The sequence below is a fragment of the Colwellia sp. BRX10-1 genome (genome assembly GCF_014077545.1).
GTDB lineage: Bacteria > Pseudomonadota > Gammaproteobacteria > Enterobacterales > Alteromonadaceae > Colwellia_A.
Genome location: NZ_JACGWC010000024.1, coordinates 1 through 57,140, shown reverse-complemented (window position 1 = coordinate 57,140; position 57,140 = coordinate 1). Strand labels below are relative to the sequence as shown.

Sequence of the window (57,140 nt, the reverse complement as noted above, 5' to 3'; positions counted from 1 at the left end):
CGGCTTCGGCTTTTGCCGCTGCTTTACGCTCAGCTTCTGCTTCAGCTTTTGCTGCAGCAACTGCTTTACCATTTTCTGCTTCTTTAGCATCAGCAATTGCTTTTGCTTCAGCAGCTGCTTGAGCGGCGATTTCAGCTTCTGCTGCTACTTTAGCTTCAGCTTCTGCTTGCTGTTGTTCTTCAACTTCGCTGCGCTTAACATAAGTGCGTTTTTTACGCACTTCAACATTAACTGACTTAGCTTTACTGCCATGTCCCATCGTTAACGTTGATTTAGATTTACGGTTAAGCGTCATTTTTAATGGTCCGGCTGTTGAGTCGTCACCATGTTGCTTTTTCAAGTGGTCTAACAATGCTTCTTTTTCATCTTGTGATACGGAATCGGTCGCGGATTTATTCACGCCAGAGTCAGCCAATTGGCTAACTAAGCGGTCCACCGGTGTACCAATTTCTTGAGCAAGTTCTGCTACAGTTGTGTTTGACATCTACTATATTCTCCCGGGAATTATTCTTCGTTAAACCAACAAATATTACGCGCAGCCATAATTAACTCGCCCGCTTTGGTTTCATCTAATTCTTCAATATCGGCAATTTCGTCAACGCCTTGTTCAGCTAAGTCTTCAAGGGTAATTACACCACGACTTGCTAATACAAATGCTAAGTGACGTTCTAAACCGTCTAGCGCTAATAAATCAGCTGCTGGTTCTGCATTTTCAAGAGATTCTTCACTTGCTAATGCACGAGTCGTTAATGCCGCTTTGGCACGTTCACGAAGCGCTTCAACAATATCTTCATCCATACCGTCAATTTCTAACATTTCAGCTGCTGGTACGTAAGCGATTTCTTCTAACGTAGCAAAACCTTCTTCTGCTAATAAGTTAGCAAAATCATCATCGATATCTAAGTTATCTGTAAACAATGAAATAACTTTATCGTTTTCGGCTTGATGCTTCTCGTTCATGTCAGCAACAGTCATCACGTTTAATTCCCAGCCAGTTAATTGGCTAGCTAAACGGATATTTTGACCACTACGACCAATGGCCATCGCTAAATTGCCTTCTTCAACAGCAATATCCATGGTGCCTTTGTCTTCATCAACAATAATTGATGCAACTTCAGCTGGAGCCATTGCGTTGATAACATATTGTGCTGGGTTATCGTCATATAAAACGATATCAACACGTTCACCACCAAGCTCAGTTGAAACGGCTTGCACGCGTGAACCACGCATACCAACACAAGCACCTACTGGGTCAATACGCTTGTCATTAGATTTTACAGAAATCTTTGCACGTGAACCTGGATCGCGAGCAGCGCCCTTAATTTCTAGCATCTCTTCGCCAATTTCTGGCACTTCTACGCGGAAAAGTTCAATTAACATTTCAGGCTTAGAACGAGTCACTAATAATTGTGCGCCGCGCGTTTCTGTTTTAATTTCGTATAACAAACCACGAACACGATCCCCTGGACGGAATGTTTCACGAGGTAACATATCGTCACGGTAGATAACCGCCTCTGCATTATTACCTAAATCAATAATGATGCTATCGCGACTGGCTTTTTTAACAACACCTGTCACTAGTTCGCCAATTTGTTCTTGGTAAGCTTCAACAATAAGAGCACGTTCTGCTTCACGAATTTTTTGTACAATAACTTGTTTTGCTGTTTGCGTAGTTACACGGTCAAATTTAACTGATTCAATTTGATCTTCAATGTAATCGCCTAACTGCAACTCTTCATTGTCATACTGTGCAGCTGACAAACTCATTTCTGCAAATGGGTTTTCTGCTACGGCGTCATCGGCAACAACCAACCAACGTCGGAAAGTATCAAATTCACCATTAGTACGGTCAATAGCAACACGAACAATAATGTCACCTTCATATTTTTTCTTTGTTGCTGTTTCTAAAGCGGTTTCCATTGCTTCAAAAATGCTTTCACGGGGTAATGCTTTTTCGTTAGATACGGCATCTACAACCAGTAATATTTCCTTACTCATGCTACTTAGCCTTTTTAATCGTTTCTGAACAGTTCAACTATTTATGTAATGACGTTGAACAACTACGTATTTTTATTTTATTGTTATTATTTGCTTAGCTTTTTTTATTATGATTAAAAACCAAATTGCCCTTAACAATATTACCAAGCACTAATTCATAGTCTTCACTGTCGACCGTTACTACTAAAGTATCGTTTTCAACGGCAGCTAAGCGACCTTTAAATTTGCGGCGACCGTTTAATGGTATAGATAATTTTACTTCAATAATTTCACCAATCACTGCTTCATAGTGTGGTTTATCAAATAACGGTCGGTCTAAACCGGGTGACGAAACTTCTAAATTAAACTCACTGCCGATAGGGTCTTCAACGTCAAGAATAGCGCCTACTTGACGGCTAACTTCAGCACAATCATCAACATCAATGCCATTCTCATGGTCGATAAACAAACGTAATACTGAGTTATTACCAGCACTAATATACTCAATGCCTAATAATTCCTTACCAACTTCTTCAACAGCAGGACGTAACATGTCTGTTAATTTATGTTCAAACTTAGCCAATCATTTTCTCCAAATAAAATCTTACTTTGTCTTCATGTATCAACATCCAGATACAAAAAAAGGGCTTATAGCCCAGCAATTCTTAAAGCTTATCGTGCTGAACAAATGTCCCAGATACGAAAAAGCCCCAATACGCGGGGCTTATTACACTGAACCCACGATGTTGATTTAACCTAGTGACTTATAAAATAAGCCGTCAAATCGATACAACAATATAAAATTATCTTCTAACTTTGCTTTAAGCAATAGCCAAAAAATTAATTTCAGTGAAATATTGTTATATTTAAGCTAGGTCAATTATATAGCGACTACCGCCGAATCGCAAGCCTAATTGATAGGATAAGCAATAAAACCTTAAGTTATAGAGCTCATTAACGCCTACATTATATATCGCTCTAAATAACAGTAAGTTAGTAATTTTTTATCAAGCATGCTATAAATTGAAGTAGGCCTAACTTTTCAGTAAATCAACATATTATGTATAGCTATTCTCAATTATTAATGCGCAACGTCATTTTAGGGATGTTTTTTAATATTCTTATTGTTGTTATGGTGAGTTATTTCTTTGCTACCTCACTCTCGAGTAAGCAATTAATGATGCAAAACTCTATTTCAGCTATTATCGACACATCAGATAAGACCAACCAATTAGAACAAGTTAAACACTTAGTTAATCTAGCTGATTTTCAATTATTTTCCCTACAACAACAAAACAAAGAAATAGTTAATTATAAAGTAGAAAACACCAACCTGCTTGTCCCTTATATTTCTCCACCCATAGTCGTATTTACCCACCCATCTAATACGACCGTTAGTTATCAAATAAACAGTAATGACGCCGCGACATTGATCTTTAAAATAATGCTGGTATCTATTTTAGCCAGCCTTATCATTATTGTTATTGCTTGTACGTTAAGTGTTAAACACACTAAAAAGCTTGTTTTTGTGGTTAACAACAAAATAAAACAGGGTATTGCTCAAGTTATATCGATGAATAAACTTGAGGCTGGTGATGAAATTATCGACATGCCTGAATTAACTCATGGACTAAAAAAAGTCGAGGCATTACTTTCCGCGCATGTTAATGATGCCAGTGCACTTGAAAAGCAAGCTTATATAGAACCTCTTACAAAATTAGAAAACCGTAATCGCTTTATTCAGTTTTTTGCTAATGATGAAAACCAGGTTGAATTTGGTGTCTTAGCGATAACACGCTGTTCTGAACTGCAAACGATAAATCAAATACACGGTTACAGTGAAGGTGATAATTATATTTGCAAAGTTGCCGACATTATCAAAAGCGTTACTGCAACCTACCGAGGTGCAAATGTTTATCGACTTAATAGTTCTGACTTTGCCACTTTGCTTCCTAACGTAACATTAAAAGAAGCTGAAAACGCTGCGAATGAAATATCCAGTAAGTTTAACGCTTACCAACAATCATCAGATTTAGATTCAGTTGGCTACACTGGGTTAGTCTATTTCGAGAAAGATAAACCACTTGGCGAATTACTGGCACTCGCTGATACCGGCATCAGTATTGCACAAACTCAACAACTCAATTCTTGGTATTCGCAAAGCGACAGTGACATTTTACATAGCTCTAGTGCGAATTATGGCAACCAAAATTGGCGTCAAGAAATAGACAGCGTATTAGAAAACCAACGGGTTAAATTACTTGTCCAACCGATAAAACCTAACAGCCGTAACAATAAGGTCTATGGTGAAATTCTTGCCCGCTTTTTAAATTCAACTGATGAAATGTTACCCACCGCTTCTTTTATAGCTATGGCGGAAAAGCTTGATAAAATGATGGCTGTTGACAAAATGATTATCGAAAAAGTGATCAGTGAAATTAAAACAAAAAATTTACATGACCAATTTTTTGGCATCAACATCAGTTCACGCAGTATTCATGACGAACATTTTTTAATTTGGCTTGAACGTCGTTTATTGAAAGAGGCAACTATTGCTGCGAAATTGATCTTTGAGATAACGGAATACGGCCTCCAACAAAACATTAAAACCAGTAAGCGTTTTATTGATATGATCCACAGAGTCGGTTCTCGTATTACTGTTGAGCGTTTTGGTGTGGGTTTAACCTCTTTTAAATTTTTCCGCGACCTTAAACCTGACTTTATTAAAATGGATAGTACTTATACACGTGATATTGATGATGATAAAAACAACCAGTACTTCATCAGATTAATGGTCGATCTTGCTCATCGTCTCAGTATCACTGTTCTAGCTGAAAGTGTTGAAAGCCAAGAAGAAAAGTTTACTTTAGAAAAATTATTTATCGATGGTTGCCAAGGTTTTTATTTAGGAAAGCCTGAAGCGATTTAATTGAGTATAACTTAAAGCTAAACGTTCCATCTTAATAAAGGCCAAGCATGGCAAGAAGATAGTGCATATGCAATAAAAATTAAGGCATTGAGCGGTTGTCATCTGGCTAATAAAGTCGGATAATAGCGTGAATTATCTCATAAAATTAATTTTCAAATGACAGATTATCTACTGCTGTTAGTTAGCACAGTATTAGTCAATAACTTTGTTCTCGTAAAGTTCCTAGGTTTATGCCCATTTATGGGGGTGTCTTCACGTACTGAAACTGCAATCGGTATGTCATTTGCCACCACCTTTGTAATGACTATTGCTTCGTTACTCAGCTACATCGTAAATACCTATATTCTTACTCCTCTGGGACTCGAATATCTAACAACTATGATGTTTATTTTAGTCATTGCTGTTGTTGTACAATTTACCGAAATGGTCGTACATAAAACCAGTGCCAACTTATACCGTTTACTGGGTATTTTCTTGCCTTTGATTACCACTAATTGCGCGGTATTAGGTGTTGCTTTATTAAATATTTATGAGCAACATAATTTTCTTGAGTCGATTGTTTATGGCTTTGGCGCGGCTGTCGGTTTTTCACTTGTACTTATTATGTTTTCAGCGATGCGCGAAAAACTTGCTAATGCTGATATCCCAAAACCTTTTAAAGGTTCCGCTATCGCTATGATAACCGCTGGCTTAATGTCACTTGCCTTTATGGGTTTCACTGGATTGGTGAAGTTGTAATGACCACCCTATTAGCAATACTAGTACTTGGCTGTATGGCATTAGTCTTTGGCGCCATTCTTGGCTTTGCCTCTGTAAAATTTCACGTTGAGGGCGACCCTCTTGCCGAGCAGGTTGATGCTATTTTACCACAAACGCAATGTGGCCAATGCGGTTACCCCGGTTGTAAACCTTATGCTGAAGCAGTCGCTAACGGTGAGGCTATTAACAAATGCGCACCTGGCGGCGAAGATACCATCAAAAAAATAGCAGACTTAATGGGGGTTGAACCACCACCTCTTGACGAAAACCATGATACAGACAATTCTCCTAAAGTTGCTTTTATTATTGAAGAAGACTGTATTGGTTGTACTAAATGTATTCAAGCTTGTCCTGTTGATGCAATCTTAGGTACGACCAAACAGATGCACACTATAATAGCCGACGAATGTACTGGCTGTGACTTATGTATAGACCCTTGTCCGGTTGATTGCATAATAATGATACCTATCGCTAAAACACCACAAAACTGGCAATGGGATCTTAATAATATACCTGTGGTACAGCTTGATTAGGTGAGGATTCGTGGGATCAGTTATTGAACGTATAAAGCGCGCTAATTTTTGGACTTTTCATGGCGGTATACATCCACCAGAACAGAAGTTCTTAACCACTGATAAGCCTATCAGAGCGGTTAGCATACCTGAACAGCTAATACTGCCATTACAGCAACACATAGGTATTGCTGCAGATTTACGGGTAAAAGTAGGTGATAAAGTACTTAAGGGGCAAGCACTCACCCAGAGTATGCATCCTATGGCTGTTCCTATTCACGCTCCTACGAGTGGCACTATTACTGCCATTAAAAATGCCGTTATTGCTCATCCCTCAGGCCTAAGCGAATTATGCTTATTTATTAAGCCAGACGGAGAAGATACATGGCAAGAACGTCATATATGTACTGATGTAAGTAAATTAAGCCATAATGAAATAATTGATAAAATTTCCTCAGCCGGTATATCAGGCATGGGCGGTGCTGGCTTTCCTACACAAGTTAAAATAAGTACTAGAGACAAAATACAATTCCTTATTATTAATGCCGCTGAATGTGAACCTTATATTAGTGCTGACGATTTACTAATCCGCGAGCACAGCCCATCAATTCTAGATGGCATTAATATACTTGACCGTCTTCTTTCACCTGAACATATCCTCATTGGTATTGAAAATAATAAACCTGAAGCGATAAAAGTACTTCAGCAAGCAACCGCTAATAATGAAAAAATTCAAGTGTGTGTTGTGCCAACTAAATATCCTACTGGCGGTGAAAAACAGTTAATTCAAATATTAACAGGTCAAGAGGTTCCTTCAGGCGTTTTCCCAAGTTCTATGGGTATTGTTATGCAAAACATTGCCACTTGCTTTGCGATAGCTGATGCGGTAATAAACGATATTCCATTAATTAAGAGAGTGGTCACTGTCAGTGGCCAAGCTTTACAAAAGCCACAGAATGTCTGGTCATTACTCGGCACCCCCGTAGGCTTCTTGCTCGAACAATGTGGTTACCCCAATAAAGATAAAAAGCATATCATTATGGGTGGTCCAATGATGGGCTATAGCTTACCCACAGACCAAGTTCCCGTTGTAAAAACAACCAATTGTATACTTGCACCGAGTGAGCAGGAAATATCATCACCTTATTCAACCGGCACAAAAGAGGTTGAGTGTATCAGATGTGGCCAGTGTAGTGATGTCTGCCCCAGCCAATTGTTACCACAAGAGTTACAGTGGAGCGCTAAAGCAAAAGATCACCAACAACTTGATAAATTAAACTTATTTGATTGTATTGAATGTGGTGCTTGTGCCTATGTTTGTCCGAGCCAGATCCCCTTGGTGCATTATTACCGAGTAGCAAAATCTGAAATTCGTCAACAAAAACAACTTGATCTAAAAGCTGAACATGCAAAGGTAAGATTTGAAGCACGAAAAGAGCGTTTAGCCAGAGATAAAATAGCACGAGAAGAAAAACATAAAGCAGCAGCAGAAGCACGTAAAGCGCGGATGAACTCAGGTACCAGCGAAGCAAAAACAGAAAAATCAGCGGTTGCTGCCGCCTTAGCTAGAGTTAAAGCGAAAAAAGCTCAACAAACCCAAGGTAGTGAAAATGTCACTGCACAGACAGAAGCACCATCGGTAGAAAATGAACAAAAAAGTCAAGTGAGCGCAGCTATTGCAAGAGCGAAAGCGAAAAAGCTAGCAGCTCAACAAAATACGGCAACTTATAAATCAGAACCACAAAGTGCGCTGGGAGATGTTCCACCGGCAATTGATGATAAAAAAGCTAAAATTGCCAATGCTGTTGCAAAGGCGAAAGCCCGTAAGCTAGCTGAAAAAAATAAGAATAGCGCAGATGATAGCGACTTAACCCTTGATAATAACATTGTTAACGAAGCAGACGCACAAGCAAACCAGGCTGATATGCTCGTTCCAGCTGATGATAAAAAAGCTAAAATTGCCAAGGCGGTTGCAAGGGCTAAAGCCCGCAAGCTTGCTGAAAAAAATACGAATAGCGCAGATAATAGCGACTTACCCCTTGATAATAACATTGTCGTCGAAGCTGACGCACAAGCAAACCAGACTGATATGCTCGTTCCAGCTGATGATAAAAAAGCTAAAATTGCCAAGGCGGTTGCAAAAGCTAAAGCCCGTAAGCTAGCTGAAAAAAATAACAATAGCGCAGATGATAGCGACTTAACCCTTGATAATAACATTGTCATCGATACAGACGCACAAGCAAACCAGGCTGATATGCTCGTTCCAGCTGATGATAAAAAAGCTAAAATTGCTGCAGCAATTGCAAAGGCGAAAGCCCGTAAACTTGCCCAGCAACAATCAAAATCAACGGCTAATACTAGCGAAGAAAAAACCAACAAACCCGTAAAATCAGAGTTGACGTAAAATTATGGCCTTTTGGATAGCAAGCTCACCACATAATCATGTTCAAAGTGAAACATCATCAATAATGCGTATGGTCATTTACGCCACTATTCCCGGTGTATTTGCCCAGTGGTATTTTTTTGGCTGGGGTAATTTAATCCATATATCACTCGCTGTGATCACCGCATTAATAGCAGAATTTACCGTTTTATCTTTACGGGAGAAAAATATCAAGGCGCAACTATTTGATGGCAGCGCTATTTTAACGGCGGTATTACTGGGGATTAGTTTACCCGCCATAGCGCCGTGGTGGATCACTGTTATCGGTGTATCTTTTGCCATTATTGTCGTAAAGCAATTATACGGAGGTCTAGGTCATAACCCTTTCAACCCTGCAATGGCCGCTTATGTCATGCTATTGATTTCATTTCCGGTACAAATGACATCGTGGTTACCGCCACTTGAACTAATGACCTTACCGTTAAATTTTGTTGATACACTCTCTGTAATCTTTAGTAGCTTTACCATTGATGGCTATTCTGTTGAGCAACTAAGAACACATGTCGACGGTTATACCATGGCAACCCCCCTAGATACGGTAAAAACAAACCTAACACTGGGCTTAAACATTGCAGAAAGTATGACAAGTCCCGTCATTGGTGAAAATTTTGGAGTGGGTTGGGAATGGGTTAGTGCTGGGTTTTTACTCGGTGGTCTATTCTTAATAGGCAAAAAAACAATTCATTGGGCAACACCCGTTAGCTTTTTAGCAAGCATATTTGTTTGTTCATTAATTGCTTTTTTATATAGCCAAGATACTAACGCTTCAACACTCTTCCATTGGTTTAATGGTGCATGTATGTTTGGTGCATTCTTTATTTTAACGGACCCAGTTTCTGGCGCTACCAGTATTAAAGGCCGAATCGTTTTTGGCGCATTAGCAGGCTTTTTAGTCTTTATTATTAGAAAATACGGCGGTTACCCTGATGGCGTCGCGTTTGCAGTGCTAATTTGTAACATGGCTGCTCCACTAATAGATCAATACACACGCCCCCGTACTTATGGGCATAATATTTCATCAAGTAAAGCAGGCAAAGAATAATGGTCCTTTCTCTTACCAGTGCAGTCAGTAAAAATGCCAGGATCCTCGCTTTATTTGCTATTGCTTGCACGGCAATTGTTGGCGTGGTTCATTCACTCACCAAAGATCAAATTATCTTGCAGCAACAACAAGACTTATTGCGTAATTTAAACAGTATCATTGCCAAAAATAGCTACAACAATGTTATCTATAAAGACTGCTTCATTTTACCTAACGAGGCATTAGGCACAGTTAACCCACCAAAAGTTTACCGGGCAAGAAATGATAATAGCCCTGTTGCTGCAGCAATTACCACCGTTGCACCAGATGGATACAGTGGCAATATAGAGCTTATTGTTGCCATCAATATCGATGGTAGCATAAGCGGTGTTAGAACATTAAAACACCAAGAAACGCCTGGACTAGGCGATAAAATTGAAGAGAAAAAAAGTGATTGGATCAATAGTTTTACCGGTAAAAAGCTCATTGATAAAAATGATAATCGTTGGTTAGTAAGAAAAGATGGCGGCATGTTTGACCAGTTCACAGGCGCGACAATAACCCCACGTGCTGTGGTCAAAGCAGTACGCAAATCCGTTAATTATTTTAACGCTCACCAAGATGAATTATTTGAAGCAGCGAGTAATTGTTCAAATCAAGATGTTGCTAAGGGAGCTTAATCGTCATGAAAATTAACGATGAATATAAAGAATTAGCTTGGCAAGGTTTATGGAAGAACAATCCGGGTATAGTACAGCTTTTAGGATTGTGTCCATTATTAGCCGTAACATCGACCCTAACCAATGCTATTGGTTTGGGCTTAGCGACCTTATTTGTTCTAATTTGTTCAAATACTACCGTATCGGCAATACGAAAATGGGTACCTAAAGAAATTAGGATCCCTATTTTTGTTTTAATTATTGCTTCTTTTGTTACCTGTGTGCAATTATTAATGAATGCCTATACTTTTGGCTTATATCAATCACTTGGCATATTCTTACCCTTAATTGTTACTAACTGTGCCATTATTGGTAGAGCGGAGGCATATGCCTCTAAAAACCCAATTAAACAAGCAAGCTTTGACGGTTTAATGATGGGCTTAGGCTTTTTATTAATATTGATGTTGTTGGGTGCAGTAAGAGAAATACTTGGCCAAGGAACGCTGTTTGATGGCGCTAATTTATTACTTGGCGAATGGGCAAGTATATTACGTATTGAAGTTTACACCCTCGATAGTCAATTTTTACTCGCCATACTACCCCCAGGTGCTTTTATCGTCATGGGCTTATTTATAGCTTTAAAAAACGCCATTGATGATCGAGTAGCAGCCGCTAAGCCTAAAACAGAAAGTAAGGAAATTGAACGAGTTCGTGTCAATTTTGATGAAAAATAATAATAAAAGAATAACGCCATGAATAAAGTACAACGTTTAGAAATATTAACTCGGTTACGAGACAATAATCCACACCCAACCACTGAACTTAATTTTTCTTCACCTTTTGAGTTGCTTATTGCTGTGCTGCTTTCAGCACAATCGACTGATGTTGGTGTTAACAAAGCCACAGCAAAGCTTTATCCTGTTGCTAATACCCCTCAAGCTATACTTGATTTAGGCCTTGATGGCTTGAAGTTTTATATAAAAACAATTGGTTTATTTAATACTAAAGCGGCAAACACGCTAAAAACATGCCAAATGTTAGTTGATTTACATAATGGCGAAGTTCCCAAAGAAAGGGCGGCATTAGAAGCCTTACCTGGGGTTGGCAGAAAAACAGCAAATGTTGTTTTAAACACCGCTTTTGGCCAACTAAAAGATAATGAAGGTAAGTACTTTATTGCAGTAGACACCCATATTCAAAGACTGGCAAATCGTACCGGTTATGCGAAAGGGAAAACAGTTGAAGAAACCGAAAAAAATATTATTAAAAACACACCAAGAAAAACAGAGTTTTTTTATAACTTGCATCACTGGTTCATTCTGCATGGTCGTTATACTTGTATAGCAAGAACCCCCCGTTGTGGTTCTTGTATAATAGAAGATTTATGTAGTTTTAAAGAGAAAACCAGTTAATTCGTTCTCGATTATTATCAGTGTATAACCGTTAGTTATAAATTTATATACTTGTTGTATATCCGCAAAAACTCACCACTTTCCTTAATTTTAGTTAACCCTAAATTAAAATCATTTCGAATTTTTTTATCTCTAAATACGGGACGATAGTCCATTGGTTTATCGATAGTAAGTTTGTGCTCGGTAATTTCTTGGCTATCTAGACCATGCATTAAATTAAGTTTCTTTACAAAATATCTAAAGATATAACGATCGCTTACCACCACATCATAGCGCCCAAAATACAGTAACTTCACTTGTGTTAGTTGGTCGCTAACGCCATAAAACCTACTGTCTTCTTTTACTTTTTTTAGCCATTTAGGGTAGCGTTTATCTGCTCCTTGAAAAGAAACCACATTCAACGAATCTAAATCTTTAGGCCTTTCCAGTAAAATATTTTTATTCTTTAAAGTAATAAATACATTGTCATAGATTACAGCTGCCTTGGCATAAAAACCGCCTTGTGATTTCAAGTTTACCCCCATATCTCCCATGACTGCATTAACTAAATTATTGGTGAAAGCATAAGGAATTCGTCCTAATGGAAAGTACATTGGCTTTAACGTATGCCCTTTATGAGCTAAGGCGGCTTTAATAATATCTATTTCGATTCCACTATTATCATCTTCAAAAATATAAGGAGGAATTTCTTTACTAAAAGCCATTGATACTTCTGTAGCTTGGCTAATAATAGGCCATAGGAGACTACAGATAATCAAGCTATATGTGAGTGGTATTATTTTTATCATGTCATTAATTTGTTGTAATATTGTTAACAGACTACATAAGAATATAAAATAAACTATTGATAATGTCATTTTATTTTTCAGTGGGTGTATTTACTGATATTCGTTTTTAATTAGCATAGTAAATAAAATACTTTCTGTTTATAGTGGCAATTAATGTAATGGTAAATGAATTATTATCGAAACAACAGATGAAGTTTTTGCTGTTTGTAAATCATTACTTTTTATTAGCTAACAATACAAAACAGGTACAAAATGAAATTTTTACACACAATGGTTCGCGTACATGATTTAGATAAGTCACTCAATTTTTATATTAATCAGCTAGGGCTCATTGAAACAAAACGTGTCGATGTACCCAAAGGGAAGTTTTCATTGATTTTTCTTGCGACAGAAGTTGGCGGCCCTGAAATTGAACTGACCCATAACTGGGATTCTGAAGAAGAATATACCGTTGGCAGAAACTTTGGTCATTTAGCATTTGAGGTTGCTGACATATATAAAACTTGCGCGGCGCTTATGGCATCAGGTGTTGTTATTAATCGTCCGCCTCGTGACGGCCATATGGCTTTCGTAAAATCTCCAGATGGCATATCTATTGAGTTATTGCAAAAAGATGACGCATTAGCCCCTCAAGAGCCTTGGTTGAGTATGGAAAATCAAGGAAGCTGGTAAAGTAACGGCTTAATTATCTTGTCGATGACATTTCACTCGACAAGATATTTAATGTTTACTTGAGTACTGATAATAAATCACTGTGATCATCGGTCCATATTATACGACTCTTTTCGCCAATATTTGGCATTGGCCAAGCACTCGCGTATATTTTAATGCGCGCATCATTAAGAAAAAACTCATTATTTGTTACTAGCACCCACTGAACATTATGTTCATTTTCTTTGTCGGCTAGCGTTTCCACATAAACAATTTCTTTATCTAATGCATCGGCTAAGCCACGCACTAAAGGTGTTAAATTAAGGTGTGAATTAGAAATGTGTATCGCTAATACGCCATCTTTTTTTAGGTGCTTAAAATAAAGCAGCAATGCTTCTTTTGTTAATAAATGCTGTGGGATGGAATCACCCGAGAAGGCGTCAATGACTAAGGCATCAAACTGTTTGCTTCCTGAATCTTCAAATTGTTGCTTTAAACTAACCCGACCATCACCTAAAACCACTTCAATGTTGGCAGCAGAATCTTTTAAGTAACTAAAATAGTTATTAGCGGCAAAAATAACCGCAGGGTTTAATTCATAAAATATATAGTGGTCAGTTTTATTACCATAAGCCGCTAAGGTACCTGCGCCCAAGCCCACAAATCCGGCATTTATATTTTGAGCACTCCCCTCTTGTACTCTTTGTTTGGTCAGTTGCTCAAGTGTAAGAGCAACACCGGTATTTTTTCTATAGTAACTTAATGGCGTTTTTTCATTGCCTTTCTCTAATGATTGCGTACCGTGTGATGTTGTTCCATCAATCAAACGACGTTGCACTTTATTATTAACTTCTACATCTTTAACACTTAAAATTCCGTAAAAATTGCGTTCACTTGCCACATTAGTTTTAACAAAAAGCGTATTAAGATAAAACAATCCCACGGTAAAACTGACCGCTAAAATAAGATTAGATGCTACCAACCAAGTTTGTGTTTTTATTGCCGTATTTCTTTGTGAATAAATACTCAAAGCTAAAAGAACAAAGACACTAATAATGGCTAAAGGAAACTCTAAAAATTGATCAAAGATATTTTGCGCAATAAAAGCAACAAAGGCACTACCTAAAAAGCCACCCAATGACATAAATAAGTAAAACAAAGTTAACTGCTGAACTTGCGGTTTTAAACGTGCTAATTCCCCATGACAAATCATACACGCACTAAATAATATACAAGCGTAAATAACCACTTGTGAAATAATGTCGAGTTGCGAGCCAATAAAGTACATCAACAAAGCTAAACAAGCCGTGAGTACAAATAGCGCAAACCAATATTCTCTGACATACCACTTAGAGCTATGAAAACTAATAATAAAAGTCAGTAGGTATAAACACAGCGGCACTATCCATAAAAAAGGCACAGGGGGAATATTTTGTGTCATAGCATTGGTGGACGCCACTAATAAAACAACACCAACCATGGCTAAGGCTATCCATAAAACTTTATCCAATAATGTGGTTGTTACGACGATTTTATCCAACGCTTGCTGAGTACTTTGCTCAACAGAAGTAAAGCTTAATTTTGACATTTTTAATAATAACGTTACCAGTAGTAACGCATAACAACCATACCCGAACGTCCAATAATTTGATTGTTGAGTTGTGGTTAGCAGCGGTTCAAATAGAAAAGGAAAACTGATTAACGCCAGCAAAGAACCTACATTGGATAATGAATACAATTGATAAGGGAGTTTTCCTATTTCGATATAAGTTAACCATCGCTGTATTAACGGGCCCGTTGACGACAAAATAAAATAAGGTAACCCTATCGATACGGTTAATAACAGTAGGATATTTTGAAGTGGCGAACTTGTCTGTGATATATCACCCCAATCTTGAATGCCAATAGGAAGAAATAACACACTGACAAGTAGAAAGACCGAGTGAATAATTAATTGTTTTTTGACAGATTTAACTTGTGTTAAACAGTGAGCGTAAAAATATCCTAATAATAGAAAAGCTTGAAAAAACAATAAACATGCAGTCCAGACAGCTGAACCACCGCCAAAGTATGGCAAAATCAATTTAGCAATAAGGGGTTGTACTTGGAATAATAAAAAAGCACTTAAAAAAATAATCGCCAGATATAGCATTTAATATATTTCTCTTAATCGTCAATCTAACTAGCTAATTGCTGGTTACGCTTGTGTTACCTAATGTGGGCATTTTTTAATCCCCTTTATCATGAGCACGTCATTCTTTCACATGGAGATACATGGATGTATTAATGCCGCGATGTCAAAGAGCGGCCATGTGATCATGACATACTATTCATCCTGACCACGTCATTATTTCACCTCGACATACATGGATTTATTAATACTTTGATGACATGGCTGTCAAAAAGCGGCCATGTCATCATGCATACTGCTCATCCTGAACATAAAAAAAAGCGCTACATAGCGCTTTTTTTATTTTAAGCTAAATATATATTATTCAGCTTTCGGTTTTGCCTTAGCTTTTGGCTTTGCTTTAGCCTTGGCTTTGGGTTTTACTTTTTTCTTTGCTTCTTCAACCCATTTACCCTCAACATACTTTGCATTCCAGCCCGTTGCTTTAGGTTTTGCGCCATCGGCTTCAGGTGCAAGTTCAGTCATGACATACTGTTCTTTGGTTTTACGACTATAGCGCACAACGGCTAAGTTTCCGTCAGGATCCTTAATAGGCGCATCGGCTAAATAATAAAATTTACTCGATATTCTGTCTCTAAAACGCTGTAGCTCTTCAACTTTAGGTGCACGTGTTTCTCTTGAGCGCGGAAAAGTGTTCGCTGCCAAGAAAATACCCGCTGCGCCATCACGTAATACAAAGTGTGCTTCTGATTTTTCACAAAGTAATTCAGGTAGTTGCACAGGATCTTCTTTTGGAGGAGCCGCTTCACCACTTGCTAGTAACTTACGTGTGTTTTTACATTCTGCATTGGTACAATCAAAATATTTACCAAAACGGCCTGACTTAAGCTCCATTTCAGCCTCACAACGATCACATTCTAAAATGGGACCATCGTAACCTTTTATTTTAAACTCGCCGGTCTCAACTTCAATACCATCACAAACAGGGTTATTACCACAAACATGTAGCTTACGCGTTTCGTCAATTAAATAACTGTCCATCGCAGTACTACATTTATCACAGCGTCGCATGGCACGTAAAGCATCAGTTTCTTGGTCTTCCACTAATACACTGACCGCTTCTTCGCCAGAAGTAAGGTTCATCGTTTGCGTACAGCGTTCTTTTGGCGGTAAAGCGTAACCAGAACAACCTAAGAAGACGCCAGTAGAAGCAGTACGAATACCCATTTTACGACCACAGGTCGGACAATCAATATCTGTTAATACCGGTTCATTATTACGCATGCCACCTTCTTCAGTAGGCATATCAGCTTGGCTTAACTGTTTAGTGAAATTTTTATAGAAACCGTTAAGGACATCTTTCCAATTAGCTTTACCCTCAGCCACTTCATCAAGCTCTTGCTCCATGTTGGCGGTAAAATCATAATTCATTAAGTCTTTAAAACTTTCAGATAAACTGTCAGTAACAATTTCGCCCATTTTTTCGGCGTAAAAACGTTTTTTATCTAAGCGAGCGTAACCACGGTCTTGAATAGTAGAAATAATTGACGCATACGTTGATGGGCGACCAATTGAACGCTTTTCTAATTCTTTTACTAGTGATGCTTCACCAAAACGAGCTGGTGGTTTAGTAAAGTGTTGCGCTGGATTTAACTGCTCTAGGGTTAATACTTCACCAACAGATAAATCAGGTAAATGCTTGTCATCACCTTTTGATAATTGCGGATGGACTCTTGTCCAACCGTCAAATTGCATGACGCGACCTTTGGCCTTTAAATCAAAGCCTGAAGCACCAACAGTAATGGTACTAACGGTATAGCGCGCAGCTGTCATTTGACAAGCAACAAACTGTCGCCAAATTAGGTCGTAAAGCTTCTTAGCATCGGCTTCAATGCCTTCCATAAATGCAGATTCTATTTTAACATTAGATGGACGAATCGCTTCATGGGCCTCTTGTGCACCCGACTTACTGCTGTAAATTTTCGCTTTTTCAGGTAAATAATTTTCACCAAAGTTTTTAGCAATATAACCACGGCACATTTCAACTGCATCTTTACTTAGATTGGTTGAATCGGTACGCATATAAGTGATATGACCTGCTTCGTATAAACGCTGAGCTAAACCCATAGTACGCTTTACGCCAAAACCTAATTTAGTACTTGCTGCCTGTTGCAGTGTCGACGTAATAAAAGGAGCAGAGGGGGTACTTTTTGACGGTTTATCATCACGTTTATTTACGGTATAGGCTGACTTTTCTAAACTTGCTAATGCTGTTTTCGCATCTTTTTCGTTGGTCGGCTTAAATGCTTTACCATTTTCGTGGGTAACATCTAATGGAAAATCTAAACCAGAAGCGGTTTTTGTGTCAGCGGTGATTTCCCAAAATTCTTTCGGGTCAAACGCTTTAATCTCACGTTCTTTTTCAACAACTAATTTAACAGCAACCGACTGTACGCGACCGGCAGATAAACCACGGGCAACTTTTTTCCACAATAATGGGCTAACCATAAAGCCAACAACACGGTCAAGAAAACGTCTTGCTTGTTGAGCATTAACACCTGGCATACTTAATTCACCGGGTGTAGAGAAAGCTTGCTGGATAGCGTTTTCAGTTATTTCATTAAAGACAACACGTTTAAATTTGCTGTCATCGCCGCCGATAATTTCTTTTAAGTGCCAAGCAATCGCCTCTCCCTCGCGATCCAAATCGGTTGCGAGATAGACAGTGTCGGCTGAACCGGCAAGTTTGATTAATTCAGCAACAACTTTTTCTTTGCCTTCGAGTATTTGATAATTTGCTTCCCAATCGTTTTCAGGATCAATACCCATGCGGTTAACAAGTGCTTGCTTATCTCGTTTAGCTTTATATTTAGCTTTTGCTGCAGGTGCCATTTTTCTGACTTCAGCAGGAGATTTCGCGGCAACTTTTTTACCAGTACTACTGTGAGGAAGATCACGTACATGACCGACACTAGATTTCACAATAAAGTCTTTACCAAGATATTTGTTAATTGTCTTCGCTTTGGCTGGTGATTCGACAATAACCAGAGATTTTGCCATATATATATACTTTCCTACGTCACTGGCTATTTTTTTTGCCAGTATAATTACATTTCGGTCAGAACTGTCTAAAAATTAGCCGAGCAACTCATTTTTAGCACAAAAAAACCATAAATCATTGAAATTAGAATTCCTATTAGATATATCGGTAAATAAGCAAGCTGACAAGTTATTATTTTTAATAACATCGCCTAATTGAGCTATTTTCGTTATAATGGCGTCAATATTTCGGTATGACTATTATAAAAACTTTCCTGCCAACGATAATTTAATTCTATCTTAAATTCAATTGTTGCCAGTCAAAAAGCCTATGTCACCGTGTAAAACAATATTCATTTAATGCTTACTATCAATGTAAATTATTCGGATAAATAACAAGAGAACAAATATATGACAACATCATGGACTAACTTACAGGAAAAACTAACCAACTGTTTATGCCCAGCAGGTAACGGTGTTTTTACCGTCAATACCGCTAAAGAGCGTAAAGAGCAATTGCATCAAGCCTTGTTCGGTCAATCGACAGACATTGATAATATTTGGAAAGAGTCATTAAAAGGGCTTCCTGATGCGTCAAATGCCGTTATTTTAGGTGTTGCCTCTGATTGCGGTGGCGGAATTTTACGTGGAGCAAATTGGGGGCCATTATTTGTCCGTTCAACTTTACTTGAACAATACCCTGAGCTTGAAGCATTTGATATGGGAGATGTTCGCGTTATTCCACATTTACTTCATGATAAATATTTAAATGAAGCAACGCTTTCTAACTGTAGAAAAGCCCTTTATAAAGATGAAAACAGCCCTTATGCTGTTAGCCCATTAACCATTACTGAAGATGTATTACACGACTTTTATGCTGAGTTCCCACAAAAAGGTATTTTCGGCATTGGTGGCGATCACTCAGTAAGCTACCCGTTAACAAAAGCTTACTTGCAAGCAAAGAAAAAGCGCGGCATTCGTGCCGCTATTATTCATTTTGATGCTCACACTGATTTATTGGTTGAACGCCTTGGCATTGATTTATGCTTTGGCTCTTGGTGTACCCATATTTTAGATGATTTACATGAAAAACATCATTTGATTCAAGTGGGTATTCGCTCGAGCGGTCGTCCTAAGTCGCATTGGGAAAACACTTTTGGTGTAAGACAACATTGGGCTCATGAAGTGAAAGAGCTGGGCGTTGAAAAAATCATTGAAAATATTTTAGCGCAATTAAAAGATGAAAACATTGATGAATTGTATGTAAGCTTTGATATTGATGCACTTGATGAAACTGTCGCTGCTGCCACAGGCACACCAGAGCCAGATGGTTTATTTCAAAATGAAGCGATGGATATACTTCGCGCTTTAGCAGCAAAATACCGTATTACCGGTGCTGACATGATGGAAATTGCTCCTTTTACCGACAGCACAGGTTTAGGAAAAGAGAGTCGTGATAAAACGTTAGCGGCTGGCGCAGAGATCTCTGCCTTTTTAATAGCAGAGATGGCTAAATAAATTTTTAGTTTTATCTGTTATCGATAAATAAAAATAAAAAAACCGCTTAACAAGCGGTTTTTTTTATAGGTGGAAAAGTTAATTATTATTGAATAATAATACTTACACCACTAAATACAGTTGTTACACCACCAGGGGTTTCAACTTTTATTTCTAATGGTCCACTGGTTGGTTCCGCCTCACCTTTAATCGCAACACTAAATTGGCTACCACCATTACTCGAATCCCCTGGCCATGTATAACTACTGGTACCGACTTCAGATCCAACACTAGCTACAAATGACACAATAGTACCAGCCGGCATAGGTTGGTTATGTAAATCAGCGATAACAACACTAACTGTTCCGGTACTTTCGCCAGCAATATAGAGAGAAATATCGTTTCGGTCAAAGTTTGGTGACGTATCGACAACGGCATCGTTTGTTGCTGTAACGGTTATATATGGTGACGTACCTGACATAATAATAACGGTAGAGCCACGAACATTGGTTGACACTTTTTGCGCTTTTTTGGTCGGATCAGGTTCATCATCTGGATTAGCACAATATTGATTGGCTACCTCGGTACCTGGATTCGTTATATCATTTAAACCACATAAAATACCATTATATACACTATTTTCTATATCAAAAATTCCATTGCTATTAAAGTCAACAAACTCTTCTAACTCACCACCAGCTTGAGTGCTCACTTCTACTGGATTGTATAAATTATCTTCATTATGGTCAACAAAGGCCTCCTTTAGGTCGTAAAGTCTATCGCCAACATCTTTTCCTTGAAACAAAGTGAACTCACTCTCGTCAAAGCGACCATTACTATTTTTATCAGGAAATGACTCTTCACCAATAGCGGTTGCTAATATTGTCACTCTTCCGCCATATTCCTGTCCAAGATAATTATTACCATTTGGCAAAGGTTGGCGAGCACAAAAGATCGCTGGATCATCATTTTCAGCCACACTACAAAAACTACTGGTTAATACTTGTCCCGCTGGACGAGGGTTTTGACTGGTCCACATAACAGAGCATGCACCATTAGTTGTTGTACATGAGGAACCTACAGAACCACCTTCAGTAGTAAAGTTAACAGCGGTTCCATCTGGTACTGGATTATTAAATGCATCAGCCATGCGAACAACAACAGGTACTTCTACACCATCAATGCCCCAAGCTTCAGGGTTTGCGACCCCCCGGGCCAAGCTAAAGCTATCTTGGTCCGGTAAACCCGTTGAAACGACGAGTTGACTGGATTGAGTAAATACAAAAGTGCCACCTAATGACTCTGTCGATGCTGTAACACGCACTGTAGTTGCAACAGAGCCTGAATTAACAACTGTTTGTACTAAACCTTGATCGTTAGTGGTCGCAAAATTTTGACTTAATTTTATACCACCCACATTGGTATTTAAGGAAAAATTCACTCGACGATTATTATAGGGGTTACCATCGGTATCTTTTACTTTGAACATCACCGTTGAACTTTCAGAGCCTCCAACAATACCAGCGCCTATTATACCAATATGCTCTGGCGATGCAGACACATACTCGATACTACCAATGTCAGCAGCTAAAACGCTAACAGATGCTGTTGCTGATAAATTAATGCCCCCAGCATTAGCAGTGACATTAATCGTGTCATCACCTACACACCCCTGTGCTAGATAAGTACTTGTCGCCGCACCATTAGAGGTAGTAATCGGTGTACTTAGTGTAGCGGTTGATTGTGCCGTACACCCAGATGAAAAATTAACATCTACAGGTTCAGTAAATAGATTACCTTGATCATCAACAATTGATACTGAAATAACACTCGTTCCGCCAGCAGAAATATTCGTTAAACTGACATCAGCAACACCTTCTATAAATGGGCTACCTGCTCCCATAATGACAGTTGAAGAACCAACAACAAAAATTGTTTGACCCGATTCTCCACTGGTAATTGATGCAGTAATAGTTCCTGCACCTAAGTTTTCACCCGCATATATATCAACAATCGCTTGATTATTTGCATTTGTGATAGCAGATGGAATAGGTATATCACCTACAGTAGAACTAAAAGTAACAATCAAAGGAGCACTAATACCATCAATTGTCGCAATTATTCTTGCCGGTTTTGATGACGTAACCGTGTCAGTGGCATTGCTATCACCATCTATGAGAGTGACGTTGATATTAATATCACCGACAACACCTATATCATCACCTTGTGTTTTAAAGCCTAATGGTACTAACGAGATCTCACCAGAAGAAAGAGAAGCGGATATCTCACCAGCACCACGAACACTACCTGCTGTGAGGGTAATCGTAGCGATACCATCTTCATTTGTTAAAGCAGAACCAGAAGATGGCGAAAAGGCTCCTAAATTTGTTGCGAAGGTTACCGCTCTGTTTGAAACAGGAGCACTGCCTTGCATTACTGTTGCTGTAACCGTTACCGGTGCAGCACCGGTCACCGTACTATCGGAAATATTGAGTGAAATAGTACTGGCAACAGATCCACCTGCAACCGGAGTTTCCACTCTAGATAAACCGCCATCACCACTACCACCACAACCACTTAGTGCGATAATTAAAATCCAAAAACTCAAACGTTGAAGCAGTGCCATACAAGCATCCCTTAGTATTTTTATTTACATCTCTATTTATAGTAACTTATATTCTAGAAATTTCATTAAAAATAGCGCTATAGTTGCTTTTTAATCAATAGCTTTTTTATCAATGAATTACCTGTTAATCTACTATTCATAATTTATAATAAAAAATAACGTTGCATTTCTTTATGACTGATAAAAAAAAAGCTAGTTTAACCGCTAGAATTGTTACTGGCATGCTTGCCGGTATCGCGGTAGGCGTATCCTTACAATTTCTTATGCCAGACAAATCAGACTTTGTTATCCCACTCTATTTCTTTGAACTTTCATTACGATCATTTTTGGTTGACGGGATTTTTGAAGTCATTGGACAAATTTTCATTTCAAGTTTAAAAATGTTGGTAGTACCACTGGTTTTTGTATCGCTGATTTGTGGGACTTGTTCCTTAAAAGATACCACAAAACTTGGACGTATTGGCGGTAAAGCCATTTCACTCTATTTAATTACAACAGCTATAGCGATTAGCTTTGCAATGTTTTTAGCGTTATTAATAAGCCCTGGCGAAGGGGTCAACATGGCCTCGGACACAACCTTCACTAGTCGTGAAGCGCCTTCTTTAGCGCAAGTCTTTATTCAAATGTTTCCGAGTAATCCGTTTGAAGCTTTTGCAAAAGGCAATATGCTTCAAGTCATTATATTTGCTTTGTTATTTGGTATTGCTATAGCGCTTTCAGGTAAAGCCGGCGAACGTATTGCTAGTTTATTTGAAGACATGAGTACCGTTATCATGCGCTTGGTAACTATATTAATGAACCTTGCTCCTTATGGTGTGTTTTGTTTATTAGCGAGTTTATTCACTGATATGTCACTTAAGGTATTCGGCAACCTAATTGTTTACTTCTTAGTCGTTTTCTTTGCACTAATTTTACATGCTACGGTAACTTATTCTACTATCTTAAAAGTAATGACTGGTTTAAACCCAATTACTTTTTTGAAAAAAATGCGTGATACCGTTATCTTTGCATTTTCAACAGCCAGCAGTAATGCAACCATTCCGGTAACACTTGAAACTGTTACCAAAAAAATGGGTGTTAAAAATTCAATCGCTTCGTTTACCGTACCTCTAGGTGCAACCATTAATATGGATGGCACGGCTATAATGCAAGGCGTAGCTACTGTATTTATTGCGCAAGTGTTTAATGTTGATTTAACATTTAGTCAATATTTAATGGTAATACTTACCGCGACCTTAGCTTCAATTGGCACAGCTGGTGTTCCAGGCGTAGGTTTAATTATGCTAGCTATGGTACTAGATCAAGTAGGTTTACCTGTAGAAGGCATAGGTTTAATTATAGGTGTTGACCGTTTGCTTGATATGACACGAACCGCGGTTAATGTCACGGGTGACAGCATGGTCTCAATTGTTGTCGCTAAATCAGAAAATCAGTTTGATGAAGATATTTTTTATGATGAAAATGCAGGAAGTAAAATTGAGAATATTGATTTTCAAGACTTAGAAAAAAACCAAAGTGGCGATTAGCACTTACAAGACAGAATATTAAACAAAAAAAAGGTGCTTTAAAGCACCTTTTTTATGTTTTGGGTATTTAAAACATTAATACTTATCATACCTTGCTAAGCAAAAACAATATTGCAAGCGCCCTTATAAGCACTATCAAATTTGTACAGATATCACCTTATCAACGGATGTTTACCATACACTATTTGCAATGTCATAGTGGTAATAAACCAAGCGCTGGTGCTAATATTCAAGTTAAATAATACTAATTTCTAGTAGCGTATCACGTTAAACTGAAGCTGGTTTTCGACAGAAAAATAGCTAAAGTTGATACCGACAGCTTAAAGTCGGCTCGATGTCGAGGTGATGTCACCGCCTTGTCGTCACGTATAATACAATGCGGCATTATCATAGAGAATAATCTTAACACATCAGTACAAGGAAAATTAATGGACATTAATAGTGTAAAACTCAGGGAGATGCGCCTTGAAAGGCATTGGTCACAAGAGCAACTCGCTACACTAAGCTCCTTAAACCTTCGGACAATCCAGCGACTTGAATCTGGTGCTAAGGTATCAACAGAGTCTTTACGAGCGCTTGCCGCCGTATTTGAAGTACCTGCAGAGAGATTACTGCTAAATGCCGATAAACCCAGCGAATCTGCCCTCGCATCAATTCACGAAGGTATATTAAAAGGCCTAGAATTTAGTGGATTGACTTCACGCGCAGATTTTTGGTGGCTCGCGCTCGCCATAACGATGCTACTCGCCTTCGCTAAATTACTCGCCGAGGCTTTCGCTAGTCCGCTGCCAATGCAAATTGCCTCATTACTAGTTTTACTGCCGTGGGTCGCTGCATGTACTCGACGTCTGCGTGACGCTGGGCTAAGTATTTGGTGGCAGCTAATAAGCTTAGCGCCAGTCGCCGGTATTATTATACTGCTCTACTTACTCACCTACAAAACTCAATCAAAAGAGCCCGATGAGGATCACCCTAAGTGATTTCAGCGCAATTTAGTATTGTTCCATACTCGTGCTAAGGACAACCCCGAATAACCACTATAAAAAAATGCGACTAAGATGACTAAGCAAGATATTATATCAGCTATAAAAAAACCTGAGTAGCTACTCAGGTTTTTGTGTTTTAACGACGCTTTTATTGTTACTAATCAGTCAATAATGGCTCAAATGATTTAACTAAATCGTCAATTGATTTCATTTGCTGTAAGTAAGGCTCAAGTTTATCAAGCGGCAACGCACAAGGGCCATCGCATTTAGCGTTATTAGGATCAGGGTGTGATTCTATAAATAAACCTGCTAAACCTAATGCCATACCACTACGCGCTAATTGTGCAGCTTTAGCACGACGACCACCTGCAGAATCAGCTCGGCCACCCGGCTGCTGTAAAGCATGAGTGGCATCGAATATGACTGGCGCATAATCTTTCATTTCATCCATCGCTAGCATATCAACAACAAGATTATTGTAACCATAACAACTACCGCGCTCGCAAAGAATAACTTGCTCATTGCCTGCTTCTGCGAATTTATTAATAATATGACGCATTTCATGTGCTGCTAAGAACTGTGGCTTTTTAACATTAATAATCGCATTGGTTTTTGCCATAGCAACCACTAGGTCTGTTTGGCGCGCTAAAAATGCCGGTAATTGAATAATATCAACCACCTCGGCTACAGGTTGCGCTTGATGTATTTCATGCACGTCGGTAATGATAGGTACGTTGAAGGTCGACTTTATTTCTTCAAATATTCTCAGACCTTCCTCTAAACCTGGTCCTCGGTATGAATGAACAGACGAACGGTTCGCTTTATCAAAAGATGCTTTGAATACGTAAGGAATATTGAGCTTTTGTGTCACTTCTACGTAGTGCTCTGCAATGCTCATCGCTAAATCACGTGACTCTAATACATTCATACCACCAAATAAAACAAACGGTTTATCGTTAGCGATTTCAATATCGTATTTAGTCAATTTAATTGAAGTTATTGTCATAATTTTTCCAAAATAAAGTCTGGAGCTAACAAACGATTAGCTACCAATAATTCTTAATAACTGGCCACATAACCAAGCCATATAAGTACCTAAAGCATAACCTAACACCGCCAGTAGTACACCAACCGGCGCTAAAGAAGGATGAAATGCTGATGCGATAACGGGCGCAGAAGCAGCACCACCGATATTGGCTTTACTGCCAACAGCTAGATAGAAGATCGGTGCTTTAATCATTTTGCCAACAATAAGCAGTAAAGCAACGTGGACTAACATCCAGATAACTCCAATGGCTATGTATTTGGGTGACTCAACAATTTGAGTAACGTCCATATGCAAACCTATTGTCGCGACTAATACATATAATAAGCTACTACCAACTTTCGAAGCTCCTACGGCTTCAAGTTTTCTTACTTTAGTAAACGACAATGCTAATCCTATCGTAGTCACTAAGACGATTATCCAGAATAGTTTTGAATGTAAGCTAAATTTTTCTAATTCAGGAAAGTTTGTCTGAAAATAAGGGACTAAAAAGTCAGCGGCAAAATGTGCTAAACCAGCAGCGCCAAAACCTACCGCTATAATCATCATAAAGTCTTTTAGTAACGGCAACTTGATATTTTCACGTTGAGCAGACTCTACTTTATCAATTAATCTATCAATTGCTGAAGTGTCAGCGCCACTCTTCGCATCAATACGCTTATGGTTTGCTGCTAAATAAAGTAATACCGCCATCCACAAGTTGGCTACAACAATATCAACGGTCACCATAATGGTGAATATTTTGCCATCAGCGCCATAAATTTCTTTCATCGCCAACATATTTGCGCCGCCACCAATCCAACTCCCCGCAAGCGCAGCCATACCACGCCAAACAGCTTCAGGACCAGTTACACCAAGTAATTCAGGCCAAATAGCAGAAATAACTAAGAGCGCAATTGGGCCGCCAATAACCACACCAACCGTGCCGGTTAAAAACATAATAATCGCTTTATTACCAAGACCAACAATTGCTTTTATGTCGATGCTCAAAGTGAGTAAAACCAAACAAGCCGGCAATAAATAATACTTGGCGACTTCGTCTACTTGACTCAATTCTGCACTAACAATGCCAAAAGTGTTTAGCAAAGAGGGTAATAGGTAGCACATAAGTAATGCTGGCACGTATTTATAGAACTTCTTAAATGCGGGGTGTTCACTATTTGAAGTATAAAAAACGAATCCAAGTATTAGTGCGAGTAACCCCATAACCGTGGCGTCATTCGTGATAAAAGGTGTATTGTTGATAATTTGATCTTCCATTGATTAACCTTGTTATTTTTATTTGATTTATTGGTTTTATTTGTAAACTACAGCCTTATTTCTAAGGCTTATTAATGTAATACCGTATCAGCTATAGTGATTTTGTCCAATTGCATTTTTAATAATTGCGCAGCAGGATCTTTTGGACATTTATCGACAAAATATTGGTAATCATCGTAAGCGACTTTAAAACAATCGAGTTGATGCAACAAAAAACCTCGGTCGCGACGCTCAAACGGATCTTCTGGGCGTAACGCTATTAATATATCAACACACTTTAATGCTTGAGCAAACTGCCCTTCGCGGATCAAAGCATTTTTCAATGAGCTAACGTGCTTAACAATTAAGCTTAACCTTGAAATATCTTCAATTTGGTCGCTTTGTGGATCGCCATCAAGTTCATCCATACATAAATCAAGCTCCTGCCAATTTAAAGACTCTCCAGTAATGGGATCAAAAACAATCGCATAAACATCATCACAGACGACGCGAATCATATTTTTCTTTGGTACGTACACCACATCAGCTTCAAAACCACAAAGACGAAATATATGGCAAAGCACTATACTTTTTAGCGCTGGGGCCATTAATTTAAAATCGAGTCCACTTTGTAACTTATGAGCACTAACGGGCCAAAAATCACGTTGATTATCAATAAAAAGTTGCCCAATGAAAAGTTCGTTGATTAATTGCTCAGCTTTTTCAAGATACTCTTCTGTATCAGAAATTAATTCTGAACATTGTTCAACTATTTGACTAAGGTTTGTTGGCTCAAAGTCACTATCACCAAAAACAACTTCTTCAATAAGTACAAAAGCTTCAATAAGTGATTTATCGTCATCATTGAGCTCGGAAAATAATAATTCATTCATGCTGTAATTTTTAATTGCTGACTCTATTTATAGTTATTGCTTATTTCAGGGTATATTTATTATAAAAATATCGTTTGTTTTGTTGTCGCTATTCGCACCACTAACATAATCCAGCCCATAGCTGCTAAATAACCTATCACTTGCATCATTCGGTTACGAGCTAACTTCAACGTATAATAGCCGGTAAAAATATAAAAAATAATGGCAAGTAACTTTTCGCCTAGCCATAAATATTCTATTGGATTTATCGCTAACTTGACAGCCAGACCAACACCTAATAGTAATAAAAAAGTGTCAACGATATGAGGGCTGATTTTCAACCATTTTTTATCTAATTGTGCTGAATTCATCAAGGTTAATGCAAACCGGTAGGTGAACAATATAATGCTTATTGCCGCCAGAGTCATATGTAAATGTTTCATGCAAAAACCTTATATTTATCTTCATTGTTCTTGTTGTACATAAATACAGCAAGTAACTCGGTCATTTCCGCCGTAATCTTTAAATGTTTCAATCGACTGATAACCCAATTGCTTTAATATATCGCTAACGCCAGCCGCTTGTTCAAAGCCATGTTCAAAATAGAGTGCACCATTATGGGTTAAATAACCTTGTGCGTCTTTGGCAATACGTTTGATATCTGCAAAACCATTATCCCGAGCAACCAGAGCAGATAGCGGTTCAAACCTGACATCGCCTGCAATTAAATGCTGATCGGCTTCATCTATATAAGGGGGGTTGCTAACGATAATATTAAACTTTTTATCTACAGCTACATTAGAGAACCAATCACTTTGATAAAGCTCTACCTGTGGTAACTGTAACCGTTGAGCATTTTTTTTAGCTAAACTAATCGCAGCGTCACTAAAATCAATGCCGTGAATTTGCCACTGCTTTTGTTCTGAAGCAAGCGACAGAGCAATAGCTCCGGTACCCGTACCGAGATCCAAGCACGATAAATCACTTGCTAGATGGCGCGCTAAAATATGTTCGACCAGTAACTCTGTATCTGGACGAGGAATTAAGGTTGCTGGTGATACGTAAAAAGGCAGTGACCAGAATTCACGTTCTTGTGTAATATAAGCAATAGGCTCGCCTTGCAAACGGCGCTCAAATAAAGCTAAAAAAGCGTGGAATTCATGCTCTGCTAACTTTTTGTCAGGCCAAGTTAACAAATAACTTGTTTCTTTATTTAAAACAAAGGCAAGTAGGATTTTACAATCGAGTTTTGCGCTATCAGAAAAGGCAGCGAGTAACTGCTGCCCTTGATTAATTATTTCAGCAAAACTCTGCTGGCAATATGTTATTGACGGTTTTAAGGATTCGCTCAAACCAATAACTAGTTTTGCTCAGCAAGAGCCGCAAGTAAATCGGCTTGATTTTCTAACATAATAGGCTCTAGGACCAAATGCAAGTTACCTTCAAGGACTTCGTTCAAACGATATAAAGTCAAGTTAATACGGTGGTCCGTCATACGTCCTTGCGGATAGTTGTAAGTACGAATTCGTTCTGAACGATCACCACTTGCCACTAAATTACGACGTGAAGACTCTTCTTCACTGCGGCGTTTTTCATCTTCTGCTTGTTGTAAGCGAGCTTGTAATACCGACATCGCTTGCGCACGGTTTTTATGCTGAGAGCGTTGTTCTTGACACTCGACAACTACGCCTGTTGGAATATGGGTAATACGAATGGCAGAATCAGTTTTGTTAACGTGCTGTCCACCCGCACCTGATGCGCGAAAAGTGTCAACTTTTAAATCTGCTTTATTAATTTCAATCGCGTCAGCTTCTGGTATCTCAGGCATAACAACAACGGTACAAGCAGAAGTATGCACTCGACCTTGAGATTCAGTTTCAGGAACACGTTGCACACGATGACCACCAGACTCGAACTTCATTTGTCCGTAGACGCCTTCTCCAAGCACTTTGAAAATGACTTCTTTATAGCCACCTTGTTCACTTTCATTGGTGTTCATAACTTCAATACGCCAGCCTTTCTTTTCACAGTAACGGCTATACATGCGGTATAAGTCGCCAGCAAAAATTGCCGCTTCATCACCACCGGCTCCTGCACGTAATTCAACAAAACAGTTATTGTTGTCGTTTGGATCTTTAGGTAATAGTAAAATTTGTAATTGATCGGCTAATTCTTCAATGGTTTTCTTAGCTGATTTAAATTCTTCTTGCGCCATTTCACGCATTTCAGGGTCTTCATCTTTTAGCATTTCTTCAGCTAAAGCAAAGTCTTCTTCTGCGCTTTGGTAGTCATTAAACACACTAGTGACTGCTTCTAATTGAGAAAACTCTTTTGATAAGGCAATAAATTTTTCTTGATCTGAAAGTGTTCCAGGATCAGAAAGCAAGGCTTGAACTTCTTCAAAGCGCTCGACTAATATTTCAAGTTTTTGATAAACAGATTTATTCATTAAGAAATCTTATAATTAGGAAACAGCGGATAAAAATTGGTGATGTGCAGTTTAAAGGGTTAGTTGAGCACTTTCAATCAAAGGTGTAAAAAAGCTGTAAATACCCAGCTAAGCTCAAATGTTCATCAAAATACGGTTTGGGTGTGTTGTAAGGTCGAGACCGTTATTTAATGTTATAAATATCGCGTAAGTATACCAATTTATCTAATTCGCCACCTTGGGCCGCCGATTGAATAGCGCTAGTGGGTGCATGCATAAATTTATTGGTCAACTTAGTGGCTAACTCAGCCAAAATAGCTTCTGGTGACTTATTACCCTGCAGTTGTAACAATGCTTTATCAAGTAACAGATCGCGATGTTCTAAACACTGTTTACGGTAATCTATAACGGTATCTTGGGTATTTAAGCCACGAAGCCATGACATAAACACATCAGATTGAGTAGAAACTATTGCCTCAGCTTGAACAGCTTCTTTGCGACGATTAGCTAAATTTTTCGCGATAATGCCTTGTAAATCATCGACCGTATATAGAAAAACATCTTCTAGATCACCAACCTGTTCTTCGATATCACGAGGAACCGCTAAATCAACCATAAAAATAGGACGATGCTTACGCTTTCCTAATGCGTGTTCAACCATACCTTTACCTATAATGGGTAAAGTACTACCGGTTGAACTAATAACAATATCGGCGTCAGCCATTTTGTCAGGGATTTGCGCCAAGGTAATAACGTCAGCGCCAATAGCACCAGCCATTGCTTCTGCACGGGCAATTGTGCGGTTAGCAACAGTTATTTTACCCACTTTATTCTCGTATAAATGTTTAGCAACCAGTTCAATAGTTTCACCGGCCCCCACTAATAGTACTTTTACATTTTCAAGACTGGCAAAAATATGTTTTGCTAGATTTACCGATGCAAAAGCAACCGAAACCGCACTCGCGCCAATTTCAGTTTCAGTGCGAACTTGTTTAGCAACACCAAAAGTACGTTGAAATAAACGGTCCATGACTAAAGACATAGAACCAGCAGCTTTCGCTTGGCTATAGGCTTGCTTCATTTGACCTAAGATTTGCGGTTCGCCTAAAACTAAAGAGTCTAAGCCACAAGCAACCCGCATCATGTGGTTAACGGCCTGTTGATCAGTATGCCAATATAAACTTGGCGTAATAGTTGAAGCAGGAACATTGTGATGTTTTTCTAACCAGCGGACAACTTTTTCTTGGGTAACCCTTACATCGCCTTCTTGAACTAAATACAGCTCTGTACGATTACATGTTGATAAAATAGCCGCTTCACGACATTCTACGTTTCCAAGTAATTCAGTTAATGCCACACTTAAATTGTCGGGATTAAAAGAGATTTTTTCTCTCACGGCAACAGGGGCAGTTTTGTGATTGATTCCAACAGCAACTATAGACATAACGGAACGATTCAGCCTTTTTAAGACGATTAATATAAGAAATAAAAATTATCGATAGCAATTTTTTTTCCATTAATCTTTTTATTAACGACATTATTAATCAAGTTTTATAAAAAACCTATGATCTATGATAAATAATGATGTTAATTTTACGAAAAATCGCAGAAAATTAAAAGCATCAAATACGCGATAACGCAATATTATGGCGATTAACTCAATAATAATGGTTTATATGAATAAAATTACCTTATCGCTGCCACTCTTTTTCAGTTTTTTACTGATATTTCTATCTGGTTGTAGTTCTTTAACGAATAACCATCAGCAAATTACTGAACATCAAAACATTACCGAGCGCACTAAAAAGCTCACAGCAATGTCGAATTGGAAAATAAAAGGGAAAATGGGCATAATCAGCCCTAAAGAGCGTCATAGCTTAACATTAAATTGGCATTACCAAGGAGATAAAAATCGCCAGATGCTAAATTTAACCACAGTGCTAGGTATTCAAGTTTTTACTTTAGAGTCGGTCAATAATATGCATGTTATTAATGTCGATGGTGAGCGCTACCAAAGCCCTGATTTAAACTCCCTGCTTGCTTCGTTAACAGGTTTTACATTACCGACACACGCGATGACTTTCTGGTTAAAAGGCTTACCTTATTTAGCTAGTGATAAAATAACCTATAACGAAACAACACAATTACCCCAAACATTGACCAGCTACTCTGGTGAAAAAAAATGGTTTATTAAGTATAGTGGCTATCAACAAGTAGACCAATATCAATTAGCAACGAAGTTCACCATAAAACAAGATAACATCACCATTAAAATTAATGTTCATCAATGGGACGTGACAAGTAATGACTAAGACTAACCAGCAATTTTATAGTTTTCCTGCACCGGCAAAGCTTAATTTATTCCTCCATATTATTGGTCAACGCAACGACGGCTATCATCAGTTAGAAACTATTTTTCAATTTTTAGATCACAGCGACACCATAGAAATAAGAAAGACTCAGGGTAATAGTATTGAATTACTCACGCCGATTGATGGTGTATTACATGAAGATAACTTAATTGTAAAAGCAGCTCGGTTACTACAAAACTACCTATTAAAAAATCCGACTACTTTTAATAACGTATATTTAGGTGCACAAATAAAAATAACAAAAATTCTCCCTATGGGGGGTGGATTAGGTGGCGGGTCATCCAACGCCGCGACTATTTTATTGGCATTAAATACTTTGTGGCAGGCCAACTTGTCTACCACCGAGCTAGCAAAACTTGGCCTATCGCTAGGTGCTGACGTACCGATTTTTATTCATGGTTTTTCTGCTTTTGCTGAAGGTGTTGGTGAAGAACTCACTGCTGTTTATCCTCAAGAAAGCTGGTTTTTAGTCAGTAAACCTGATGTCAGTATTTCTACTGCCAGTATTTTTACTGATGCTGACTTAACTCGCAATACGGCAAAAGTTAATTTAAATGATGATATTAGTAAGTTAGACATAGACTTATGCCACAATGACTGCCAGACGTTAGTAATAAAAAAGTATCCCGAGGTTGCCAAGTTACTGGCTTGGTTGGTAGAATACGCCCCGTCTCGAATGACTGGTACCGGAGCGTGTATTTTTTCTCGTTTTGATACTGAGCAAGAGGCTTGTCGCATCCAGTCATTACTTCCTAATGGAATAATTTCTTTTGTGGCAAAAGGTGTCAATACATCTCCATTACGCAATGCCATTAACAACTTAGTAACATTGCAAGTAGAAAATGCAGAATATTAATACCATTGAGAATTTATTTTCATAAAAATGCCAAGAACCACTGGAAAAAATTTAATAATTTGCTGATAGTAAACTCAAGGTTTACTAATAGCGTAACTTAAAATGTCAATAGTTTCCGAGGAACTGACCGTGCCTGACATGAAAATATTTACGGGTAATGCCACCCCTGAACTGGCCAAGAAAGTAGCTGATCGTTTGTATATGACTTTAGGCGATGCCAAAGTCGGTAGTTTTAGCGACGGTGAAATCAGTGTTGAAATTAACGAAAACGTACGCGGTGCGGATGTTTTTATTATTCAATCAACTTGTGCGCCAACGAATAATAACCTAATGGAATTAATTGTGATGATTGACGCATTACGACGAGCATCTGCTGGTCGTATTACTGCAGTTATTCCATATTTTGGTTATGCTCGCCAAGATAGACGTGTACGTAGTGCTCGTGTACCAATTACTGCGAAAGTTGTCGCTGACTTTTTATCAAGTGTTGGTGTTGACCGAGTATTAACGGTTGACCTACACGCTGAGCAAATTCAGGGTTTCTTCGATGTACCGGTAGATAACGTATTTGGCACACCTATTTTACTTGAAGATATGCTTTCTCGTGATCTAGATAACCCGATTGTAGTTTCTCCTGATATTGGTGGTGTTGTTCGCGCTCGTGCCGTAGCTAAATTACTCAATGAAGCCGATCTTGCTATCATCGATAAGCGTCGTCCAAAAGCCAATGTTGCACAAGTTATGCACATCATTGGTGATGTTGCTGACCGCGACTGTATTATTGTCGACGACATGATAGATACTGGTGGCACATTAGCAAAAGCGGCTGAAGCATTAAAAGCACATGGCGCTAAACGCGTTATTGCTTATGCTACTCATCCAGTTCTTTCTGGTAATGCTGCGCAAAACCTAAGAGATTCTGTTATTGATGAGTTAGTGGTAACAGATTCAATACCACTTACCGACGAAATTAAAGCGCTTGGTATTGTTCGTCAACTTACTTTAAGCGGTATGTTGTCTGAAGCGATTCGCCGTGTGTGTAACGAAGAATCTATTTCAGCAATGTTTGACAGTTAAGCATTCCTGATAAAAGAACTTCATAAATAATAAAGCCCCGAGTCATATTTTGACTCGGGGCTTTTTTATTTAACACAACACTGGAGCTACGCTCGCTTAATTCTTTTGTCAGACGTTGACTATTTCTCTAAAACATCCGCTAAAGCCGCTAAACATAAAGTCACATTTTCAGTTCTTGCCGCATAGCCCATTAAACCAATGCGCCATGCTTTACCAGCAAAACCACCTAGGCCAGCGCCAATTTCTAAATTATATTCATTAAGTAAGGTTTGGCGAACAGCTGCATCATCAACGCCTTGAGGAATCAATACCGTATTTAATTGTGGTAAACGGTATTGCTCTTCAACAACAAACGCTATGCCTAGTTTTTCTAATCCCGTTTTTAATTTCAGGTGTTGGTTTTTATGGCGTTGCCACGCATTTTCTAAACCTTCATCTTGCAACATCACTAAAGATTCATGCAAAGCATAGAGAGAATTCACCGGTGCCGTATGATGATAACTACGTTTACCTGTACCGCCCCAATAGCCCATAACCAAAGATAAATCTAAAAACCAACTGGGCACTTTAGACTTTCTACTTGTTAATTTTTCAACGGCTTTAGTACTAAAGCTAATCGGTGATATGCCGGGCACACACGATAAACATTTTTGACTACCCGAATAAATAGCATCGATTCCCCAATCATCAACCTTTAGTTCAACTCCGCCTAATGAGGTCACTGCATCGACGATAGAAAGCGCTGAATTTTCTTGAGCTATGGCACATAAGGCTTTTGCATCAGACAATACACCAGTAGATGTTTCAGCATGAACAAAGGCTAAAAATTTAACATCACTATTGTCTTTAAAAGCTTGTTTTACTTTATTGACATCGACAGGCGTTCCCCACTCATCGTTTATAACGATGGCTTGAGCCCCTATGCGTTGAACATTTTCCACCATACGCGAACCAAAAACACCATTTACACAAACAATCACTTTTTCGCCTGGTTCAACTAAGTTAACAAAACAAGTTTCCATACCTGCCGAGCCTGGCGCTGAAACCGCCATCGTTAATTCATTCTTGGTTTGAAATGCGTATTGTAGTAATGATTTAATTTCGTCCATCATCTGCACAAACTCTGGATCTAAATGACCAATGGTCGGACGACCTAAAGCAGATAAAACACGGGGTGAAACATCACTAGGACCGGGGCCCATTAAAGTACGAGGAGTTGGATAGAAAGATGTAATTGTCATAGTTAATTCTCTTATCGACATTAGGCATTAGAAGTTATGAGGCACATATACCCGCTCAATTTCAGGACGCAGGTTGCTAGAGTGTATTTTGAATGGTAACGGGTCTACCCCCTAAATTTCAATAAAAAATTATCTATAACGGTCATTTAGCCCAATGATACCCATAATAAGGAGCCATTATTAATAGTTTATTAATCATATTAACGTTGGATATGTTTAAGTTGAGGTGTTATTATGCCGCGCCTTTTATGATGATTGAATTATTTTTATTGTTGTAAAGGTTCATTGTTGTTTTTGGTCGCAAAAAACAACTCAACTAACTCTTTAATATTAGGTATTAAAAAATGACTGATTTATTTACTTTAGAAGCTGAAGTTCGTACTGACCTAGGGAAAGGTGCGAGCCGCCGCCTACGTCACGCAAACAAAGTTCCTGCAATTTTATACGGTGAAGGCCAAGAGCCGATTTCTTTAACGTTAGAGCACAAAAATGTTTACCGTGCACAACAAGAAGAAGCATTCTACTCTCACGTTTTAACTGTAAACATCGACGGTAAGCCAGTTGAGTGTCTTTTAAAAGACATGCAACGTCATCCGTTCAAGCAACTTGTAATGCATTTAGATTTTTTACGCATTGATGCATCTCATGCAGTTCACGTTAACGCTCCTATTCACTTCCTTAACGAAGAAGAAGCAGAGAAAAAAGGTGGCAACATTACTCACCAGATTAACGAAATTGCGATTAGCTGTTTACCTGCTGACATTCCAGAATTCATCGAAGTTGATGTTGCTGATTTAGAAGTTGGTCAAACATTGCATTTATCAGACGTTACTTTGCCTAAAGGCGTAACATCTGACGAATTAGCAAAAGGCGAAGATCATGATCAAGCTGTTGTTTCATTAAATGCACCGAAAGGCGTAACTGAAGAAACTGATGAAGCTGAAGAAACTGAAGCTACTGAATAATCATTAAGTATAAGCTTAAATGACTATTCAACTAGTTGTGGGCCTGGGTAATCCAGGCCCCGAATATACAAAAACTCGTCATAATGCCGGAGTTTGGTTCGTCGAAGAACTTGCTTCTCGCTACAACATCTCCCTCAGACCAGAAAAAAAATATTTCGGACTTTACGGCAAAGGCCTAATAGGTAACGAAGTTGTTCATTTGCTTGTTCCAACAACGTTTATGAATAGAAGTGGTCAGTCTGTAGCGCCTCTTGCAAATTTTTTCCGTATTCCCGTCGATAATATCCTTGTTGCTCATGATGAGTTAGACATGGAACCGGGCGTCTGTAAAATTAAAAAGGGTGGCGGGCACGGTGGACATAACGGCTTACGCGATATTATTTCGTGTCTGGCTAATAACAAAGAATTTTATCGGTTACGCATTGGTATAGGCCACCCAGGTCATAGAGATCGCGTTACCGGACATGTACTTGGCAAAGCACCAGCTATTGACCAAGACAAAATAGATCAAGCGATTGATGAAGCAAGCCGATGTATCGACATCTGGCAAACAGACGATTTAAAGAAAGCTCAAAATCGTTTGCATTCATTCAAGCCGCTATAACTAAACTTTTAAAACAATTTTGCAACACAATTAAGGTATTATCATGGGATTCAAATGCGGTATTGTTGGCTTGCCCAACGTAGGTAAATCAACACTTTTCAATGCATTAACAAAAGCAGGTATTGAAGCAGCTAATTTTCCATTTTGTACTATTGAGCCGAATACGGGTGTAGTACCCGTGCCCGACCCTCGTTTAGATGCATTAGCCAAAATTGTAAACCCTGAACGCGTTCTAGCAACTACTATGGAATTTGTTGATATTGCTGGTTTAGTGGCTGGCGCTTCAAAAGGTGAAGGTTTAGGAAATAAATTTCTTGCTAACATTCGTGAAACCGATGCAATTGGTCACGTTGTGCGTTGTTTTGATAATGACAACATTATTCATGTTGCCAATAAGGTTAGCCCTAGTGATGACATAGAAGTGATCAATACTGAGCTGGCTTTGTCTGATATGGACACAGCGGAACGAGCAATTTTCCGCTTAGCGAAGAAAGCCAAAGGTGGCGATGCAGACGCTAAATTTGAAATGCCGGTATTAGAAAAGATATTAAAGCATGTTGAAGAAGGACATATGATACGTTCTTTAACATTGTCTAAAGAAGAAAAAGCAGCGGTAGACTACTTAAACTTTTTAACACTAAAGCCGACCATGTATATCGCGAATGTGAATGATGATGGTTTTGAAAATAATCCTTACCTAGATCAAGTTCAAGCAATTGCTGATGCCGAAGGTGCCATCGTTGTTGCTGTTTGTGCTGAAATTGAAAGTGAATTGTCTGAAATGGATGATGAAGACCGTGTTGAATTTATGGCTGACCTTGGACTAGAAGAACCTGGGCTTAATCGTGTTATTAATGCTGGTTATTCTTTGCTTCACTTGCAAACTTATTTTACGGCAGGTGTAAAAGAAGTACGTGCATGGACAGTAAAGCAAAATGCTACTGCTCCACAAGCTGCGGGTGTTATTCATACCGATTTTGAAAAAGGCTTTATTCGTGCAGAAGTTATTGCCTATGATCACTTTATCGAATTTAATGGCGAGTCAGGGGCTAAAGAGGCCGGTAAATGGCGTTTAGAAGGTAAAGAGTACCGTGTTAAAGATGGTGATGTGGTTCACTTCAGATTTAACGTGTAATGTTTACGCTTTAACGCGAAAAAATTAAATAGTAAAAGGAGCTTCGGCTCCTTTTTTGTCTTTAAAAATAAGTTATTACTCGTCATTCAAGTTTAAAAAAATGACTGCAAAAGAAAAAGATATAAATAATAAACAATGAAAACAATAGACTACTTAATTTAAAAAATTTAAAAATATCTTGTTTTATTTCTAAAATATACCACAATTATCATAATACCAATCTGATATAAGTTAAAATTATCAACGTCAGACCAATAACCTATTACTTTAATAAACAATAAAAAGGCAGACCATGAAAAAAACACTCCTACTTGCTAGCTTAATTGCCGCTTCAGTAACTTTTGCCCCTGTGACTAAAGCCGATAATATATCTCTTCGTATTTGTGAATACGTTGCGGCTAATGATAAGAACCGCTTACGTTCATTTATGAAACAAAATAAATTAAAAATTCGTGCACTTTTTGGTAGTATCGAATGTAACGGCCAAAATTTATTAGTTTTTGCTGCATCTAATAGCGCTTTAGAAACAGGTGAATTTATTATTGGTAAAGTTCCTTCAAAAGAAGTTGCTAAACATATCGCCGATATTGGTAAATACTCAAAACATTTAGAAGAAGAAGCAAAAGAACGCGTAAAATAATCATAAGTTGATATCTACGCTTCTTTAAAATAAAGCAAGAACTTAGCGTTCTTGTTTTTATTTTAAAGAGATTGCGCTTTCCTAGAATATTAAACGCCCAATTTGTAGACTAAACAAGCAAACAGAAAGAAATTAGCATTTATTATAAAAAAACGGTTGACGTAGCCTAAGCAGATTTGCATAATACGCGCCACTTGCTGAGAGGCAATACGGAAAGGCTACATAGCTCAGCTGGTTAGAGCACATCACTCATAATGATGGGGTCCCAGGTTCAAATCCCGGTGTAGCCACCATTTAACTCTTAGTAGTGAAAGAAGTATTAGAAGAAATGCGGGTTTGGCGGAATTGGTAGACGCGCTGGATTTAGGTTCCAGTATCGAAAGATGTGAGAGTTCAAGTCTCTTGACCCGTACCATTCTAACTAACAGTTATCATCATGATATTTGTTAGAAAGTAAGTAACATTGCAGGGGTATAGCCAAGCGGTAAGGCAGCTGGTTTTGATCCAGTCATTCAGAGGTTCAAATCCTCTTACCCCTGCCACTTTCTTGTTTAACATTCCTTTTTTAAAACTCAATCAGTCTTTATTAAAACTAATATTAAACATTATAAGTGTCATATTTACTTGTTATTTAGAATACCTACAGGGGTATAGCCAAGCGGTAAGGCAGCTGGTTTTGATCCAGTCATTCAGAGGTTCAAATCCTCTTACCCCTGCCACTTTATTGTTTAATATTCCTTTTTTAAAACGTAATTAGTCTTTATTAAAAAAATAGTAAACATTACTGAGTGACATAATAATTATTTGAAATATCTACAAGGCTATTAACGCTTAGTAGTATTAGAAGCAATGCGGGTTTGGCGGAATTGGTAGACGCGCTGGATTTAGGTTCCAGTATCGAAAGATGTGAGAGTTCAAGTCTCTTGACCCGTACCATTCTAACTAACAGATATCATCATGATAGTTGTTAGAAAATAAGTAACATTACAGGGGTATAGCCAAGCGGTAAGGCAGCTGGTTTTGATCCAGTCATTCAGAGGTTCAAATCCTCTTACCCCTGCCATTCTTTTTGAATCTTACCTTAAACACCCAATAAATATTATCTTAAGACTTAATCTCTTACTGCATTGAAAAATTTCTTTTAAGATCCATTATCACTTCAACTTATACACCACAAGCGTAAGCTAAAGCCTTATTTTTCAAAAAAGGTATCTTATTTGCCATTGTCAGCCCTATGTTTCGAAAGAGTTTAATAGCTGGTGATGGGTGGCTAAACGTTGCATACAGTGAATCCATCGTTGTCATCATCAATAGATTGTCTATTCGTCGCTTAGATTCGTAACGTGATAAAACCTCAGGCAAGTGCCAACACTCATTATTACCAATGGCACTGGCTATGACGGTTTGTAAAGCCTTAACATCTTTAAAGCCAAGATTTACTCCCTGCCCTGCCATGGGGTTAATGGTGTGCGCTGCATCACCTAATAATAATACTCGACCTTTTTGATAAGTATTAGCATGTCGACGAGTCAGTGGAAATGCCCCTTTATTAATAACCTTTATTTGACCTATTCGTTGTGGAAATTTTTCAATGATTTCACTTTGCAGTTGTTCATTAGATAAAGCCGACAACCTTTTTATCTCGTTTTTTTGATGATACCAAACCAAGGAAGCATAACCACCTAATTGACTTTCTCCTGGCAGCGGTAAGAAAGCAATTGGGCCAGTCTGAAAAAATTGTTGCCAGGTAATATCTTGTTGTAAATGTTGAGTTTCAACATTAATAAGCATTGCTGATTGCTGATAATCCCAACCCGTTATACCTATATGAGCTAGTTTTCTTACCTGTGAATGAGCGCCATCAGCCGCAATTAATATTTGAGTGGTAATTTTTTCTATTTCGCCACACTCTTTTTCAGGCGGTTTAATTGCCAAGCTTACTGCGATTTCATTTTGATGTTCAGTAAAGCTCTCTAAACTCGCTGGTGCAAATAAAGTCACCTTACTGTGAGTTTTAATTTGCTGCCATAAGGCAAGCTGAACTAAGCGATTTTCAATAATATGGCCAAGATGAGATTGCCCAATGTCATCGGCGTTAAACTCGGTATAACTTGTCTGATTTTCCCAAACACCTAATCGTTTATAAGGACACATTCGCCATTGTTTTAATTGTGGCCAAGCCCCCAATTGTGTCAACAAATGCTCAGAAGCAAGCGATATAGCTGAAACACGTAAATCTAGTGCCTGTGTTTCATTAAAACAGACGGGTTGCTTTGGTTCGACAATAGCCACAGTTAACCCTAAGTTTGCCAAAGATAACGCACTAGCAGCGCCGACCATACCACCACCGACCACTACACAATCAAAATTGCTCATAAAATTTACACTTTTTATTTAATGATTTTTCAAAGTTATTCTAACCAACCTATATCAGTTATACGAATATTATTAATGGTTGCGGTCAATAATTGAGATCAGATAGACCCGCGCCACTTAAAGTTGAATCGGGTACTGGCGTCAAGCGTCAAGAAGGAGTAAAATATGCATCCTTAAATTGAACTAACTGCGAAGCAATAAATTTCATGTTAGTTTGTCTAAATTTTTAAATATTTAATGAGTGGAAAGTTAATGAGTAAAAAGCTATATATCAAAACTTGGGGTTGCCAAATGAACGAGTATGACTCGCAGAAAATGGCCGAATTATTAGATTCAACGCATGGTTTTGTATTGGCTGACGAAGCTGAAGATGCTGATGTCATCTTATTAAACACTTGTTCTATACGCGAAAAGGCACAAGAAAAGGTTTTTCATCAGCTAGGGCGTTGGAAACATCTAAAAGATAATAAACCCGGTTTATTAATTGGTGTTGGTGGCTGTGTTGCTTCTCAAGAAGGTGATGCTATTCGCCAGCGTGCGCCTTATGTTGATATGGTTTTTGGCCCACAAACATTGCACCGCCTACCTGAAATGATCCAACAAGTTACTGGTGATCATAATCCTGTTGTTGATGTTAGCTTTCCTGAAATTGAAAAGTTTGATCGTCTTCCTGAACCTAAAGCTGATGGCGCTAGCGCTTTTGTGTCGATTATGGAAGGCTGTAGTAAATACTGTACCTTCTGTGTTGTACCTTACACTCGTGGTGAAGAAGTCAGTCGTCCACTTGACGATGTATTATATGAAATAGCTCAACTTGCTGCACAAGGTGTACGAGAAGTTAATTTATTAGGACAAAACGTTAATGGCTATCGTGGTATTACGCACGATGATGAAATTTGTCGCTTTTCAGAATTGTTGCGTTTGGTTGCTACTGTTGACGGCATTGACCGTATTCGCTATACAACATCACATCCGATTGAATTTACCGATGATATCATTGAGGTCTACAAAGACGTTCCTGAATTAGTGAGTCACCTACATTTACCGGTACAAAGTGGCTCAGATAGAATTTTAACGCAAATGAAACGTGGTCATACTGCATTAGAATATAAATCACAAATTCGAAAATTAAAGAAAGCACGTCCAGATATTTGCATGAGTTCAGATTTCATTATTGGTTTTCCTGGTGAGTCGGATGCTGACTTCCAAGCAACAATGGATTTAATTAAAGCGGTAGATTTCGATTTAAGCTTTAGTTTTATTTACAGTGCGCGCCCTGGTACACCGGCAGCAGATATGATTGATGATATTTCTGATATCACTAAAAAAGAACGTTTAAAAGTGCTTCAAGACCAAATTACCCATCAAGCATTACGTATTGCACGTCAAATGTTGAATACAGAACAACGTATTCTTGTTGAAGGTCCTTCAAAGAAAAATCCGATGGAATTACGCGGTAAAACAGAAAATAACCGCACGGTTAATTTTGTTGCTCCTCACACGGTTATTGGTCAATTTGTTGATATTAAAATTACTGATGTTTATGCTAACTCGCTGCGCGGTGAATTAGTGCGCGAAGAAAGTGAAATGGGCTTGCGCATTGCGTATTCTCCACAAGACATCCTAGCGAACAGTCATCATACTAGCAAAAGTAGTAACATCGACGAGTTAGGTGTTGGTAGTTTTACGCCTTAATAATTAAAACCTTAGCCTATAAAAACGGATATAAATTTGACTACAAGTATTAGCAAACAATTTGACTTAACACCGCTTGATAATAATCGCCTAGCGAATTTATGTGGTTCAATGGACGATAACTTAAAAACCATTGAACGTCGCCTTGGTGTTAAAATAAGTTACAGCAGCAATGAATTTAAAGTGATGGGTGAACCCGCAAATTGTGAAGCCGTCATTGTCTTGCTTAAGAATTTATATATTGAAACAGCAACCGTAAAAAATGAGCTAAAAGAAATCACAGAAAAAATGGTCCATCTTGCTATTTTAGACGCAAAAGTGCTTGAGCAAGAGCCCACTAAAGTTGATGTTGATTTCGACAAGTTAGTGACTATAAAAACCAAACGTGGTGTCGTCAAACCTCGTAATCCAAACCAGCAAAGTTATGTGCATAACATTATGAGTAATGACATTAGCTTTGGCGTTGGTGTTGCGGGTACAGGTAAAACCTATTTAGCCGTTGCTTGTGCTGTTGAAGCTTTAGAAAAACAAGAAGTTAGACGAATTCTGTTAACACGCCCAGCCGTTGAAGCGGGTGAAAAATTGGGATTCCTTCCAGGTGATTTATCACAAAAAGTGGATCCTTACCTGCGCCCATTATACGACGCACTCTTTGAAATGCTGGGTTTTGAAAAAGTTGAAAAGCTTATCGAGCGCAATGTCATTGAGATTGCTCCTCTTGCTTATATGCGTGGCAGAACATTAAATGATGCTTTTATAATTCTTGATGAAAGTCAGAATACGACCGTAGAACAAATGAAAATGTTTTTAACCCGTATTGGCTTTAATGCCCGTGCTGTTATCACCGGCGATATTACCCAAGTAGATTTACCACGTGGTGCTAAATCAGGCTTACGTCACGCGATTGAAGTACTTGACGATATTCCAGGCATTAGTTTCAACTACTTTGAATCAAAAGATATTGTCCGCCACCCGGTTGTGGCTAGAATTGTTGATGCATATGATGCTTTTGAACAAAAAGAAAAACGTTTAAAAGATGAAAAAAGAAATAAAGCGGCACTTGATGCTATGGATAATCAATAGTGGCAACACTACTCGATCTTCAACATGCTTGTGATGCCAAAAATTTACCCAGCAATGAACAGTTTCAATCTTGGGTAAATATCGCTTTAAATAATGATAAAACGGATTTTGAACTTACCATTCGTCTCGTTGACGTTAAAGAAAGCCAGTCTCTGAACTTACAGTATCGTGGAAAAGATAAACCGACCAATGTTTTATCATTTCCTTTTGAGGTACCAGCAGAAATTGAACTAGACTTACTCGGTGATTTAGTGATTTGTGCTGACATCGTCGCCCAAGAAGCCAATGAACAGCACAAAGACCTGCATAATCACTGGGCTCATATGGTGATTCATGGCTGCTTACACTTATTAGGTTACGATCATATTGATGAAGTTGAAGCCACAGAAATGGAAGCACTGGAAACAAAATTACTTAAAGCACTCGATATATCCGATCCTTATATTATAAATGAATAAATTTATCCTTTATAATTCATAGATAAATAACCACTTACTACTTGAATTTACTTTCGATTGATTAGAAAATAAGCAACAAGTTAACCTTACAGGAAATAAATAAGCTCTATGAGCGATGACCACCCCCACTCTAGCAACGGCTCTGCAAATCGATCGATACTTGATAAAATAGTACAGGTCTTTACCGGAGAGCCCAAAAGTAAAGACGAATTAGTTGATGTATTAAATGACGCTGAAGACCGCGACTTAATTAAGCCAGAAACCAAGTTAATGATCCAAGGTGTATTAGAAGTTTCTGATATGCGAGTGCGTGATATTATGATCCCAAGATCGCAAATGGTCACGCTTGATATCAACGATCCGATTGAACATTCTTTACCTATCATCTTAGAGTCTGGTCACTCTAGATTTCCTGTTATTAACGACGATATTGATCACATTGAGGGAATTTTACTCGCTAAAGATCTGCTCGCTTACGGCTTTGGTCAACAAGAAGAATGCATCATAGCCAAAATAATTCGTCCATCGATTATTGTTCCAGAAAGTAAAAGAGTTGAACCGTTATTACAAGAGTTTCGTTCTCAGCGTTATCATATGGCAATTGTTGTTGATGAATATGGTGGCGTTTCTGGTGTTGTCACTATTGAAGATATTCTTGAATTAATTGTTGGTGAAATTGAAGATGAAACAGATGATGAAATTGAACTAGATATTAAGTATCTTGCCGGTAATGTTTATCAAGTTAAGGCATTAACAGAGCTTGATGACTTCAATGAATATTTTAATACTGAGTTTGATGGCAACGATGCCGATACTATTGGTGGCGTAGTGTTACATCAATTTGGCCATATGCCTAAAAAAGGTGAAATAATGACGATTGGTGATTTTGAATTTAAAGTCACCGCCGGCGATAATCGCCGTATCCAAAGCTTACATATTACGATTCCAAAAGACCATAAAATCAATGGAAAGATAGTCGACTAACCTCAATGGCGATCAAGACACTAGGCACTCGCCTAATAAAACGACTACGCGATAACTTATTTAATAAGCGTAACTGGCTCAGCTTCCTTGCTGGGCTCAGCTTAGTGCTCGCCTACGCACCTTTTTCGCTATGGTGGCTGATGCTTATTGTGCTGCCGTTATTTCTCCATTCTATTAATGGTACTGATGTAAAGACAGCCACTAAACAAGGTTTCATCTTTGCTCTTGGTTGGTTTGGTAGCGGTATTAGTTGGGTGCATGTCAGTATTGATCAATTTGGTGGTTTGCCACTATTTTTCTCACTGTTATTGATGGTGTTATTGTGTTGTTATTTGGCACTTTATCCAGCACTTGCTTGCTATTTATCAACGAGGTTTGCGCCAAAGAAAAAATTCTCTCTGTGGTTACTGCCACCCTGCTGGCTTATTTCAGAATATTTGCGTGCTAACATCTTGACTGGTTTTCCCTGGCTTTCAATTGGCTATAGCCAAATCGATGGTCCACTAGCGAGTTTTGCACCACTGATTGGTGAAATAGGAATAAGTGCTTTGCTGCTGGTAATCAGTATTGCGGTTATTAATGTTATAAATAACTGCTATCGCAAGACACATATACTCTTATTGATTGCTGTGTCTATCTCCGCTTATTTATTAACGAATGTTGCTTGGGTAACACCGACCAGCAAAACAATTACCGCTGCTTTAGTACAAGGTAATGTTGAACAATCAATGAAATGGCAGCCCGAAAAAGAGTGGCCCATCCAATTAAAATACCTAGATCACAGCCGAGAAAATTATGATGCTGACATTATTGTTTGGCCGGAGTCAGCAGTAACAGCATTAGAACCCGCTGCACAAGACTTTCTCAGTATGGCCGATAGATCTGCCGCACTCAATGATAGTGCTATTATTACCGGTATTTTAGATTACAAATATCAATCAAAAACCTATTTCAATTCACTGATTGTCATCGGTAAAAAAGAAAGTAACGACGATACTGGGCATTACCGTTATAACCATAGTAACCGCTATTATAAAAACCACCTGTTACCCATAGGTGAATTTGTGCCTTTTGGTGACATATTAAGAAAAATTGCGCCAATATTTAATTTACAATATTCTTCTTTCACCCGAGGTGACTATATTCAACCCAACCTTGTTGCTAAAGGCGTTCATCTATTACCGCTTATTTGTTTTGAAATTGCCTTTCCTGAGCAATTAGCCGCTAACTTTACCAACGAAACCGACATTTTACTCACGGTTAGTAATGATTCTTGGTTTGGCGATTCACATGGTCCACATCAACATTTAGACATTGCTCGCATGCGCGCTTTGGAATTTGGTCGACCACTGCTACGTGCCACCAACAATGGTGTAACCGCTATCGTTGATCACCAAGGAAATATTCAAGCCACACTGCCACAGTTTACTGACGCTGTGCTTAAAGCTGACCTTGAACTCGTCCAAGGAAAGACTTTTTATAGTCAATATTGGCAACTTATTCATTGGTTATTACCATTAATACTATTAATTTTATTTTTCTGCCTTTATCCTATGCTCAATAAAAAAACATAAAAAACAATAATACATAGGATTTATTTATGAAAGTATTGACTAAACACCTGTCCACTTTAACCTTATTTTTACTGACCTCTACCAGTTTAGCCTTCGCACAAACAACCATTATCACCAATGTTCAGGGCTATACTTTAGCTGACCAACAATTAAAGCAGTTTACGGCTATTCAATTTACCGATGATAAAATTGATAAACTTTTTATCGATGGTGAAGTATTACCTAAATCCGGTCAGATGACGGTTATCGATGGCCAGGGTAAAACACTACTTCCGGGCTTAATTGATGCTCATGGCCATATATTAAGTTACGGCTTAAGTTTGATGCAAGCAAATTTACTTGGCTCACTTTCAGAAGAATCAGCGGTAAAGAAAGCCATAAATTATGCAAAGGCAAACCCAGATATTACTTGGGTACAAGGACAAGGCTGGAACCAAACTCAATGGGAAAACACCCAATTTCCAACAGCAAAATCGCTAGATAAACACTTTCCTAACAAACCAGTATTCTTACGACGTGTTGATGGACATGCGGGCTGGGCCAATACTAAAGCGATGGAGCTTGCTGGTATAACATCAGCGACACAAAGTCCAACGGGTGGCGATATAATTCGTGATGACTCTGGTCAGCCAACAGGAATTTTTATTGATAATGCCATGGATTTGATCACTAAAAGCATTGCCCCTTTGACCAAGCAAGAACAAAAATTAGTCTTAAAAAAAGCGCTTAATAAATTGGTATCTTTTGGTTTAACCAGTGTTCATGATGCTGGTATTTTTACTGATAACCTTGAACTATTCAAAGAATTGAGCAATGAAAACGCCCTCCCTATGCGTGTCAACGCTATGTTGTATTTACCCTCTGAAAATTGGCAGGAAACACTCAAGCAAGGACCATTCACTAGCCGTGATAACATGCTTAATTTTAATAGTGTGAAAATTCAAGCCGATGGTGCTTTGGGTAGTCGTGGCGCCTCTTTAATTGCTGATTATTCAGACCATGCTGGTCATAAAGGTTTAATGTTACATGACAAAGAAAAGTTAACCTTGTATATGAATACTGCGATGAAGGCAGGTTTTCAGGTGAATACTCATGCCATTGGTGATAATGCTAATAAAGTGGTTCTAGATTTATATCAACACCAAATAAAAGCAACAAATACCGAAGCGCTTCGTCATAGAGTTGAACATGCGCAAATATTACAATTAAGTGATATTCCTCGCTTCGCTGAGCTCAACATTATCGCTTCAATGCAAGCTACACACGCAACCAGTGATAAAAACATGGCTGTTGACCGAATTGGTGAAGAACGTATTTTAGGTGCTTATGCATGGCGTAAATTGATGAATGCCAAAGCTATAATCGCTGCAGGCTCAGATTTTCCAGTGGAATCTCCTAATCCATTTTTTGGTTTACACTCTTCAGTCACCCGTCAAGATCATCAGAACCAACCGAAAAATGGCTGGTTCAGTGAAGAAAGTATGACACGCTTAGAAGCCTTACGAACTTTTACTATTGACGCGGCTTATGCAGCACACCAAGAAAATACTTTAGGTAGCTTAGAAAAAGGTAAAAAAGCTGACTTTATTTTATTAGAAGATAATTACTTTACAGAAAACCAACAAGATATCTGGAAGAATAAAGTCATAGCGACTTGGGTAAATGGAAAAAAAGTTTACGCTCATTAAAGTAAATATTTTATATAAAAAAAGCCCATAAGGGCTTTTTTTATGACTTATTTGTAACGAACTAAACTAGTTGCTTAGGGTGCAAGGCTATTTGATTACGGCCATTATCTTTTGCTCGGTACATAGCGGCATCAGCACACTCAATCCAAGCTTCATAACTTTCAATACTAATGTCTATTTCAGCAATCCCCATACTTACCGTATATTTAACATCAATGTCATTATATTTCACCACAGATTTTTCAATCTCTTCTCTTAATCGTTCAGCAAATACTTTACCATTATCTAATGGTGTGTCCGCTAATAATATAACAAATTCCTCACCACCGTAGCGCCCCGAAACATCTGTTTCACGCACATGATGGCGAATAAGTCCTGAGATATGGCGAATAACTTCGTCACCAACGACATGGCCATAGGTATCGTTAACCACTTTAAAATGATCAATATCAATCATCACTAAGCAACTAGGGTTTTGACTACGGATCCAACGCTTGTATTCCGCTTGCAAGCAATGCTCCCAGTGCGTGCGATTAAACAGTTTTGTTAGGCCATCAGTTTGACTCAAAATAGCTAATTCTTTATTCGCCTTAACTAAGTCTTTTTTATGAGAAGCATTATCAGTCACATCATAAATAATGAGACATAAATGAGTCACTATTCCTGTCGCTGACATCAAAGGAATAAAAGTAGTATTTTGATACATATAATCAGCCGCCCCTGTGATAGGACGATAATTTTGAAACTTAAACAAATAAGGACGTTGTTCCCAAATTGTAAAGGCTTTATTTTTTAGTAAAAAGACTGATTCAGCTTTGCGCTTAAACCATGCTTCAGGTATTTCATCAAACAAAGGGAATAGCACTTTATCTTTCACTTCACGGGGTAACAGACCGCTATGATTCTCCATAAAACCATTCCATATTTGCACTTTATAATCTCTATCTAGTACAACCAATCCTACATCGATGGTGTGTAACATTTCCATTAACCAATGTAATTCATTTATTTGTGATGTTTCTAATGACATAGTTAATCCAGTAAGTAAGAGATTTTATTATTGAGTGTACGCATAGACTCTTCGGTAAAGAGTAAGAGTAAATCACATTTGATTGAATAGTCTTCAATGCTATAACTAATTTCGATAGCTAAGGTACGCTTCCATTTTTTAGAGTTGGTCGCTATCAACTCAGATATTTTTTTATGTTGTCCTAAAACAACGGGGTGGCCTTGGCTAAAAGGCATATCTAATTGGGCAGAAACACCATTTAAACAAGCACCAATAAGTACATTGGCTAGATCCATTAATAATTCAAGCTCAGTACTTTCATCAACTTCATACTTATAATTCATTAATGAAGCAACATCTTTAAAACTTGAGTCATTTAAAATAAGTAGTGCTTCACCAGAAATACCCGCGCCAATAAATCCTTGGCAAATTCCCGAAGTACTTTCTTGTTCTTCTACATCAGAGAGCGCCATGCTCAGTTCACTAACTTCAATTAAGTTGACATTAGGAATGGGGAGAACAACAAACACATCAAGTAAACGCGCTAATAAATCTCCTGCTTGTCCCATAGCGACGTTGGCTATTTCTTGGTAACAGTCTCGAAGTTCAGGGTCTAAGAAAAACGCTTCATCTGATTGTTCTCTTTCAATACTAACTGTCTCTGCCGCTTGTGTCAGTGGTGCCAACTCGCTATGTTTAGGAGCTGGGGCTATCACCGGCGGTTTTTCGATTTCAACGGGTAAAGGCTTTTCTTCTTCGCTGTTTTGGGTAAAAATACCGTAAGCCGATAATATTTCTGTTAGTTTGGTTTTATTGACTGGCTTTTGAATAAAGTCTAGAGCACCTAAGCTCGTAACACGTTGGTGTGCTTCTGGCTGTATATCGCCAGAAATTACAATCACCATAGTGTTTAAGTCTTCTTTAATAATAGTTTCAAGGACTTGGTAACCGTCCATCACTGGCATATTTAAATCAAGTAAAAGTACATCACCTTTACCAGCTTTTATTGCTTGAATGCCTTCTTCGCCGTTAGTAGCAAAGCTTATCTCGACATCCCAATCATCAGGTAAAGAACGTGCTACCTGCTTACGCGCCATATTTGAGTCATCACAAATTAACAAGGGTATTGACATATTTTCGTTATTCCTATTTTCAGATAATAGTTGTGGTGATGATTTTTCAACATTTTACTGTTTATCTATAAATAACAATAGATAATATTTGAAATAAAGCACTAAATAATGGCTATTTTTTATCGTCAAAGTTAACATCTCTTTATCCAAAATTTTTAAGCGCGCTTAACATTATGAAATTTTCAACCGTATTTCTTACTTTTTCACTGATTTTAACTTTAAATAGCCTGAGCATTTTTGTGGCATCTGCAAAGCCACTTGATGAAGATAATTTACAACAAACAACTGACTTAGTTAAGGCAAATAACAAATTCATCACGCTATTAGGTACACAAGTTGATGTTGGTCAAAAAGCCCCTAATTTTAAAGTGGTTAATGCCAGTTTTGTGCCGGTAACTCTCGAAGCATTCTCAGGAAAAAACATTCTTATCTCTGTGGTACCAAGTTTAGACACCGGCGTCTGTGCCTTACAAACAAAACGTTTCAACGAAGAAATGGCAAAATTACCCCAAGACATTGTTGTGTTAACGATTAGCAATGATTTACCTTTTGCGCAAAAACGTTTTTGTGAAGCAGAAAGTATCGATAAAATAACGGTCTTATCTGATTCAGTGTGGCGCAACTTTGGTAGTAATTACGGCTTACTCATTAAAGATATGGGCTTATTAACGCGAGCGATATTTATTATTGATTCATCAGGAATGATCGCTTACAAGGAAATTGTTGCTGATATTTCAAAGCACCCTAATTATGAATTAGCCCTTTCGACCATACAAGCATTAAGCCCAAGTGAAACACTGGATATGGAAACGGTTCAAGAGAATAACGACAAACAATAAATCATTACATTTCAAAAGCTTAAATTAAAAACAATTTTAATTTAAATTTAAAACTTGAAAAATAAAACATCGCGCCCATCTTTATTAATGTAGTCGCCACAAGCTAAACGGGACTACATTAACCGCCTGTTCAATATTGAAAGGCACCTTAAATCTCTGAGAATAATAATTTCAGCCTAGCTATATCGCGACTTTATGTTGGTTATAGTAAGCACAGAAATATTCAAAAGAGATCCCATATTGCTAATACCCTTACATCTCAATTATGGGTATAACTAATAGGATATGAATTATGCGTATACAAACAGATATCAGCCCACTTTACCGTTCATTTATTGGCTTTGAACACTTAGCGGGTTTAATTGAAAAAGCGTCTCGTACAGACAAGCAATCATCTTACCCCCCTTACAATGTAGAATTACTTGCCGAAGACCAATATCGTATTACTATGGCTATTGCTGGCTTTGCCGATGAAGATCTTGAAATTGAATCAAAAGAGAACACCTTAATCGTTACCGGTACCAAACCTGTCAACGATAATGGTTCACCAAGAAACTTTGTACATCAAGGTATTGCTGAGCGTAACTTCGAACGTAAATTTCAACTCGGTGAACATGTCAAAGTCATCGGTGCTTTTATGGAGCATGGTTTGCTGCATATAGATTTAGAGAGAGAAATACCTGAAGCGTTAAAACCAAGAAAAATTGCGATAAATGGTAAAAGTTTACTGCAACCACGTGCTGCTTCAAGAACTAACCATTCGATAGGAGCAAACGAAAGCTAAACTTTTATTGATTATGTTTCTCCCTTATATTTTTTGCCCAGTCTATGACTGGGCTTTTTTTGTTTAAGAGGTATAAAATATAAAACGTTAATAAGCTCTTTAATTACACAATTATATCGCTGTAATACATGTTAACTACTCATAACGTAGCGCATCAATAGGATCTAAATTAGCCGCTTTAGCCGCTGGAATAATACCAAATAACAGCCCAACGCCTGCACTAAAACCAAACGATAACATTATAGCCCACATAGGTACTTCTGCTGATGGTAAATCAATAAGGCTACTCACCAAAGCGCCAGCACCATAACCTAATGCCAAACCAATTAAACCACCCAGTAAACATAAGAACACAGCTTCTATAAGAAACTGCAAAAGTATATCTACACGCGTTGCGCCAAGCGCTTTTTGAATACCTATTTCGCGGGTGCGTTCAGTCACTGAAACCAGCATAATATTCATAATACCAATACCGCCTACCAATAATGAAATACCAACAACACCACTGAGCACCATAGTGGTACTTGAGGTAATACTATTGACGGTTTCAAGCATTTGCTCTGCGGTACTAATTTTAAAATCATCCGCTGTTTCTTTAGATATATTATGATTTCGACGCAGTAGATTTTGAATATGCTGCTTAATACTTTCAAGTTGATTTGCATCGTCCACTTGCAGCGAAATACTGATATCGGGTTCTTCAGCACCACCTAACAAAGCTCTTGTTGTTGTATAAGGCAACAGTATAAAGTCATCTTGATCAAAGCCAAAAAGTTTACCACGCTTTTCTAGCACGCCAATCACTTTAAACCACTCACCGCCAATCATAATATACTGACCAACAGCAGAACCTTTGATTTCAAGTTTGTCTATAATCGAGTCCCCTAACACGGCTACGCGGCGTCGAGACTTATCATCATTTATATTAAAAAAGCGCCCCGTTTCAGGAAAGATGCCATATAGAGATTGATAACTAGAGCCTGTACCGACAACGCGTGTTGCCGTTGACTCCCCTTTATACTGAACTACGCCATTTGGGCCTGTTGCGGCAACCGTTGGAGTGATATGGCTAATGCCTGAAACTTTATACTGTATTTCTAAAAAGTCACGGTAAGTTAATTTGGCAACTTTGCCTTGAAGACGTTCTTTTAGCGGCGTAAAAGCATTAATACTGACAACATTAGTGCCCATATCGTCGAACTGCGAAGTAATACTGCTGCTTAATCCTTGTACGACAGAGACAACAGCAATCACTGAGGCAACGCCAATAATAATACCTAAGGTTGTTAAAAAACTTCGAAAACCGTGAGCACGCACCGAATGTGCCGCTGAACGAGTACTCTCAACAATTTTAAAGAAAACACTAGACATTAGCACTCTCCTTTATCAGTTGCTGCTCTTTATAGTGCTGTTCAATATTTGGGTTTAATGAATCAGCAACTAAGCAGCCATCAGTTAAGCGTATAACTCGCTGACAACGATCGGCTATTTCCTGTTCATGGGTTACAATAATTAGGGTTTGGCCATCTTGGTGAAGCTCATCAAACAGTGCCATAATTTCCATTGTGGTTGCTGAATCTAAGTTCCCGGTAGGTTCATCTGCTAACAATATCGCAGGTTCAGTGACTAATGCCCGAGCGATAGCGACACGCTGACGTTGTCCACCAGACAACTGATTCGGTAAATGGTCAATGCGGTCCTTTAAACCGACCCGGGTTAAGGCTAGCTTAGCCTTTATACGGCGTTCTTTGATTGGCATGCCTCGATATATCAATGGTTGCATGACATTTTGTAAAGCACTTGATCTGGGTAATAAATTAAAACTTTGAAAAATAAAGCCAATTTCTAAATTTCTAATACCCGCCAGAGTTGTTTCATCAAGCTTAGCTACATCTCTGTCTTTAAGTTTATATTCACCACTTGTTGGATAATCTAAGCAGCCAAGAATATTCATCAAGGTCGATTTACCTGACCCCGACTGTCCGGTTATAGCAATAAAGTCATTATATTGAATATCCAAATCAAAATTATTGAGTGCATAAAACGCTTGATTACCCATTTTATAAAGGCGAGCGATATTTCTTAATGAAATAATTGGCGCTATCACTTTTTTTTCTTGAGAAATGTTAGACATCATTTATGCCTCTTTATCGATCACTTTCACCGACTGAGCATCTTTTAATTTACCAAGTGCTCTTGCGGGTCCAATGATCACTTTATCACCTACTTTTAGGCCTGAAGTAATTTCTTGTAAGCGATCATTTGAGATACCTAGCTCAACATTCTGCTTTACAGCCTTACCATCAATAAGCACAAATACGTGGTCAACATTATCTGCAAGCGCTTCGTTATCGCTTTCATCGTCTACTTGAACGTTCTTGCCCTGTGTAGCAAAAATGACTGACTCACTGGGTACCGCTATCGTTTTACTTTTACTCTGGGTATATATTTCGGCGCGACAACTCATGCCAGGTCGAACGGCGATAGTATTTGAGTCAGACAATAATATTTTAACTTTGAAGCTTAAACCTTGTCGTCCTTGTGCGCGCTTAGCTGTGGTGGCAATGCTCTGAACTTGCCCCTTAAGCGCTTTATCAGGAAAGGCGACCGCAAAGATATCGGCTTGCTGTCCAACAAGAATATTTGCAATATCTGCTTCGTCGACCTCTACTTCAATGAGAATAGAAGAGGGATCAGCTAAAGTAATTAAATTCGATCCTGAAATATTTGTGCTGCCACTAATGGCTGTTTCGCCTTGTTTAATATCAACGGACGTCGCAATACCCTTTATAGGAGAACGAAAAACGGTTTTATCTAAACGCTCTTGTGCTTTATCAAGTGTAGCTTGCGCTTGCAGTAAAGATTCTTGACGAGAACGTAAATCAATTTTTGCTAATGCGTATTGATTGTCGATAAGTTCATAAGCGTCACGGTCAAGAATTTTTCGTTGATATAAGTCATGTTTGCGCTGCCATTGAGATTTTAAGTTTTCAATTTTCTTGCTTTGATGCTCGATGGCAATCTTTTGAATACGAACAAAAGCCGCTTGTTGCTCAACATCAGCACGGAAAGTGCGAGGTTCAAGGCGCATTAATACTTGTCCTTTAGTCACCTCATCACCTTCTTCTATTAACATTTCACTGACTTGGCCAATAACTTCAGAGCGTAACTGTACCTGCTCTTTATAAACTAAAGTGCCTGAGGCCAAAATTGAACGTTTAATGTTTTCAGCAGCCACTTGCTGAACCTTAACTTCAAGCGTCTGGGATTGACCCGTTTTTTTAAAGTAAGCTAAACTGACTAGCCCAATAATAACCGCAATAATAATCAGTATTTTTTTCATAAATCGTGCTCTTTTTAAGCGATAAACATTATGTATAAAGCCCAAGAAATAAAGATAAGTATTTGTGGAGCAGCAGCAATAAAAAATGCTTTTTGAGTGTTAATATTCAACCAAGAGCGCAGACCGATAGTGGTCACTGCAATCAGCCAAAATGAAAATAAGTTAATCGCTTCAAGCAGGCCAAACCAAGCATTGTTTGCCTCAACAGAAAATAATAAGCTATTAAAACTTGTTGGCTGCAAATCTTGCATTGACACCCTACCATCGCCAGCAAATACAATAACAAGTGCACTTAGCACGACAGAAATAATAGCAGGAAAACTTGCCCACCAAGTAAACGCAAACCATTGAGTAAATTTATACTCACTTGCCGCGCTGACTTTCGTCACTATGTGGTAATAGACGGCTGTCAGCATATTAATAACCACAAAACCTAAAGAGCCACCAATAGCGGTTGTCCAAATCATGGTATCCTTTTGATAAAAACTTGCTACGGCTTTAAGCTCATCATCGGTCATCGGTTTTGACGCCGCAATTTGGTTAATCATTTGCTCTTTTAACCAAGTAAAATCAACAACACTAAAGTAATAGATAAATAACACAAAAGTAGAACTAGTCAGCAGAATAAAAGGTAACCATGACCAGCCTTTTTTTTCTTTAACCGTATCAAAAGCAACAAGGGGTGAAAGTATAGTATCCAAGCAAGCTTGAAAAGGGTTTGCAGACAATTTCATAATTTTCTCT

At 38.3% G+C, this 57,140-nt stretch carries 49 protein-coding genes and 6 tRNA genes; 33 read left to right on the top strand and 22 right to left on the bottom strand.

All coding sequences use genetic code 11. The features are described 5' to 3' along the window. The 3 genes from H4J75_RS16155 to rimP form a co-directional block, all read right to left on the bottom strand. A partial coding sequence (locus H4J75_RS16155; RefSeq protein ID WP_182222700.1) for a translation initiation factor IF-2 associated domain-containing protein occupies positions 1-484 on the bottom strand: 484 nt, incomplete at its 3' end. 20 nt (positions 485-504) lie between these two features. Next, positions 505-1,998 (bottom strand): transcription termination factor NusA, encoded by a 1,494-nt coding sequence (gene nusA / locus H4J75_RS16150; RefSeq protein WP_070376182.1) that lies wholly within the window; start codon positions 1,996-1,998, stop codon positions 505-507. Between the two features lie 94 nt (positions 1,999-2,092). After that, positions 2,093-2,560, bottom strand: a complete 468-nt coding sequence (gene rimP, locus H4J75_RS16145) for a ribosome maturation factor RimP (protein ID WP_070376181.1) — start codon at positions 2,558-2,560, stop codon at positions 2,093-2,095. 477 nt (positions 2,561-3,037) lie between these two features. Here rimP and H4J75_RS16140 point away from each other — a divergent pair, with 477 nt between their 5' ends. From H4J75_RS16140 to nth, 8 genes are all read left to right on the top strand, one after another. Continuing rightward, on the top strand, positions 3,038-4,906 hold the full coding sequence (locus H4J75_RS16140) for an EAL domain-containing protein (protein ID WP_182222699.1): 1,869 nt from the start codon (positions 3,038-3,040) through the stop codon (positions 4,904-4,906). 156 nt (positions 4,907-5,062) lie between these two features. Further along, positions 5,063-5,644, top strand: coding sequence for an electron transport complex subunit RsxA (gene rsxA / locus H4J75_RS16135; RefSeq protein ID WP_070376179.1), 582 nt, complete (start codon positions 5,063-5,065; stop codon positions 5,642-5,644). After that, positions 5,644-6,198, top strand: coding sequence for an electron transport complex subunit RsxB (gene rsxB / locus H4J75_RS16130; protein ID WP_070376178.1), 555 nt, complete (start codon positions 5,644-5,646; stop codon positions 6,196-6,198). Before rsxA ends, rsxB begins: the two co-directional genes overlap by 1 nt. 10 nt (positions 6,199-6,208) lie before the next feature. Beyond that, a complete protein-coding gene (rsxC, locus tag H4J75_RS16125; protein ID WP_182222698.1) occupies positions 6,209-8,581 on the top strand; it encodes an electron transport complex subunit RsxC in 2,373 nt (790 codons plus the stop codon). Between the two features lie 4 nt (positions 8,582-8,585). Next, complete coding sequence (rsxD, locus tag H4J75_RS16120; RefSeq protein WP_182222697.1) at positions 8,586-9,662, top strand: electron transport complex subunit RsxD; 1,077 nt, start codon at positions 8,586-8,588, stop codon at positions 9,660-9,662. Continuing rightward, positions 9,662-10,321 (top strand): electron transport complex subunit RsxG, encoded by a 660-nt coding sequence (gene rsxG / locus H4J75_RS16115; RefSeq protein ID WP_182171345.1) that lies wholly within the window; start codon positions 9,662-9,664, stop codon positions 10,319-10,321. Before rsxD ends, rsxG begins: the two co-directional genes overlap by 1 nt. Before the next feature lie 5 nt (positions 10,322-10,326). After that, positions 10,327-11,034, top strand: coding sequence for an electron transport complex subunit E (locus H4J75_RS16110; RefSeq protein WP_182215452.1), 708 nt, complete (start codon positions 10,327-10,329; stop codon positions 11,032-11,034). Positions 11,035-11,052: 18 nt separating this feature from the next. Further along, complete coding sequence (nth, locus tag H4J75_RS16105; protein ID WP_182215454.1) at positions 11,053-11,712, top strand: endonuclease III; 660 nt, start codon at positions 11,053-11,055, stop codon at positions 11,710-11,712. Positions 11,713-11,747: 35 nt separating this feature from the next. On the opposite strand, the gene H4J75_RS16100 is transcribed toward nth, so the two are convergent. Continuing rightward, the gene (locus tag H4J75_RS16100) at positions 11,748-12,416 is read right to left on the bottom strand and encodes an ABC transporter substrate-binding protein (RefSeq protein WP_182222696.1); all 669 of its coding nucleotides are present in this window, start codon (positions 12,414-12,416) and stop codon (positions 11,748-11,750) included. A gap of 336 nt (positions 12,417-12,752) precedes the next feature. On the opposite strand from H4J75_RS16100, the gene H4J75_RS16095 reads away from it, so the two are divergent. Then, positions 12,753-13,172 carry a VOC family protein gene (locus H4J75_RS16095; RefSeq protein ID WP_182215458.1) on the top strand — a complete coding sequence of 140 codons (420 nt, stop codon included), beginning with the start codon at positions 12,753-12,755 and terminating at the stop codon, positions 13,170-13,172. Between the two features lie 55 nt (positions 13,173-13,227). Here H4J75_RS16095 and H4J75_RS16090 read toward each other — a convergent pair whose 3' ends face one another. Together H4J75_RS16090 and topA are read right to left on the bottom strand one after the other, a co-directional pair. Further along, entirely contained in the window at positions 13,228-15,303 is a 2,076-nt protein-coding gene (locus H4J75_RS16090) for a spermidine synthase (RefSeq protein ID WP_182222695.1), read from the bottom strand. 339 nt (positions 15,304-15,642) lie between these two features. Continuing rightward, complete coding sequence (gene topA, locus H4J75_RS16085) at positions 15,643-18,342, bottom strand: type I DNA topoisomerase (RefSeq protein ID WP_182222694.1); 2,700 nt, start codon at positions 18,340-18,342, stop codon at positions 15,643-15,645. 390 nt (positions 18,343-18,732) lie between these two features. On the opposite strand from topA, the gene H4J75_RS16080 reads away from it, so the two are divergent. Beyond that, the gene (locus H4J75_RS16080) at positions 18,733-19,839 is read left to right on the top strand and encodes an arginase family protein (protein ID WP_070376168.1); all 1,107 of its coding nucleotides are present in this window, start codon (positions 18,733-18,735) and stop codon (positions 19,837-19,839) included. An 85-nt stretch (positions 19,840-19,924) separates the two neighbouring features. Here H4J75_RS16080 and H4J75_RS16075 read toward each other — a convergent pair whose 3' ends face one another. Then, complete coding sequence (locus H4J75_RS16075; protein ID WP_182222693.1) at positions 19,925-22,444, bottom strand: hypothetical protein; 2,520 nt, start codon at positions 22,442-22,444, stop codon at positions 19,925-19,927. Between the two features lie 173 nt (positions 22,445-22,617). Between H4J75_RS16075 and H4J75_RS16070 the strand changes: the two genes are divergently transcribed. Then, on the top strand, positions 22,618-23,970 hold the full coding sequence (locus H4J75_RS16070) for a dicarboxylate/amino acid:cation symporter (RefSeq protein WP_070376166.1): 1,353 nt from the start codon (positions 22,618-22,620) through the stop codon (positions 23,968-23,970). 428 nt (positions 23,971-24,398) lie between these two features. Further along, the gene (locus H4J75_RS16065; protein WP_182215466.1) at positions 24,399-24,950 is read left to right on the top strand and encodes a DUF805 domain-containing protein; all 552 of its coding nucleotides are present in this window, start codon (positions 24,399-24,401) and stop codon (positions 24,948-24,950) included. A 163-nt stretch (positions 24,951-25,113) separates the two neighbouring features. On the opposite strand, the gene kdsA is transcribed toward H4J75_RS16065, so the two are convergent. From kdsA to hemA, 7 genes are all read right to left on the bottom strand, one after another. Beyond that, the gene (kdsA, locus tag H4J75_RS16060; RefSeq protein ID WP_182222692.1) at positions 25,114-25,962 is read right to left on the bottom strand and encodes a 3-deoxy-8-phosphooctulonate synthase; all 849 of its coding nucleotides are present in this window, start codon (positions 25,960-25,962) and stop codon (positions 25,114-25,116) included. Positions 25,963-25,998: 36 nt separating this feature from the next. Continuing rightward, positions 25,999-27,261 carry a DUF819 domain-containing protein gene (locus tag H4J75_RS16055; RefSeq protein WP_070376163.1) on the bottom strand — a complete coding sequence of 421 codons (1,263 nt, stop codon included), beginning with the start codon at positions 27,259-27,261 and terminating at the stop codon, positions 25,999-26,001. Between the two features lie 71 nt (positions 27,262-27,332). Beyond that, positions 27,333-28,133: a SirB1 family protein gene (locus H4J75_RS16050; protein WP_070376162.1), complete on the bottom strand. Its 801-nt coding sequence runs from the start codon at positions 28,131-28,133 to the stop codon at positions 27,333-27,335. Positions 28,134-28,192: 59 nt separating this feature from the next. After that, positions 28,193-28,555 (bottom strand): SirB2 family protein, encoded by a 363-nt coding sequence (locus H4J75_RS16045; protein WP_182222691.1) that lies wholly within the window; start codon positions 28,553-28,555, stop codon positions 28,193-28,195. A 21-nt stretch (positions 28,556-28,576) separates the two neighbouring features. Then, complete coding sequence (gene prmC / locus H4J75_RS16040; RefSeq protein WP_220465342.1) at positions 28,577-29,464, bottom strand: peptide chain release factor N(5)-glutamine methyltransferase; 888 nt, start codon at positions 29,462-29,464, stop codon at positions 28,577-28,579. A gap of 8 nt (positions 29,465-29,472) precedes the next feature. After that, positions 29,473-30,561, bottom strand: coding sequence for a peptide chain release factor 1 (prfA, locus tag H4J75_RS16035; protein ID WP_070376160.1), 1,089 nt, complete (start codon positions 30,559-30,561; stop codon positions 29,473-29,475). A gap of 163 nt (positions 30,562-30,724) precedes the next feature. Next, a complete protein-coding gene (gene hemA / locus H4J75_RS16030) occupies positions 30,725-31,984 on the bottom strand; it encodes a glutamyl-tRNA reductase (protein WP_070376159.1) in 1,260 nt (419 codons plus the stop codon). A 232-nt stretch (positions 31,985-32,216) separates the two neighbouring features. Between hemA and lolB the strand changes: the two genes are divergently transcribed. The 3 genes from lolB to H4J75_RS16015 all read left to right on the top strand — a co-directional run bounded on the left by lolB (position 32,217) and on the right by H4J75_RS16015 (position 34,845). Then, complete coding sequence (gene lolB, locus H4J75_RS16025) at positions 32,217-32,852, top strand: lipoprotein insertase outer membrane protein LolB (protein WP_182222690.1); 636 nt, start codon at positions 32,217-32,219, stop codon at positions 32,850-32,852. After that, entirely contained in the window at positions 32,845-33,768 is a 924-nt protein-coding gene (ispE, locus tag H4J75_RS16020; protein ID WP_182222689.1) for a 4-(cytidine 5'-diphospho)-2-C-methyl-D-erythritol kinase, read from the top strand. Before lolB ends, ispE begins: the two co-directional genes overlap by 8 nt. Positions 33,769-33,897: 129 nt before the next feature. Continuing rightward, a complete protein-coding gene (locus tag H4J75_RS16015; protein WP_070376156.1) occupies positions 33,898-34,845 on the top strand; it encodes a ribose-phosphate pyrophosphokinase in 948 nt (315 codons plus the stop codon). A gap of 119 nt (positions 34,846-34,964) precedes the next feature. Here H4J75_RS16015 and H4J75_RS16010 read toward each other — a convergent pair whose 3' ends face one another. After that, complete coding sequence (locus tag H4J75_RS16010) at positions 34,965-36,086, bottom strand: alanine--glyoxylate aminotransferase family protein (RefSeq protein ID WP_182215473.1); 1,122 nt, start codon at positions 36,084-36,086, stop codon at positions 34,965-34,967. Positions 36,087-36,430: 344 nt separating this feature from the next. Here H4J75_RS16010 and H4J75_RS16005 point away from each other — a divergent pair, with 344 nt between their 5' ends. From H4J75_RS16005 to H4J75_RS15960, 10 genes are all read left to right on the top strand, one after another. Further along, the gene (locus tag H4J75_RS16005; protein ID WP_182215475.1) at positions 36,431-37,051 is read left to right on the top strand and encodes a 50S ribosomal protein L25/general stress protein Ctc; all 621 of its coding nucleotides are present in this window, start codon (positions 36,431-36,433) and stop codon (positions 37,049-37,051) included. Positions 37,052-37,070: 19 nt separating this feature from the next. Then, positions 37,071-37,655 (top strand): aminoacyl-tRNA hydrolase, encoded by a 585-nt coding sequence (gene pth, locus H4J75_RS16000; RefSeq protein ID WP_182215476.1) that lies wholly within the window; start codon positions 37,071-37,073, stop codon positions 37,653-37,655. A 43-nt stretch (positions 37,656-37,698) separates the two neighbouring features. Further along, entirely contained in the window at positions 37,699-38,790 is a 1,092-nt protein-coding gene (ychF, locus tag H4J75_RS15995; protein ID WP_070376152.1) for a redox-regulated ATPase YchF, read from the top strand. 292 nt (positions 38,791-39,082) lie between these two features. Next, positions 39,083-39,430: a DUF3718 domain-containing protein gene (locus H4J75_RS15990; RefSeq protein WP_182222688.1), complete on the top strand. Its 348-nt coding sequence runs from the start codon at positions 39,083-39,085 to the stop codon at positions 39,428-39,430. Positions 39,431-39,646: 216 nt separating this feature from the next. Beyond that, a tRNA-Met gene (locus H4J75_RS15985) sits at positions 39,647-39,723 on the top strand. Between the two features lie 37 nt (positions 39,724-39,760). Next, positions 39,761-39,845 (top strand) — tRNA-Leu (locus H4J75_RS15980). A gap of 52 nt (positions 39,846-39,897) precedes the next feature. Continuing rightward, a tRNA-Gln gene (locus H4J75_RS15975) sits at positions 39,898-39,972 on the top strand. Positions 39,973-40,074: 102 nt separating this feature from the next. Continuing rightward, positions 40,075-40,149: transfer RNA gene (locus tag H4J75_RS15970), tRNA-Gln, on the top strand. A 132-nt stretch (positions 40,150-40,281) separates the two neighbouring features. After that, a tRNA-Leu gene (locus tag H4J75_RS15965) sits at positions 40,282-40,366 on the top strand. Between the two features lie 52 nt (positions 40,367-40,418). After that, positions 40,419-40,493 (top strand) — tRNA-Gln (locus tag H4J75_RS15960). Positions 40,494-40,594: 101 nt separating this feature from the next. Here H4J75_RS15960 and H4J75_RS15955 read toward each other — a convergent pair. Next, the gene (locus tag H4J75_RS15955) at positions 40,595-41,806 is read right to left on the bottom strand and encodes an FAD-dependent monooxygenase (RefSeq protein ID WP_182222687.1); all 1,212 of its coding nucleotides are present in this window, start codon (positions 41,804-41,806) and stop codon (positions 40,595-40,597) included. A gap of 252 nt (positions 41,807-42,058) precedes the next feature. Here H4J75_RS15955 and miaB point away from each other — a divergent pair, with 252 nt between their 5' ends. The 6 genes from miaB to H4J75_RS15925 all read left to right on the top strand — a co-directional run bounded on the left by miaB (position 42,059) and on the right by H4J75_RS15925 (position 49,288). Beyond that, entirely contained in the window at positions 42,059-43,501 is a 1,443-nt protein-coding gene (miaB, locus tag H4J75_RS15950) for a tRNA (N6-isopentenyl adenosine(37)-C2)-methylthiotransferase MiaB (RefSeq protein ID WP_182215480.1), read from the top strand. Between the two features lie 36 nt (positions 43,502-43,537). Next, positions 43,538-44,584 carry a PhoH family protein gene (locus H4J75_RS15945; protein ID WP_182215481.1) on the top strand — a complete coding sequence of 349 codons (1,047 nt, stop codon included), beginning with the start codon at positions 43,538-43,540 and terminating at the stop codon, positions 44,582-44,584. Beyond that, positions 44,584-45,042, top strand: a complete 459-nt coding sequence (ybeY, locus tag H4J75_RS15940; RefSeq protein ID WP_182215483.1) for an rRNA maturation RNase YbeY — start codon at positions 44,584-44,586, stop codon at positions 45,040-45,042. Before H4J75_RS15945 ends, ybeY begins: the two co-directional genes overlap by 1 nt. A gap of 108 nt (positions 45,043-45,150) precedes the next feature. Beyond that, entirely contained in the window at positions 45,151-46,026 is an 876-nt protein-coding gene (locus H4J75_RS15935; RefSeq protein WP_070376146.1) for an HlyC/CorC family transporter, read from the top strand. A 5-nt stretch (positions 46,027-46,031) separates the two neighbouring features. Then, entirely contained in the window at positions 46,032-47,600 is a 1,569-nt protein-coding gene (lnt, locus tag H4J75_RS15930) for an apolipoprotein N-acyltransferase (protein WP_182222686.1), read from the top strand. Between the two features lie 26 nt (positions 47,601-47,626). After that, positions 47,627-49,288 (top strand): amidohydrolase, encoded by a 1,662-nt coding sequence (locus H4J75_RS15925; protein WP_182222685.1) that lies wholly within the window; start codon positions 47,627-47,629, stop codon positions 49,286-49,288. Between the two features lie 61 nt (positions 49,289-49,349). Here the strand turns inward: H4J75_RS15925 and H4J75_RS15920 are convergent, their stop codons facing one another. Then, complete coding sequence (locus H4J75_RS15920; protein ID WP_182222684.1) at positions 49,350-50,318, bottom strand: diguanylate cyclase; 969 nt, start codon at positions 50,316-50,318, stop codon at positions 49,350-49,352. Between the two features lie 2 nt (positions 50,319-50,320). After that, entirely contained in the window at positions 50,321-51,430 is a 1,110-nt protein-coding gene (locus H4J75_RS15915) for a response regulator (RefSeq protein ID WP_182222683.1), read from the bottom strand. A 173-nt stretch (positions 51,431-51,603) separates the two neighbouring features. Here H4J75_RS15915 and tpx point away from each other — a divergent pair, with 173 nt between their 5' ends. Continuing rightward, on the top strand, positions 51,604-52,269 hold the full coding sequence (gene tpx / locus H4J75_RS15910; RefSeq protein ID WP_182215491.1) for a thiol peroxidase: 666 nt from the start codon (positions 51,604-51,606) through the stop codon (positions 52,267-52,269). 292 nt (positions 52,270-52,561) lie between these two features. Continuing rightward, a complete protein-coding gene (locus H4J75_RS15905; RefSeq protein ID WP_182215493.1) occupies positions 52,562-53,053 on the top strand; it encodes an Hsp20 family protein in 492 nt (163 codons plus the stop codon). Between the two features lie 135 nt (positions 53,054-53,188). Here H4J75_RS15905 and H4J75_RS15900 read toward each other — a convergent pair whose 3' ends face one another. The 4 genes from H4J75_RS15900 to H4J75_RS15885 form a co-directional block, all read right to left on the bottom strand. Further along, positions 53,189-54,424 (bottom strand): ABC transporter permease, encoded by a 1,236-nt coding sequence (locus H4J75_RS15900; RefSeq protein ID WP_182215494.1) that lies wholly within the window; start codon positions 54,422-54,424, stop codon positions 53,189-53,191. After that, entirely contained in the window at positions 54,417-55,157 is a 741-nt protein-coding gene (locus H4J75_RS15895; RefSeq protein ID WP_310733593.1) for an ABC transporter ATP-binding protein, read from the bottom strand. Before H4J75_RS15895 ends, H4J75_RS15900 begins: the two co-directional genes overlap by 8 nt. A gap of 33 nt (positions 55,158-55,190) precedes the next feature. After that, a complete protein-coding gene (locus H4J75_RS15890) occupies positions 55,191-56,396 on the bottom strand; it encodes an efflux RND transporter periplasmic adaptor subunit (RefSeq protein ID WP_182222682.1) in 1,206 nt (401 codons plus the stop codon). A 14-nt stretch (positions 56,397-56,410) separates the two neighbouring features. Continuing rightward, the coding region (locus H4J75_RS15885) for a YIP1 family protein (protein WP_220465341.1) at positions 56,411-57,140 on the bottom strand (730 nt) is incomplete at its 5' end.

Excerpts from the sequence above, each read along its gene's own strand:
- nusA (WP_070376182.1), bottom strand. The coding sequence starts at position 1,998 with ATGAGTAAGGAAATATTACTGGTTGTAGATGCCGTATCTAACGAAAAA.
- H4J75_RS16140 (WP_182222699.1), top strand. The coding sequence starts at position 3,038 with ATGTATAGCTATTCTCAATTATTAATGCGCAACGTCATTTTAGGGATG.
- rsxA (WP_070376179.1), top strand. The coding sequence starts at position 5,063 with ATGACAGATTATCTACTGCTGTTAGTTAGCACAGTATTAGTCAATAAC.
- rsxB (WP_070376178.1), top strand. The coding sequence starts at position 5,644 with ATGACCACCCTATTAGCAATACTAGTACTTGGCTGTATGGCATTAGTC.
- rsxD (WP_182222697.1), top strand. The coding sequence starts at position 8,586 with ATGGCCTTTTGGATAGCAAGCTCACCACATAATCATGTTCAAAGTGAA.
- rsxG (WP_182171345.1), top strand. The coding sequence starts at position 9,662 with ATGGTCCTTTCTCTTACCAGTGCAGTCAGTAAAAATGCCAGGATCCTC.
- H4J75_RS16110 (WP_182215452.1), top strand. The coding sequence starts at position 10,327 with ATGAAAATTAACGATGAATATAAAGAATTAGCTTGGCAAGGTTTATGG.
- nth (WP_182215454.1), top strand. The coding sequence starts at position 11,053 with ATGAATAAAGTACAACGTTTAGAAATATTAACTCGGTTACGAGACAAT.
- H4J75_RS16100 (WP_182222696.1), bottom strand. The coding sequence starts at position 12,416 with ATGGCTTTTAGTAAAGAAATTCCTCCTTATATTTTTGAAGATGATAAT.
- H4J75_RS16095 (WP_182215458.1), top strand. The coding sequence starts at position 12,753 with ATGAAATTTTTACACACAATGGTTCGCGTACATGATTTAGATAAGTCA.
- H4J75_RS16090 (WP_182222695.1), bottom strand. The coding sequence starts at position 15,303 with ATGCTATATCTGGCGATTATTTTTTTAAGTGCTTTTTTATTATTCCAA.
- topA (WP_182222694.1), bottom strand. The coding sequence starts at position 18,342 with ATGGCAAAATCTCTGGTTATTGTCGAATCACCAGCCAAAGCGAAGACA.
- H4J75_RS16080 (WP_070376168.1), top strand. The coding sequence starts at position 18,733 with ATGACAACATCATGGACTAACTTACAGGAAAAACTAACCAACTGTTTA.
- H4J75_RS16075 (WP_182222693.1), bottom strand. The coding sequence starts at position 22,444 with ATGGCACTGCTTCAACGTTTGAGTTTTTGGATTTTAATTATCGCACTA.
- H4J75_RS16070 (WP_070376166.1), top strand. The coding sequence starts at position 22,618 with ATGACTGATAAAAAAAAAGCTAGTTTAACCGCTAGAATTGTTACTGGC.
- H4J75_RS16065 (WP_182215466.1), top strand. The coding sequence starts at position 24,399 with ATGGACATTAATAGTGTAAAACTCAGGGAGATGCGCCTTGAAAGGCAT.
- kdsA (WP_182222692.1), bottom strand. The coding sequence starts at position 25,962 with ATGACAATAACTTCAATTAAATTGACTAAATACGATATTGAAATCGCT.
- H4J75_RS16055 (WP_070376163.1), bottom strand. The coding sequence starts at position 27,261 with ATGGAAGATCAAATTATCAACAATACACCTTTTATCACGAATGACGCC.
- H4J75_RS16050 (WP_070376162.1), bottom strand. The coding sequence starts at position 28,133 with ATGAATGAATTATTATTTTCCGAGCTCAATGATGACGATAAATCACTT.
- H4J75_RS16045 (WP_182222691.1), bottom strand. The coding sequence starts at position 28,555 with ATGAAACATTTACATATGACTCTGGCGGCAATAAGCATTATATTGTTC.
- prfA (WP_070376160.1), bottom strand. The coding sequence starts at position 30,561 with ATGAATAAATCTGTTTATCAAAAACTTGAAATATTAGTCGAGCGCTTT.
- hemA (WP_070376159.1), bottom strand. The coding sequence starts at position 31,984 with ATGTCTATAGTTGCTGTTGGAATCAATCACAAAACTGCCCCTGTTGCC.
- lolB (WP_182222690.1), top strand. The coding sequence starts at position 32,217 with ATGAATAAAATTACCTTATCGCTGCCACTCTTTTTCAGTTTTTTACTG.
- ispE (WP_182222689.1), top strand. The coding sequence starts at position 32,845 with ATGACTAAGACTAACCAGCAATTTTATAGTTTTCCTGCACCGGCAAAG.
- H4J75_RS16010 (WP_182215473.1), bottom strand. The coding sequence starts at position 36,086 with ATGACAATTACATCTTTCTATCCAACTCCTCGTACTTTAATGGGCCCC.
- H4J75_RS16005 (WP_182215475.1), top strand. The coding sequence starts at position 36,431 with ATGACTGATTTATTTACTTTAGAAGCTGAAGTTCGTACTGACCTAGGG.
- pth (WP_182215476.1), top strand. The coding sequence starts at position 37,071 with ATGACTATTCAACTAGTTGTGGGCCTGGGTAATCCAGGCCCCGAATAT.
- ychF (WP_070376152.1), top strand. The coding sequence starts at position 37,699 with ATGGGATTCAAATGCGGTATTGTTGGCTTGCCCAACGTAGGTAAATCA.
- H4J75_RS15990 (WP_182222688.1), top strand. The coding sequence starts at position 39,083 with ATGAAAAAAACACTCCTACTTGCTAGCTTAATTGCCGCTTCAGTAACT.
- H4J75_RS15955 (WP_182222687.1), bottom strand. The coding sequence starts at position 41,806 with ATGAGCAATTTTGATTGTGTAGTGGTCGGTGGTGGTATGGTCGGCGCT.
- miaB (WP_182215480.1), top strand. The coding sequence starts at position 42,059 with ATGAGTAAAAAGCTATATATCAAAACTTGGGGTTGCCAAATGAACGAG.
- H4J75_RS15935 (WP_070376146.1), top strand. The coding sequence starts at position 45,151 with ATGAGCGATGACCACCCCCACTCTAGCAACGGCTCTGCAAATCGATCG.
- lnt (WP_182222686.1), top strand. The coding sequence starts at position 46,032 with ATGGCGATCAAGACACTAGGCACTCGCCTAATAAAACGACTACGCGAT.
- H4J75_RS15925 (WP_182222685.1), top strand. The coding sequence starts at position 47,627 with ATGAAAGTATTGACTAAACACCTGTCCACTTTAACCTTATTTTTACTG.
- H4J75_RS15920 (WP_182222684.1), bottom strand. The coding sequence starts at position 50,318 with ATGTCATTAGAAACATCACAAATAAATGAATTACATTGGTTAATGGAA.
- H4J75_RS15915 (WP_182222683.1), bottom strand. The coding sequence starts at position 51,430 with ATGTCAATACCCTTGTTAATTTGTGATGACTCAAATATGGCGCGTAAG.
- tpx (WP_182215491.1), top strand. The coding sequence starts at position 51,604 with ATGAAATTTTCAACCGTATTTCTTACTTTTTCACTGATTTTAACTTTA.
- H4J75_RS15905 (WP_182215493.1), top strand. The coding sequence starts at position 52,562 with ATGCGTATACAAACAGATATCAGCCCACTTTACCGTTCATTTATTGGC.
- H4J75_RS15900 (WP_182215494.1), bottom strand. The coding sequence starts at position 54,424 with ATGTCTAGTGTTTTCTTTAAAATTGTTGAGAGTACTCGTTCAGCGGCA.
- H4J75_RS15890 (WP_182222682.1), bottom strand. The coding sequence starts at position 56,396 with ATGAAAAAAATACTGATTATTATTGCGGTTATTATTGGGCTAGTCAGT.